The sequence below is a fragment of the Aminobacter sp. MET-1 genome (genome assembly GCF_026521175.1).
Classification (GTDB): domain Bacteria; phylum Pseudomonadota; class Alphaproteobacteria; order Rhizobiales; family Rhizobiaceae; genus Aminobacter.
On sequence record NZ_JAMSHL010000006.1, the window covers coordinates 166,609 to 223,851 of the forward strand.

Genomic DNA, 57,243 nt, shown 5'->3' on the forward strand with positions numbered 1-57,243 from the left:
AGTATTCACCGCCCAGCGCATCGACTATTCGCTGCACCGGCTGGCGCACTACACGGCGACCACGCCGCAGCATTTCCAGAACTTCGTGCTGTTCACCAACTACCAGTTCTACATCGACGAGTTCGTGGTGCTTGCCCGCGAGCTGATGGCCAAGGGCGGCGGCGGCTACACGGAGTTCGTCGAACCGGGCGGCGTGGTGACCAAGGCCGGAGAGAGTGCGCCATCAGAAGGCAACCCGCCGCCACGGCTGCCGCAGATGCCGGCCTATCACCTGAAGAAGGCGGGCCATGGCGGCATCACCATGGTGAATATCGGCGTCGGCCCCTCCAACGCCAAGACCATCACCGACCACGTCGCGGTGCTGAGGCCGCATGCCTGGCTGATGCTCGGCCACTGCGCCGGCCTACGCAACACCCAGGCGCTGGGCGACTATGTGCTGGCGCACGCCTATGTGCGCGAAGACCACGTGCTCGACGACGACCTGCCGGTGTGGGTGCCGATCCCACCACTGGCCGAGGTACAGGTGGCGCTGCAGGAGGCCGTCGCCGAGGTGACCGGGCTGTCCGGCTACGACCTCAAGCGCATCATGCGCACGGGCACGGTCGCCACCATCGACAACCGCAACTGGGAACTGCGCGACCAGCGCGGGCCGGTGCAGCGTCTGTCGCAGTCTCGGGCGATCGCGCTCGACATGGAATCGGCGACGATCGCCGCCAACGGCTTCCGCTTCCGCGTGCCCTACGGCACGCTGCTGTGCGTCTCCGACAAGCCGCTGCACGGCGAACTCAAGCTGCCCGGCATGGCCTCGGAGTTCTACAAGCGGCAGGTGGCCCAGCACCTGACCATCGGCATCCGGGCGCTGGAAAAGCTCGCCGAAATGCCCAATGAAAGGCTGCATTCGCGCAAGCTGCGCAGCTTTGCCGAGACGGCATTCCAATAGGGCCCGGAACGGGCACCCGATATCATCAATGAGCCGCAATTGTGCGGCCATGAAGCAGACATGACGACACCGGCCTTGCTCATGATCGCCAAGATCGCCTGTTTTTCGGCGATGCTGCTCATTTCCATTCCGCTGGTCGCCGGCTTTTTCGGCGCCTGGCATCCGGCGCTGGATTCGTTTGCGCATTTCCGCGTGCATCTGGCGGTCCTGATGATGGTCGCGGCGCTGCCGCTTCTGGCCACCTCGATGCGCTGGCCCGCGGTTACAGCACTCGTGTTCGGGGCTGCAGCCCTTGCCACGACCTCGCCTTCCATACCCGGCATAGGCTCGGTGCACGCGGCCTTCGAGCCACGCCAGGGCAACCGCCCTGTCTACAAGATGCTGCAGATGAACCTGCGCTTCGACAATGCAGAGCCGGCCAAGGTGCTGTCGCTGGTCGGGCGCATGCAGCCCGACGTGATCACCTTCGAGGAAGTGTCGAGGATGTGGACGCGCAAGCTCGAACCGCTGTTTGCGCGCTATCCCTACCGGATGATTTGCCCTTATCCGAACAATGTGTTTGGGGCAGCGATCCTGTCGCGCCGGCCCTTCGTCGAGGGCAGCGAGCCGCAATGCTACGGCGGCGGGGCACTGGCTGTCGCCAAAGTCGATTTCGGCGGTCGCGCCGCCGATGTCGTCGCCCTGCATCTCGGCTGGCCCTGGCCGTTCGAGCAATCGAGCCAGATCGATGCGCTGAGCCCGATTCTGGCCGGGCTAGACCAGAACGCCATTCTGGGCGGCGACTTCAACGCGACGCCCTGGAGCAATTCCGTCAGCCGCGTCGCCGAAGCCGGCGGCATGACGCTGATGCCCTCGGCCGGGCGCACATGGCTGACATTCATGCTGCCCGACTTCATGCGCTTTGCCGGCCTGACCATCGACCATGTGATGGCCAAGGGCGAGATTACGGTGCACTCGGTCAAGATGGGCGACGACGCCGGTTCGGATCACCGGCCGCTGCTGGTGGAATTCTCCTTCAAGGACAGCGTACCGGAGCCCGAAGACGTCGAACCGCAGACGGTGCGGCTCGAAACGCCGCCGGCGCCGCGCGGCTAGACCAAAATCTTCGCCACGAACAGAAACGGCCCGGAAGTCGATGACCTCCGGGCCGTTGAATTGTTCATTGGCTGCGGAGCAGCTTACATGTTCGGGTAGACAGGCCCCTCGCCGCCCTGCGGCGGCACCCAGTTGATGTTCTGGTTGGGATCCTTGATGTCGCAGGTCTTGCAGTGGACGCAGTTCTGCGCGTTGATGACGAACTTCGCATCCGCATGGCCGGGATCGCCGGCGATCGAATTGCCGTCGGCATCGACCCATTCATAGACGCCGGCCGGGCAATAGCGGCTCGAAGGCCCGGCAAAAACGCCGTATTCCGAACGCTTCTGAAGTTCCGCATCCTTGACCTGGAGGTGAACCGGCTGGTTCTCCTCATGGTTGGTGTTGGACAGGAACACCGACGACAGGCGATCAAAGGTCAAAACGCCATCGGGCTTGGGGTAGTCGATCTTCTTGTGCTTCGAAGCCGGCTCAAGCGACTGGGCGTCCGTCTTGCCGTGCTTCAGCGTGCCGAAGGGTGAGACGCCGAACAGGGTGTTGAGCCACATGTCGAGGCCGCCGAGGCCGACGCCGAGAATGGTGCCGAAACGCGACCACAGCGGCTTGACGTTGCGGACCTTCTTCAAATCCTTGCCGATATCGGTGGCGCGCCAGGCCGCTTCGTAGGCGGCAAGCTCGTCATTGGCGCGGCCGCCGGCGATGGCCTCCGCGACATGTTCGGCAGCAAGCATGCCCGAGAGCACGGCGTTGTGCGAACCCTTGATGCGCGGAACGTTGACCAGGCCGGCCGAGCAGCCCATCAGCACGCCGCCGGGGAACGACAGCTTCGGCACCGACTGGTAGCCGCCCTCGGTGATGGCGCGGGCGCCATAGGACAGGCGCTTGCCGCCCTCGAAGGTGCCGCGGATCGCCGGATGCGTCTTGAAACGCTGGAACTCCTCGAAGGGCGACAGATACGGGTTCTTGTAGTTGAGGTGGAGGACGAACCCGACCGCCACCATGTTGTCTTCGAGATGGTAGAGGAACGAGCCGCCGCCGGTCTTCATGTCGAGCGGCCAGCCGAAGGAGTGCTGAACGAGGCCCGGCTTGTGCTTTTCGGGCGCGACCTGCCACAGCTCCTTGATGCCGATGCCGAACTTCTGCGGCTCCTTACCGGCGCCGAGGTCGTATTTGGCGATCAGCTGCTTGGCGAGCGAACCGCGCGCGCCCTCGCCAATCAGCACATACTTGCCCATCAGCGCCATACCAGGAGCGAAGGACGGACCGTGCGAACCGTCGCGTTCGACGCCCATGTCGCCGGTGTAGACGCCTGTTACCGCGCCCTCATCATTGTAGAGCAGGCCTGCGGCGGCAAAGCCCGGATAGATCTCGACGCCGAGCGCTTCGGCCTTGGTGGCCAGCCAGCGGCAGACATTGCCGAGCGAGACGATATAGTTGCCGTGATTGCTCATCAGCGGCGGCATCAGGATGTTCGGCAGCTTGACCGAACCTGCCGGCCCGAGCACCAGGAAATGGTCGTCGGTGACGGGGGTCTTGAACGGATGGTCGGCGTCTTCGCGCCAGTCGGGCAGCAGGCGGTTGATACCGATCGGGTCGACCACCGCGCCTGACAGGATGTGGGCTCCGACCTCGCCGCCCTTTTCGAGCACGACCACGGAGAGCTCGGGATTGACCTGCTTGAGCCGGATCGCCGCTGCCAGACCCGCCGGCCCAGCGCCAACGATGACAACGTCGAATTCCATGCTCTCGCGCTCGATATCGCTCATCAATCCCTCCGCGTTGGCTAACCCTGTCCCAAGGGCAATCTTTTGGCTACGCGCTGCATAGCGCATCAGTCGGAAACGTCAAACCGGACCAATCCGCACATCGGCTGTTTGGCCTAGCTGCAGCCCGTCCAAGTCGAGAATTATCTTACGTTAACGTAAAGGTCAAAATATTTCGCTTTCCGCCCCGATGTGACAGGGTAGTGTCGGCGGCAGGTTGCCCATCGCTTTTCGTCCATTGATTCTTCATGCGCCAATTCGTGCCTTGCAAGACCGGACTGAAACGCTTCAGCCCCACAAGCCACATGCTGGCGGTGGTCTCCCTTCTTATTGCGACGTGTTTGGCCGGCGAAGGTCGTTCGCAGGAAACCGCGGACGGACAGAAGCTCTGGACCAGCGGCGCCTATTCGTTTTCAGACGAGCTCGGCGGCTTCCGCATCACCTCGGTCTCGGGCATCGGCACGCGCGAGGACCCGCTTGTCATCAGGGAGGAGCTGGAGTCGTCGTCGCCGGTGACGCTGACCATCCGCACCACACGACCGATCAGGCCCTTCGACACGTCCGGGCTGTACGCCAACGGCATCATGTTCATGCGCATCGAGGCGCTCAACAACAGCGGCCAGGCATGGATCGAATTCGAGTTCGAACTGCAGGAGATCGAGGGCAAGCCGAGCGACTTCGGCGATGGCCTGTCCTTCGACCAAAGGCGCGGCGACAGCGCCAACATCTCGTCGAGCAGCTTCTCCAAATATGTCAGGGATTTCGAGCCCTATGACCGGCTGCGCTATACCGAAGGCAAGATAGACCCCGGCGAGGCCGCCGATTTCAACTTCCTGATCACCGACTACACGCCGCGCTGGCGCTTTTATATAGTGCAGGACCCGCGCATTCCGTCGTCGTGAACTTGCAAATCGGCGTCCGAACGCCGAAAAAGAGCCATGGCCTCCATTTCGGGAAATGAACGTCCGGATCTGCGCGATCTGCTCGCCTTCTATGCGGCGGCGGGCGTGGACGAGGCGTTGGCCGACGATCCCATCGACAGGTTCGCCGAAAGCGCGGCGGCGCGACAGGCAGCGCCGGCGACGCGTGCTGCCCAGCCGGGCCTTTCCCGGCCAGGCGTATCCGCTGGGAGCGACAGAACAGCTGCTGCGCCGCCGCCACGGCCCGTTGCGGCTGCGGTGCCTGATGAAGCGCAGGCTGCCGCGGCACGCGAGGCCGCCTCGAAAGCCGCCTCTCTCGACGAGTTGCGCCAGATTCTCGAAAGCTTCGACGGCTGCAACCTCAAGGCTACGGCCAAGAGCATGGTGTTTGCCGACGGCAACCCCGAGGCCGACCTGATGCTGGTCGGCGAAGCGCCGGGACGGGACGAGGATCTGGAGGGGCTTCCCTTCGTCGGCCGCTCGGGCCAGCTGCTCGACCGCATCCTCACGGCCATCGGCCTCGACCGGAAGTCGGCCTATATCGCCAACGTCATTCCCTGGCGTCCGCCCGGCAACCGCACGCCGACACCACACGAAACGGAAATCTGCCGGCCGTTCATCGAACGCCAGATCGCGCTCGCCAATCCGAAGGTGCTGGTGTCGCTCGGCGGCCCGTCGGCCAAGCTGTTGACCGGCGCGCCCGATGGCATCCTGCGGCTGCGCGGTAACTGGAAGACGCACAGGACGGCCGACGGAACGGTCATTCCGGTCATGCCGACGCTGCATCCGGCGTATCTGTTGAGAAATCCCGCCCACAAGAAACTTGCGTGGCGGGATTTCCTGGAGATCAAGGCCAAGCTGAGGGAACTCGGCGGCCTGTAGGGCGCAACCGGTTCAGGCGACGGCGACCGTACCGGCACGGCGGATTCCAATGAACTGCAATTCGGCGAAAACTGCGACGGCGAGTGCCTGGACTACCACGAAGGCGATGCCAAGAGCGTTTGGCGCAACGGCACCCGACAAGAGCAGGACGAAGCTGCCGATTACCCAGAGCATGTTCAGTACGATAATGACGGGGAGCAGGCCGCGCGGCACGCTGTCACGCCGGGCTATGACGACCAGCATGGCGACGAAGGGGATGAGCAGCAGGCCGGCCCAGAACAGCAGCGGCTCGGGCAATTCGAGAAGGCCCGCAAGCAGCGGCGCGCCGAGCAGCATCAAAAGTGCTGTGGCTCCGCTGGCAAGGGCATCAAGGTAAAGCGTGTTGCGGAGGAACATGGTGACTGTCATGGCAGGCTCCTTTGGGTTTGTCTTGGCGGAGGCTTCGCTTGCTGCGTCCGCCTTCCTTGAGGCAACATCCCACTGCGCCAGCCTTGATGCGATTACGCTTGAGGTAATAGAAACGAGAAAGTTGTCGCGCTAGATTGCAGGCATGGACACAAACACGGTCGGCGGCCTGATCCGCGAATGGCGCACAAAACGGCGCATGAGCCAGCTCGATCTGGCCATGGAGGCCGAAATCTCGCAGCGGCACCTGAGCTTCATGGAGAGCGGGCGCTCCCTGCCCTCACGTGACATGGTGCTGCACATCGCCGAGCAGCTTGCGATCCCGCTGCGCCAGCGCAACCAGCTGTTGCTCGCCGCCGGATATGCGCCGAGCTTCAGCGAAAAGCCGCTGGATCACCCCTCGCTCACCCCCGCGATGGACGCAGTGCGCATGGTGCTGAAGGGCCATGAGCCCTATCCGGCCATTGCCATCGACCGACACTGGAACCTGATCGAGGGCAATGCCGCGCTCGGCCAGCTTTTGGGTGGGGTGGAAGATGCGTCGCTGCTGGAGGCCCCTGTCAATGTGCTGCGCCTCAGCCTGCATCCGAACGGCGTGGCGCCGTATATCGTCAACCTGCATGAATGGCGAGCGCACCTGATCGAGCGGCTGAAGCATCAGAATGACATAGCCGGCGACCCGGTGCTGAAGGCACTGGAGACGGAACTGCTCGGCTATCCCGACGGCCCCCGCCAGGGCCGGCCGATCCAGGGCAACGCCAATGCGATCGTGCACCCGCTCAGGATACGTGTCGGCGACGTCGTATTGTCCTTTATCAGCACGACGACCGTGTTCGGCACGCCGCTCGACGTGACGCTGTCGGAAATCGCCATTGAATCCTTCTTCCCCGCCGATGAGGAAACGGCCGCCCACCTCAGGGCCGGACAATAGTCAGCGGCTGCCGTAGGCGGTCCAGCTCGAATGGAGCCGGATCGGGAAAGATGGTTTCCAACGCCGTCCGCATCTCGATGGCGCGGATGGCGGCACGGGCGTGATCCTCGATCTCGTCGTTGAGGCAGAAGAACTGAGGCGGTCGCTCGACCAGACGCGCCAGCGCCATGCCGAACTGGACATCGTCGCGCAGCGGGATGACATGTTCCCGGTCCAGCCGGACAAGGCGGGCGCCCGAGCTGCGGTTGCGATCACGTTCGGGAACGGCATTTATGTAGAGTATGCGTGCGAGCGCGTCGGTGCGCTGGCGGAAGCGATGGCCTGCGGTGCGGCGCAGCCAGACGCGGAAGCGGCGATGCAGCCAGTCCAGATCCTCGATGTCCATCAAGAGCGGCACGTGGGCCGGATAAGCCCATTTCCGACGGCGGAAGGCGACCGAAAGCAGCAAATTATTGAAGGCCAGCGTGTGCTGGTAGCGGTCGACGCCGAACCTGAAAGCGGGCAAGCCGCACTGCAGGGCATGCAGCCGCTTGCCGCCGTCGGCCCCGACATATTCCCCGCGATCCACCGGCTGGCCAACGAAAAAGTCGTCGTTGAAGAGCAGGAAATGCCTGGCGACGCCGGCCTGGCCGATGCGGTGCAGGTTGGCCTCGATGGCGCTCGAGCTGAACACCGGCAGCCGCTCGGGCCTTTCGAAAAAGAGGTCGTGGGTGACGAGATTGACCTTGGGATGCTCCAGATCGAGCCAGCGCGGCGCCTGGCCGTTGGTGACCAGATGGATGGTACGCACCCACGGCATGTTCAGCTGGATGGAACGCAGCGCGTAGCGCAGCTCGCCATTGTCGCGAAAACGATAGCGCGCCGGCTGTAGCCATGGCTGCCACGGCCAGCGTCCCTCGAGTTCGGCACGGTGGCCGGGATCGCTGCCATCGACCCACGGCATGACCACATCGATCGGAAACGCTTCGTCCATGCCCGCTCCGGCCACGACGCGGCCGACCTTTCGGTTGTGGAGCGGGCAGGCTCCGGTTGCTTCGTTCGCGCCTATTGCGGCGTTGTGGCCTTCTTGGCGGCGCGGCGTTCGATTCCAAGACGCCGTTCGCGCCAGATGATGAAGATGCCGGCGCCGACGACGATGACGCCGCCGACCAGTGTATGGATGGTCGGCAGGTCGCCGAAAACGAGATAGCCGACAACGATGCCCAGCAGCAAGGAACTGTATTCGAACGGGGCGACCGTGGACGCTTCGGCGTGGCGATAGGCCTCGGTCATGAACAGCTGGGCGATGCCGCCGCAGAAGCCACCGGTGACCAGCAGCGCCGTCTGTTCCCAGCTGAGCGCCTGCCAGCCGAACGGAATGCTGAACAGGGCCATGACGCTGGCGGTCAGCGAGAACCACAGCACGATCGTCGCGGTGCGTTCGGAATGGACGAGGTTGCGGACCAGGAGCATTGCGATGGCCGACAGCGCCGCACCGATGATTGCAGCCAGCGCGCCCATCGCCGCCTTGTCGCTGACGCCTTCGGGCGAAGTGAACAGCGTCAGATTGGGCCACGAGACGATCAACACGCCGACAAGGCCGATAGCGACCGCCGTCCAGCGATAGGCACGGACGTTTTCGCCGAGAATGAGGGCGCTGAAGACGACGACCAGAAGCGGCTGGGCGTAATTCAGCGTGATCGCCTCCGGCAATGGCAGCTGCGTCAGCGCGAAGAAGCCGAAGCCCATGGCGGTGACGCCGGCCAAGCCGCGCATGATGTGTCCGAAGGGCCGCTTGGTGGCGACCGCAGTGCGCAGCTCGCCGCGAAAGGCGAGAAAGGCCAGGATCGGAAAAATGGCGAAGAATGACCGGTAGAAGACGATCTGGCCGGCAGGCACCTGGCCGGCCAGCTTGATGGCCGTCGACATGCCGACGAAGATCGCCACCGAAATGACCTTGAGCGCGATGCCCGTAAGTGGCGATGACGCCGCCTGAACCACCTGATGCTTCACTGCTGCCGGGCCGCCGCGATGGAAGCCCAGATGCGCGCCGGCGTTGCCGGCATCTCGATATGGCCGATGCCGTAGGCGCGGTAGAGCGCATCGGTCACCGCATTGAGCGCGGCGGGCGTGGAGCCGATGGTGCCCGCCTCGCCTGCCCCCTTCATGCCCATGGCGTTGGTGGTCGAGGGCACATTGCGCGTCTCGAAATGAAAGGACGGCACGGTGTCGGCGCGCGGCATGGCGTAATCCATGAAGCTTGCGGTGATGAGCTGGCCGTCCTCGCCATAGACCGCCTCTTCCGACAACGCCTGACCGATGCCCTGGACGACGCCGCCATGGACCTGGCCGGCGAGCAGGATGGGGTTCACGGTGGTGCCGAAATCGTCGACGATAGTGTAGGCGACGACCTCGGTGGACCCGGTCTCCGGGTCGATCTCCACCTCGCAGATATGGGTGCCGTTGGGATAAGTTGCCTCGTCCTGAACAAACTCTCCCATCGCCTTGAGATCATCGGGGTTTTTCGCCGCGGCATGGAGGTCGGCGAAGGAGATGACGCGGTCAGTGCCGACGATGCGCGCTTCGCCATTGTCGAGGTCGATGTCGGCGGCTGCTGCCTCCAGCTCGTCGGCGGCGATCTTCTTCAGCTTCTCGGCAAGGGCTGCACCTGCGCGTGAGGCCGAGACGCCGCCGAGCGGGATCGAACGCGAACCGCCGGTGCCGCCGCCTTTGGCGAGCTGGTCCGTATCGCCCTGATGCACGCTGATTCTGGCGACGTCGAGATTGAGCTTCTCCGAGACGAACTGAGCGTAGGCCGTGGCATGACCCTGGCCGTTGGACTGGGTCCCGATGAACACGGACACCGAACCATCGGCGTTGAGTTCGACACGTGCCGGCTCGGACCCGGCGAAGGCGCAGGCCTCGATGTAGGTGGCCATGCCGATGCCGCGGATCTTTCCGCGTTGCCAGGCTTCGGCCAGCCGGTCCGGGAAGTTCGCCCAGCCGGCGCGGTCCATCGACTGGTCCATATGGGCCTCGAACTCGCCGACATCGTAGAGCCGGCCGGTCTGCGTGCGGTACGGGAACTGCTCGGGGCGGATGAAGTTGCGGCGGCGGATCTCATCGACCGAAAGGCCGAGCTCGCGGGCGCAGGCGTCGACCAGCTTCTCGACCAGAAGTGCGGCTTCCGGGCGCCCCGCGCCGCGATAGGCATCAACAGGGCAGGTGTTGGTGTAGACGCCCAGGATCGTCACATCGAGCGCCTGGATATCGTAGACGCCAGTCGACATGCTGGCGCCGATAAAGGCGATCACGGGTCCGAACTGGGAAATGTAGGCACCGGCATTGGACAGGAGATGGACGCGCAGGCCGAGGAAGCGGCCATTGCTGTCCATCGCCATCTCGGCGGTCACGACATTGTCGCGGCCTTGTGCGTCGGTGAGGAAATGCTCGGTGCGGTCGCTTGCCCACTTCACCGGGCGGCCAAGGCGCTTGGCGGCCTCCATCACCAGCGCGTGCTCGCGATAGACGAAGGCCTTGGTACCGAAACCGCCGCCGACGTCGGGGGTCACGACGCGAAGCTTGTCGGCATCGATGCCGAACACCTGGCCGGTCAGGATGTTGCGCATCGAATGCACGCCCTGCGACCCCGTGGTCAGCACGAAGCGGTCTTCGTCCTTGCGCCATTCGCCGATGGCCGAGCGCGGCTCCATGTAGTTGCAGATCAGACGGTTGTTGACGAATTCGATACGGGTGACGCGGTCTGCCTTGGCAAAGGCGGCATCGGTCCTGGACTTGTCGCCGATATGATAGGTGAAGGCCTTGTTGGAGCCCAGCTCGGGCCAGACGAGCGGCGTGTCATCGTCAAGTGCGGTCGCCGTGACGGCTGCCGCGTCCTCGCCATCATAGTCGACTTCGATGAGTTCGGCGGCATCCTGCGCTAGTGCCCTGGTGTCGGCGACAACGAAGGCCACGGCATCGCCGACATAGTGGACGCGGTCGCGGCAGAGAATCGGGATGTCACGGGTTGGCGCCCGCGTGCCATCGGGCTGCTTCTGCATGACCATCGACTTGAGGTCGCCGAGATGGGCGATATCGGCCCCGGTCAGCACCAGATGGACACCCGGCGCGGCGCGCGCCGCCTCGAGCGAACCCAAGGTGAAGGTCGCCTTGGCGACGGGCGAGCGCAGCACATAACCATGCAGTTGAGAGGCCGGCGCGATGTCGTCGGTATAGCGGCCGCGGCCGGTGATGAAGGCACCATCCTCGACCCGCAATACGGACGCGCCCATTCCGAATTTCGGCGTGACGATTGTCATGATTGCCTCGTGGGATTGGTTGAGCAGCGCAGCAAATGTGCGGTCCCGGACAGTTTTGCCGAGGGGGCGTTTCGTGTAAAGAGCAGCCGCCGCATATTTATTCTGCCAACGCGCAACAGGCGTTGGACGTCGAGGAAGGCCAATCGCATGCGCACAGATACCGGACAGGTTTTTCGCCTGGAGGACTACCGACCCAGCGACTACCTGATCCCCAGGACCGAACTCGATTTCCGCCTCGGCAAGGACAGCACAAAGGCAGTAGCGCGGCTGACCATCGAGCGGCGTGACGGCGTTGACAAGCCGATCCCGCTCGAACTCGACGGCGACGGGCTGACGCTGCGCCGCATCGAGATCGACGGCGAGGCGGTGGACGCCGCCAGCTTCGACGCGACGCCCGACAAGCTGGTGATCCACAACCCGCCAGCGTCCGGCCGCTTTACGCTTCTGATCGAGACCGAACTTGCCCCGTCGATCAACGAGGCGCTGATGGGCCTCTATCGCTCGAGCAAGGTCTATTGCACCCAATGCGAAGCCGAGGGTTTCCGCCGCATCACCTACTTCCTCGACCGGCCGGACATCCTCTCCGTCTACACGGTGCGCATCGAGGCCGAGCGCGCCGAGGCGCCGCTGCTGCTCGCCAACGGCAATCCGGTCGAGCATGGCGACCTTGGCGGTGGCTGGCACTATGCCGTCTGGCATGACCCCTTCCCCAAGCCGTCCTATCTGTTTGCGCTGGTCGCCGGCGACCTCGGCTGCATCAAGGACCGTTTTGTCACCGCTTCCGGCAAGCAGGTGGAGCTCGGCATCTATGTCGAGCACGGCAAGGAGAACCAGGCGGGTTACGCCATGGACGCGCTCCGCCGCTCGATGAAGTGGGACGAAGAGGTGTTCGGCTGCGAGTACGACCTCGACGTCTTCAACATCGTCGCCGTGTCCGACTTCAACATGGGCGCGATGGAAAACAAGGGGCTCAACATCTTCAACGACAAGTATGTGCTTGCCGACGAGGAGACCGCGACGGACGCCGACTTCGCCAATATCGAGGCGATCATCGCGCATGAGTATTTCCACAATTGGACAGGCAACAGAATCACTTGCCGCGACTGGTTCCAACTCTGCCTCAAGGAAGGGTTGACCGTTTTCCGCGACCACGAATTCTCGGCTGACCAGCGTTCGCGGCCGGTCAAGCGCATTGCCGAGGTGCGCACGCTGCGCGCCCACCAGTTCCCCGAGGACCAGGGGCCGCTGGCCCATCCCGTCCGCCCCAGGCGCTATCGCGAGATCAACAACTTCTACACCGCGACCGTCTACGAAAAGGGCTCGGAAGTTGTGCGGATGATCCGCACCGTGCTGGGCGCGGAACTGTTCCGCCAGGGCATGGACCTCTATTTCGAGCGTCATGACGGCGACGCCGCCACCATCGAGGACTTCCTCAAGGTGTTCGAGGACGTGTCGGGCAAGGACCTGTCGCAGTTCGCGCTTTGGTACCATCAGGCCGGCACGCCCAATCTCAGCGTCAGCACCAACCACAATGCGGCGACGGGACAGTTCACCATCGAGATCGAGCAGTCGGTGCCGCCGACGCCTTCGGAAAGCCGCAAGCGGCTGATGCACATTCCTCTCGCCTTCGGCCTCGTCGGCGCCGACGGCAAGGACTTGGCCTATGGCGCCGTGGAAGGCGCCACCGTCGAGAACGGCGTCATCCATGTGCGCAAGCGCAGGCATGCGGTAACCTTCTCCGGCGTGACGGAACGGCCGGTGCTGTCGCTCAACCGCGGCTTCTCGGCGCCGGTCACGCTGACGGTCGAGCAGCGGGCCGAAGACCAGATGTTCCTGGCCTCGCATGACAGCGACGCGTTCTCGCGCTGGCAGGCGTTCAACACACTTTTGACCGATGCCAACATAGCTGCCTTCAAAGGCATCCTCGGCGGCAAGCAGCCGGCCTTCAGCCCAGACCTGGCCAAGCTCGCCGGCCGCATCGCCGGCGACAAGACGCTCGAGCACGCGTTCCGGGCGCTGGCGCTCGCCCTGCCCGGCGAAGCCGACATAGCCCGCGAGATCGGCAAGAACATCGATCCCGACGCGATCTTTGCCGGGCGCGAAGCGCTGGCCGGGACGATCGCCGCGACCAATAGCGGAGTCTTCTCCGAGCTTTACGCCGATCTGCTGAAGTCGGGTGCGTTCTCACCCGATGCGGCGAGCGCCGGACGGAGGGCGCTGCGCAACACGTTGCTCGACTATCTCGCCACCCAGCCAGGCGGCGCAAAGCTTGCCGCCGAGCATTTCGCCGCCGCCGCCAACATGACGGACCGCGCGGCGGGGCTTATGGTTCTGGCGCATCGCCATGCCGGCACGACGGAGGCCAAGGATGCGCTCGCGGAGTTCGACAAGCGTTATCGCAACGATCCGCTGGTGATGGACAAGTGGTTCGTGATCCAGGCAACTGCGCCGGGCGCGGGTGCGGTCGACGCCGTCAGGGCGCTGATCGAGCATCCCGCCTTCTCGATCGCCAACCCGAACCGGGTGCGCTCGCTGATCGGCGGTTTTGCCAGTGCCAACCAGACCGGCTTCCATCGCGCCGACGGCGCCGGCTACACGTTCTTCGCCGAGACGGTGCTGACGGTCGAGAAGCGCAACCCGCAGGTGGCGGCACGGCTCGCAACCGCACTCCGCTCGTGGCGGTCGCTTGAGCCCAAGCGCCAGGCCAAGGCCCGTGCGGCGTTGGTGTCGATGCAGGCCAAGGAAGGCCTGTCGGCCGACCTGCGCGACATCATCGACCGCACGCTCGCCTGATCGGCGGGCCTCAGGCCCGACAGACTGACCAAAAGCGGCGGCCTCGGCATCGGGGTCGCCGCTTTTGCTTGGTCGATCGGTTGCGGGCAAATTCGGCTGACTTTTAGGCAACTTTTAATCTTTTTCGTCCGGCCCACTGGACAAGGCGAATCAGCTTTGATTCTTTAGTGACGATTCGGATGTGCGGTTTTGCCGGATCGGCCATTTCAAAACGGGATTTCGGGGAGCCATTTATGGCAAAGGCGGACGCGTGGGGCGCGCCCGATGAGACGACTGTTGTCCGACGCAGGCAGGCGCGCGGCGCTGCCCTGTCGGGCAACGCACGTCTTTTCGCGGAACCCGCCTACCGCCGCCTGCTGGCAGCCGAACCGCTGCTGCGCCGCTCGATCCCGACGCTGATCGTCATCTTCCTGGTTATCGTCGCCGGCACCCGTTTCCTGTCGCTGATGGCCCAGCGCGACGATGTCGAGCGCAACGCCAAGGCGATCCTGTCGCTGGCCGCCGGCGAGCTTGTCAGCTCGCTGATGGTCGAGGCCAACAAGCAGGAGCCGCTCGCCGCCGCCGGCCTGGACCTGCTCGAACGCACCAGCCAGCAGGGCACGCTGAGCCGCAGCCATGTCGTTGCGCTTACCGATCAGAATTTCCGCGTCATCGCTGTGAGCCCGCAATCGACGGGCTGGCAGGGCCAGGCGCTCGACGCGATCGTCAGCGGCGGGCAGCCGCTGTTCATGTTCGGCGACCGCGCCGGCGTGATGAGCGTGCGCGTCGGCGGCCAGGACTGGTTTGCCGCAGTGAGCCTGGCAGACGGCAAACGGGCTGCTGCGGCGGCAATGATCCCGCAGGAGGCCGTGTTCGCCGAATGGCGCAAGACGGTGTCGCTGAACGTGTCGCTGTTCGTCATGACAGCTGGCGTGCTGATCGTCATCCTGTTTGCCTATTTCGGCCAGGCGGCGCGGGCACAGACCGCCGACAGCATCTATTTCGAGGCGCACCAGCGCATCGACCTGGCGCTCGTGCGCGGCAAGTGCGGCCTGTGGGACTGGGACATGGTGCGCGGCAAGATGTACTGGTCGCGCTCGATGTATGAATTGCTGGGCTACGAGGCCTGCGACGGCATGCTGTCGTTCGGCGAGGTCGCCCGTATCATCCACGCCGACGACGGCGACCTGTTCGAATTGGCCAACCAGGTGGTGGCGCGCGAGATCGACCATATCGACCGTGTGTTCCGCATGCGCCATGCCGATGGCCGCTGGGTGTGGATGCGCGCCCGCGCCCAGGTCATCGACCCGGAGGCGCCGGAAATCCAGATGACCGGCATCGCCGTCGACATCACCGAGCAGCGCCACCTCGCCATGCGCTCGGAGACGGCCGACCTTCGGCTGCGCACTGCCATCGAGAACATCACGGAATCCTTCGTCTTGTGGGACGCCAACGACCGGCTGGTGATGTGCAATTCGAAATACCAGCAGGACAACGGCCTGAACGACCGCGACGTGCTGCCCGGCACCGAGCGCGAAGATCTCGAAGAGCGCATGGTCGCCCTGATCTCCGAGCGCAGGCTGGCCACCGCCAACGGTCCGCGCGCCGGCGCCAGCTATGAGCGGCAACTGGCCGACGGCCGCTGGCTGCAGGTCAACGAGCTGAAGACGCGCGACGGCGGCACGGTGTCGGTGGGATCCGACATCACCCAGATCAAGCAGCACCAGGACAAGCTGATGGAGAGCGAACGGCGCCTGATGGCGACGATCCACGACCTCAGCCTGGCGCGGCGCGCCGAAGAGGAACGCGGGCGTGAGCTGGTCGACCTCAACCGCAAATACATGAAGGAAACCGAGCGCGCCGAGGCCGCCAACCGGGCCAAGTCGGAATTCCTGGCCAACATGTCCCATGAGCTCAGGACGCCGCTCAACGCCGTCATCGGTTTCTCGGAGCTGATGGAAGGCAAGCTGTTCGGGCCGCTGGGTTCGCCGCGCTACGAGGAGTATGCCCGCGACATCAATTCGAGCGGCAAGTACCTGCTGGGCGTGATCAACGACATCCTCGACATGTCGAAGATAGAGGCCGGCCAGTTCTCGATGGACCGCGAAGAGATCGACCTGTGCCCGCTGATCCGCGAGACTGTGCGGGTTATCTCGCTGCAGGCGGCGCAGAAGCAGATCACGCTCGAGACCCAGATCGCCGACGAGATGACACTGTTCGCCGACCGCCGCGCCATCAAGCAGATCGTCATCAACCTTTTGTCCAACGCCGTGAAGTTCACCGGTCAGGGCGGCCGAATCTCGGTGCGCGCCCGCAACGCCTCGGGGGCGCTGACGCTGTCGATCGAGGACAATGGCTGCGGCATTCCCAAGCACGCGCTGGGCAAGCTCGGCCGGCCGTTCGAGCAGGTGCAGAACCAGTTCTCCAAGAACCACGAAGGCTCCGGCCTCGGCCTCGCGATCTCACGCTCGCTGGCCGAATTGCATGGCGGCGCCCTCAAGATCCGCTCGACCGAAGGCGTCGGCACCATCGTTGCCGTACGGATCCCGGTGCGCAGGAACAGCCGCGTCATGAAAAAGGCCGCGTGACGCGGCCTTGAGAGGAGGCCCGGCGGCTGCCCGCCGGGGTGGCGTGTCGCCGCTTCAGAGCTTCATCGAGCCCTTGCCATGCGGACGCTCGTGGTGCTTGGCCTGGCGCTGGGGCATCTCGTCCTTGACCAGCTTGCCGTCGTCGTTAACGTCGAGAAGTGCAAACAGCTTCTTCTGCCTGTTCTCGATCTCAGCTTTGGTCAGTACGCCGTCGCCATTGGCGTCGTAACGCTTGATGATGCGTTCGGCCATGCGCTCGGCCCGCTTCTTGTTGTGGATCTGCTCGGCCAGTTCGCCGACAGTGATCTTGCCGTCGCCATCGGCGTCCGCCTTGGCGAAGCGGTTGTTCATCAGGGCCGCGAATTCCTCGAAGGTCACGTCGCCGCTTTTGTCGGTATCGGCCCTTTCGAAGCGTGACAGCTTGTCGTTGCGTCCAGGTCCGGCCTGCGTGGCAGCGTGCGCGGTGGCCGCAGCACCCGCAAGCGAGATGAACGCGATGGCCATCTTGAGCGTCTTCTTCATGGTCTTTCCTTCTGCATCGTTACCCCCGATGCCTTGCGAAGCCGGCGAGGCGTCCCCTCACCTCACCTACGCTTCGCACGAAGCAGACGGTCGAAATCAACTCGAGCCTTCTGCGACGTTTCCTTGAGATGTGCCTCGAGCACGCTGAAATCGGGCAAGTCCGTCGCCGCAAGCAACAGGTCGGAAAGCCCCGGCGGAACGTCGTTCCGCTCGAACGCGCCGGTGAGGCACAGCCTCGTCATTTGCATGATCGCCGAATAGAGTCCGTAGGCGTCGACTAGGTCCTGGCGCAGTTGCGCATCGGCAAAGGCGGGTGCCAGTCGATGCAGCACATCGACGGTTCCGGTCGTGCGATCCCTGCCCTCGATCCCGCCCGTCAACACGGCCACCTGGGCGATGAATTCGAGATCGATGAGCCCGCCGGGCACGAGCTTGATGTCCCAGAGGTCGTGTGGCGGCTTCTCTTCCTCGATCAGCTTGCGCATGTCGCGCGCCTCGGTCGCCACCTTCGCGGCATCTCGCGGCAAGGCTATGATGCCTGCCACTTCGGCATCGACCTCGGCGCACAGGGAGGCGTCGCCAGCGATGGGTCGGGCGCGGGTCAGCGCCATGTGCTCCCAGGTCCAGGCGTCCTCGCGCTGGTATTTGCGGAAGGACGAAATGTGCGTCGCAACCGGCCCCTTGTTGCCCGACGGGCGCAGCCTGAGGTCGAGTTCGTAGAGCACGCCTTCGGCCGTGGGCGCCGAGACGGCGGCGATCAGGCGCTGGGTCATGCGGGCATAATAGTGCGACGGCGCCAGCGGCTTGTCGCCATCCGACTCCTCGGCATGCTCGTCGTGGTCGTAGAGCAGGATCAGGTCGACATCGGAGCCGGCGGTGAGCTCTCGGCTGCCGAGCTTGCCCATGCCAAGGATGGTGACGCGCCCGCCTGAAATCCGGCCATGGCGCAGGGCGAACTCGGCCTGGACCGCGTCGAGTGCGGCTCCCACGGTCAGGTCGGCGAGATCGGAAAAGGCCTTGCCGGCGCGCGAGGCGTCGATGGCACCTGCGAGCAGGCGGACGCCGATCAGGAACTTCTGCTCGGCGGCGAAAATGCGCAGGCGATCCAGCACCTCCTCGTAGAGCCTGGTGCTTTCGAGGAAGGCCTGCAGGCGCGCCGCAAGATAGGCGCGATCGGGCAATTCGGACAGGAGTGCGGGATCGAGCAGGCCGTCGAAGACATGCGGCCTGCGCGTGATGATGCCGGCCAGCCGGGGTGCTGCTCCCATGATGGTGGCGAGCAGCTTGAGCAGTGCCGGGTTCGACTGCAGCAGCGAGAACAGCTGGATGCCGGCGGGCAGCCCCGCCAGAAACTCGTCGAAGCGCATCAGCGCCTCATCGGCCCGGCGCGTCTTGCCGAAGGATTCGAGCAGTGCAGGCGTGAGTTCGGTCAGGCGCTCGCGTGCTTCCGCCGACTGGGTGGCGCGGTAGCGGCCGAAGTGCCAGCTGCGGATGACGCGGCAGATGTCGGACGGGCGCTGGAAGCCGAGTTGATGCAAGGTGTGAAGCGTGTCGGGATCGTCGACATCGCCGGTGAAGACTAGATTTCCAACGCCAGACGACAGCTCGGGCGCCGTCTCGAACAGCGCCGCGTAGTGACCCTCGACTTCCTGGAGCGAGGACCTGAATACCCTGGAGAAGATCTCGGCGTCGGCAAAGCCGAGCATGTGGGCTATGCGCTCGATGCCCTCGTCGTCCTCCGGCAGCGTATGGGTCTGCTCGTCGGCAACCATCTGGATGGCGTGCTCGACCCGGCGCAGGAACCAGTACTGGCGCTCCAGCGCGTCGCGGGCCTCCATGGTGATCCAGCCACGCACGGCCAGTTGGTCGAGCATCGGCACCGTGGCGCGGCCGCGCAGTTCGGGGAAGCGGCCGCCGGCAATCAGTTGCTGGGTCTGGACGAAGAACTCGATCTCGCGGATGCCGCCACGGCCGAGCTTGACGTTGTGGCCCTTGACTGCCACCTCGCCGTGGCCCTTGTGGGCGTGGATCTGGCGCTTGATCGAATGGACGTCGGCGATGGCCGCATAGTCCATGTATTTGCGCCAGACATAGGGCTGCAGCTCCTTGAGGAAGGCTGCTCCCGCCGCGAGGTCGCCGGCCACCGGGCGCGCCTTGATCATCGCCGCGCGCTCCCAGTTCTGGCCGCGGCTCTCGTAATAATGCAATGCTGCGTGAACGGATATTGCCAGCGGCGTCGAACCGGGATCGGGCCGCAGCCGGAGATCGGTGCGGAAGACATAACCATGCTCGGTGCGGTCCTGCATGATGCGGACCAAGCGTCGGGTGAGCCGGGCGAACAAGTCGCCCGCTTCGAACGGTTCGACGATCGCCGGCGCCTCAGGATCGAAGAACACCACAAGGTCGATGTCGGATGAAAAATTGAGCTCGTGGGCGCCGAGCTTGCCCATGCCGAGCAGAATCCACCCGGACCCAGTGGACGGGTTGTCGGGATCGGGCAGCTTGAGCTTGCCCTGATTGTGGGCATCCCTGAGCAGGAAGTCGACTGCAGCACCGGTGCAGGCGTCGGCGAGATCGCTCAGCCTGACAACGCTTTGCGACGCATCTGCCTCGCCCGCGAGGTCGGCAAGCGCAATGAGGAAGTGCGCCTCCGACTTCAGGCGCCGCAGCCGCATCATCAGGACCGCCTCGGTGAGGCCGTCTTCGCGCAGCGTGCCGGCAATCGCCTCGCCGATGGCCTGAAGCCGTTCCTCGACGCTCTGGTCGAACAGGCGATCCAGTATCTCCGGCTGGCGGCGGGAGCTGTCGCGCATGAACTCGGAAAGGTCGAAGATCGCCGCAAGGAAGCTCTGCTGCGGCCCGCTGGCCTCGAGGAATGCGGCGAGCCGGTCGAGCCCCTCCTCCCTGGCCTGCCCGGCTAGCTCGGCCAGTTCGCTGCGGGCACGCTCGGGATCGAGCGGACTGAGCTCGACAACCGGGGCCAGCCGCCAATCGGAGGCTGCCTTGCTAGCCGCCACTTTTGCCATCTATTCGTCCTTCGTCCCCGGGAATCCCATCAGGACCGATAATCCGGGATTGCCAGGCAGAAGATCAAGCCGGCCGTTGTGAAACTTCATCACGGCCTTGGCGAGGCTGAGGCCGAGGCCTGAGCCTGGCTGCGAGCGGCTCTTCTCGAGCCGCACGAAACGCTCGGTGGCACGCTTGCGGTCGCCCTCGTCGGGAATGCCCTGGCCATTGTCGGAGACCAGCAGGCGGATTTCGCCGGCGTCGCGCTGCAGGCCGACCTTCACCTCAGGCTTCTCGCCCGAGCCGGCCGAATATTTGATGGCGTTGTCGACGATATTGGACAGCGCCTGGGCAATCAGTTCGCGGTTGCCGTTGATGACGCAGCTGCCGGCAACCGTCGCCTCCAGGCCGACGCCCATCTCTTCGGCGGCAGGCTCGTAGAGCTCGACGACGTCGCGAACCACCTCGGCGAGATCGACCTTGGCCAGCGCCTCGGCGGAATAGCCCGCCTCGAGACGTGAGATCATCAGGATGGCGTTGAAGGTGCGGATGAGCTGGTCGGATTCGGCGATCGTGCCTTCCAGCACCTCGCGATAGTCGGCCGCCGTCTTCTTGCCGGCCAATGCCGCCTCGGAACGGTTGCGCAGCCGCGTCAGCGGCGTCTTGAGATCGTGGGCAATGTTGTCGGAAACCTGCTTCAGCCCTTCGTTGAGATGGGCGATGCGGGCCAGCATGGCGTTGAGGTTTTCCGACAGACGGTCGAACTCGTCGCCGGCGCCGGTGACCGGAAGGCGACCGCTGAGGTCGCCGCCCATGATCCGACGGCTGGCTTCGGAGACGCCGTCGATGTGCTTGAGGGCGCGGCGGCCGACGAAATACCAGATCAGCAGGCCACCTAAAGCCATCATGCCGAGCGCCGCCATCAGGGCGCGCTGGACGACGCTTCTGAAGCGCTCCGGTTCGCCCAGGTCGCGGCCGACGAGCAGGATCATCTGGTTGGGCAGGCGCAGCACCACGGCGATGGCGTTGTGCCTGATGTCAGGAGACGGCTGTTCGGCAGCGGGCTCGGTCGCCAAGGGCGGACGCCTGCCGGTGTTTTCGCCATAACGTTCGTAGGAGAACGGCAGCTCGGTCCAGCCCTCGCGCTGCAGCACGCCTGGCTGGATGCTCTGGACGTTGCCCGACAATATCTGGCCATTGGGATCGGCGAGCAGGTAGAGGTTCGCGCCGGGCTGGCGCGACCGCTGCTCGACGACACGGACGAGCACGGGGATGCCGCCGCGCTGGTAGGCCGCGGCGAGGCCGAGCACTTCCTCGTTGATGGTGTCCTGGGTCTGGGCGGTCAGCATGCGGGCCGACAGCGAGGTCATGTAAAAGACCAGCAGCACCGCACAGATGGCAAACAGCAGCAGGTAGAGCGCCGAAAGGCGCGCCGCAGTTGTTTTCATGATGGCCGGCAGTCTGGGCGCCATCACCCCGCCTTGAGCATGTAGCCGGCACCGCGGATCGTGTGCAGGATCGGCTTTTCGAAGCCCTTCTCGATCTTGCCGCGCAGACGCGAGACGTGAACGTCGATCACATTGGTCTGCGGGTCGAAATGATAGTCCCAGACATTCTCGAGCAGCATGGTGCGTGTCACCACCTGGCCGGCGTGGCGCATCAGATATTCGAGCAGCCGATATTCGCGCGGCTGCAGCGTGATTTCCTGTGACGAGCGGCGGACGGTGTGGGACAGCCGGTCGAGCTCGAGATCGCCGACGCGGTAGAGCGTCTCGGATTCGCGCGCCGGTGCGCGGCGGTTGAGCACCTCGACGCGGGCAAGCAGCTCGGAGAAGGCATAAGGCTTGGTCAGATAGTCGTCGCCGCCGGCGCGCAGGCCGGTGACGCGGTCGTCGACTTCGCCGAGCGCTGAAAGGATGAGAACGGGAGTGGTGTTGCCGCGCGAGCGCAGGCCGGCGATCACCGAGAGGCCGTCGCGCCGGGGCAGCATGCGATCGACCACCATCACGTCATATTCGCCGGCATCGGCCAAAGCGAAGCCGGAATCGCCGTCGCCGGCGACATGGGCGGTATGACCCGCCTCGGCGAAGGCCTTCTGCAGGTAGTCCGCCGCTTCGCGATCATCTTCGATGACGAGAATCTTCATGCCGCCGTTATACGCGATTTTCCGGGATAGCAGAGGCGACATGTTGCGGTCCTCCAGACATTCGAGCGGCAGCGGGAGATAGGGGATCCCGCTGCCGCCTGGCCGAACGCGACGAGTGACAGACGCTTTCGGCACAGTCTCGGCCATCGCGCAGCCCGGGGGTGATGAAACCGCGCGATGGGAGAGACCGGTTACTCCATTCAGCCCTGGTTGATGGGCAATGCGACGAAGCGGTTCGAGTTCTCGCGGCTGACCTGGAAGAGGACGGCCTTGCGGCCCGCCTTTTCCGCGTCGGCAAGCGCCTTGCCGACATCAGCCGGGTTCTTGATCTCGACAGAGTTCACGGCGGTAATGATGTCGCCGGCCTGGATGCCGCGATCGGCAGCGCTGCTGGAAGGATCGACGTCGGTCACGACGAGACCGGCGCCGCTTTCATTGCGCGTGACAGTCAGGCCGAGATCGGCAAGCGAGGTGGCTTCGGAGGGCGCCGACTGCTCGTCGGCCGACGCCTTCTTGTCCGAACCTGGAAGCGTGCCGAGGTCGACGCTGATCGCCTCGCTCTTGCCGTTGCGCCATACCGTGACGTCGACCGCCTTGCCTGGTGTGACAGCGCCGATCAAACGGGCGAGCTCCCTCGGAGAGGCGACCTCCTGACCGTTGACCTGGGTGATGACGTCACCTGCCACGATGCCCGCCTTCTTGGCCGGGCCGGTGTCCTGGGCACTGGAAACCAGTGCACCCTTCTCGCCCTTGAGGCCGAGGGACTCCGCAATATCAGTGGTGACCGGCTGGATTTCCACGCCAAGCCAGCCACGCTGGACGCTGCCGTTCTTCATCAGGTCCCCGACGACCTGCTTGGCGGTCGAGGCCGGGATGGCGAAGGCGATGCCGACGCTGCCGCCCGACGGCGAGAAGATCGCAGTGTTGATGCCAACGACTTCGCCGTTGAGGTTGAAGGCCGGACCGCCCGAGTTGCCGCGGTTCACCGCAGCGTCGATCTGGAGGAAATCGTCATATGGGCCGGCGCCGATGTCGCGGCCACGGGCCGAGACGATGCCGGCGGTGACTGTGCCGCCGAGACCGAACGGATTGCCGACCGCCACGACCCAGTCGCCGACACGGACCTTGGCATCGTCGGCAAAGGAGACATAGGTGAACTTGGTGCCTGCGGCGTCGACCTTGAGCACGGCGAGATCTGTGCGCGGATCGGTACCGATCAGCTTGGCGTCGAATTCCTTGCCGTCATTGGTGACAACAGTATAGGCGGTGCCGTCCTCGACGACGTGGTTGTTGGTAACCAGGTAGCCGTCATCGGAAATGAAGAAGCCCGAGCCCTGGGCGACCGGACGCGGCTGCTGGTTGCCACGGTTGTTGCGCTTGAAGCGCTGACCGCCGTCCTGACCACCCTGGCCATCCGGGCCGCCGAACTGGCGGAAGAAGCGCTTCAGCGGATGGTTGTCGGGGAGGTTGTCGAAATTCTGCTGGTCTGAGAAGGGCGAGGAGCCGGTGTCGGCGGCCGGATCGATCCGGGCCTTGACCTGGACGCTCACAACGGCGGGCGAGACCTGGTCGACAACGTCGGCGAAGCTTGAAATCTGGGGTGCATTGACGCGCACGGCGTCGGCATAGGAGGGGATCGTCCCGCTGGTCATGGCGCCAAAGCCGATCGCACCTGCAAGGGCGACGGATGCGGCAGCGGCCATGAAGCGCTTGCGGGAACGCGAAAGGGGAGAATGTGCGCTGTTCATTGTCTCTGATCCTCTTGAGCGGGATGCTTTCCATCCGCATCCGATGACTCAAGAGATAGAGAGGCTCACATTACAGCTCCATTTCCGACGGATGAAACTTTCGTAATGTTTGAGAAAATCAGCTTTCCTTGCGCAGGATAACGTCGAGCGCATCCTGCTCTTCCTTGCTGAGTACAGTCGTTTCTTGCCGGCGACGCGAACGGGCAGACATGAAGACGAAAGCCCCGCCCGCCAGCAGGATGAGCACCGGCGCGCCCCAGAGCAGCGCGTTGCGCAGGTTGAAGGGCGGTTTCAAGAGCACAAACTCGCCATAGCGGGAGACGATGTAGTCCATCACCTGCTTGTCTGTATCGCCTGCCATGAGGCGCTCGCGCAGCAACACGCGAAGGTCGGCAGCGAGCTCCGCGTCGGATTCGTCAATGGACTGGTTCTGGCAGACCATGCAGCGCAGCTCTTCCGAGAGCAGCCGCGCCCGGGCCTCAAGCTTCGGATCGGCCAGCATCTCGTTCGGCTTCACCGCGAGCGCCGTGCCTGCAAGAAGGAGTGCGCCCAGGAAGGCAGCTGCTGCCGGCAGTTTCTTGATCATGAGGTCACCGGGCTCGCTTTGGCCTCAACCGTCTTGCGCCGTGCCGGCGCACCAACCCGCAGGCGACGGTCCATCAGCGACACGAAACCGCCGACCATCATCACCAGCGCGCCGCCCCAGATCAGCGTCACCAGCGGCTTCCACCAGACGCGCACGACAACGGAGCCGTCCGCCGTCTCGTCGCCCAGCGCGACATAGAGCTGGCTCAGCCACATCGTGCGGATGCCTGCTTCCGTTGTCGGCATCTGGCGCACCGGATAGAAGCGCTTGGCCGACATGATCTCGGCGGTCGGCTTGCCATTGTCGTCGAGCAGCGAGAAGCGGCCCTGGTCTTCGGTGAAGTTCGGGCCACGCACCGGATGCAGGCCGTCGAAACGCAGATGGTGTCCACCGATCTCCAGCACCTGCGCCGGCTTCATCACCAAGATCGCCTCTTTCTGGAACGACAGGACCGAGACGATGCCGAGCAGGGTCAGCCCAAGCCCGAGATGGGCAAGTGCGGTGCCGAAGACCGAACGCGGCAAGCCGAGGAAGCGGCGCAGGGCGATGCGCGGTGTCACATTGCCGAGACCCGACTTCAGCACGAGGTCGGTCAGCGACCCCAGAACCAGCCAGGCCGACAGGCCGGCCCCAAGGGCTGCGAAGACCGACGCGCCATCGACGAACAGGAAGGTGACGAGCACGGCCAGAAGGGCTGCGCCAAACGCAAACATCAGGCGCTGCGAGGCTGCGGCGATGTCGCCGCGCTTCCAGGCAAGCAGCGGGCCGAAGGGTACCAGCAGCAGCAGCGGCAACATCAGCGGGCCGAAGGTCAGATTGAAAAAGGGCTCGCCGACCGAAATCTTGTCGCCGAACAGGGCCTCGACCAGCAGCGGATAGAGTGTGCCGATCAAGACCGTCGCGGTTGCCGTGGTGAGGAACAGATTGTTCAGCACCAGCGCGCCTTCACGCGAGATCGGATGGAACAGGCCGCCCGCGGTGAGCGACGACGCCCGCAGCGCGAACAAGGCCAGCGAGCCGCCAATGAACAGCATCAGGATGCAGAGGATGAAGACGCCGCGGCTGGGATCGCTGGCAAAGGCGTGGACCGAGGTCAAGACGCCCGAGCGCACAAGGAAGGTGCCGAGCAACGACAGCGAAAAGGTCAGGATGGCAAGCAGCAGCGTCCAGATCTTCAGCGCCGAGCGCTTTTCCATGACGATGGCCGAGTGCAGCAGTGCCGTGCCGGCGAGCCAAGGCATGAACGACGCGTTTTCGACCGGGTCCCAGAACCAGAAGCCGCCCCAGCCGAGCTCGTAATAGGCCCAGTAGGAGCCCATGGCGATGCCGCCGGTCAGGAACACCCAAGCCATCAGGGTCCACGGCCGCACCCAGCGCGCCCATGCGGCATCGATGCGCCCCTCGATCAGCGCGGCGACGGCAAAGGAGAAGCAGACGGAGAAGCCGACATAGCCGAGATAGAGTAGCGGCGGGTGTACCGCGAGGCCGAAGTCCTGCAGGATCGGGTTGAGATCCTTGCCTTCGATGGGAGCTGGCACCAGCCGCGTGAACGGGTTGGACGTGATCAGGATGAAGAGCAGGAAAGCCGTGCCGATCCAGCCCTGGACGGCAATCACATTGGCGCGGAGCGTCGCCGGCAGATTGCCGCCGAAGGCCGCCACGAGCGCGCCGAAGAAAGCCAGGATCAGCACCCAGAGCAGCATAGAGCCTTCGTGGTTGCCCCAGGTACCGGTGATCTTATAGAGCAGCGGCTGCAGCGAGTGGGAGTTTTCCCAGACGTTGACCAGCGAGAAGTCCGACTGGACATAGGCGGCCGTCAGCACTGCGAACGACAGCGCGATCAGCGCGAAGCCGGTGACCGCCACCGGCCCGCCCACGGCCATCAGCCGGGCATCGCCCTTGTGGGCGCCATAAAGCGGCACCAGCGACTGCACCAGCGACAAGGCAAGCGCCAGGATAAGCGCAAAGTGACCCGTTTCGACCATCTCAGCCCCGCCCGCCAATCATTGAGTGGTTTCCTGTTGCCAGACGCCCTTTGCCTTCAGGCTGTCGGCAACCTCCTTGGGCATGTAGTTCTCGTCGTGCTTGGCCAGCACGCTGTCGGCGACAAACGTTCCGTCCGCAGCGAAGCTGCCCTCGGTAATGACGCCCTGCCCTTCTCGGAAAAGGTCCGGCAGGATGCCGGTGTAGCGCACCTTCACGGTCTTCTCGGAATCGGTGACGCCGAACGCCACCTCGGTCCCCTGCCCGCGCACGATCGATCCGTTCTCGACCAACCCGCCGAGACGTATGCGCTGGCCGGGCTCGAGGGTCGCCGTCTGCAGGTCGCCTGGCATGTAGAAATAGGAGGCCTTCTGGCCGAGCGCGTAGAAGGTCAGCGCCGTTGCCGCGCCCAGGAAAACCAGCGCGCCAGCAATGACAGAGAGGCGTTTCTGTTTGCGCGTCATGGCCTACTCCGTAACCTTTAGGCCAAGCGAGCCGGCCAGTTCGGTGAGCTTGCGGCCGTCGTCGCTGTCACGGCCAAGGGCCGTATAGGCGCGACCCAGCGCGTCCTGCGCCTGGTCGGTCTTGCCCAGCACCTGATATGAACGAACAAGCCGCAGCCAGCCTTCCGTGTCGCGCGGGTTCTGGCGCAGCTTCTCATCAAGCGTGGCGACCATGCCCTCGATCATCACCGTGCGGTCGCCCGCCGACATGGAAGCCGCGGCATCGATCTGGTCCTGGCTGGGCGCAGGTGCGCCGGCTGTCTGGTTCTGTTGCGGCACGCGGCCTTCCGCCTGCGCAATTGCCTGCTCGACAACCGAACGCCACGGCGAATCCGCAGGCACTCCGTCGGCCAACTGACGCCATACGATGGCCGCGTCGGCCGTCTTGCCTTCCTGGGCCAAAGCGATGCCAAGGAAGTAGCGCGCCTTGGGATTGGTCGGGTCGCTCTTCAGCGCATCCTCGAATGCCGAACGCGCGTCGGCGGTGACGATGCCGCCGGCGGCGGCAGCTATCGCTTCGCCAAGGCCGGATTCGCGCGCCGAGGACGAGCCGAGCAGCCGGATCGCATTGCGATAGGCAGTGACCGCGTCATTGGCGCGGCCCATGCGCATGTAGACAGGCGCCAGTACGTCCCAGCCACGGCCATCGGTGGGGTTGGCGACAAGATGAGCCTCGGCGCGCGCGATCAACTCGTCGACCGAGCTGTTGGCGGGATTCTGCGACAGGCGCGCGCTCTGCGGCTGCGAGGGAATGTCGGGCGAGCCGATCACCGTATAGACGCTCCAGCTCAACAGCGGCACTGCGAGCACGGCAACGACACCAACCAGCCGCGGCGCCAAGGACGGGCCGCTTCGCGGTGCGCTCGTGCCTTCGGCATCCAGCCTGATGATGCGGCGTGCGATCTCGGCGCGCGCCTGCTCGGCGTCGGGCGCGGCGATCAGGCCGCGCGCGGCGTCGCGCTCCACCTCCGCCAACTGGTCGCGATAGACCTCCAGGTCATGGCTCTTGTCGGCGTCGCCTTCGGCTTGGCGCGTCAAAGGCAGCAGAACCGCGAGGCTCGCACCCAGTGTCAGAAGAGCGGCAACAATCCAGAACAGCATGGCCATCTAAATAGCCAGCAGCCATCAAACTGCCAACATGGACGGGCTGCGGCTTATTGACGATTCAGCACTGAATTTCAGGCAATTGTAGGATTGTGCCTCAGGTCAGCGGCGACCAGCTGCCGTCGGCGTTGCGGCAGGCCGTTCCGCGCGAGGTCAGCGGAGTTCCGGTGGTGAACACCGTCTGCGAATATTGACGGCAGTCCTGCGAGCCGACGCGATAAGGCTGAGCCGCGATGACTTCGCCGGAGCGGCCATCGCCCTTCCAGCCAATCGCCTGGCCACCCTGGCCGTATTCCAGCGCGCGGTACTCCGCTTCCAGCGCCTTGCGGCGATCACTGTCGCTCAGGCCACTGCCGATCGAACCGCCGATCAGGCCGCCATTCATGGCGTTGATGTTACGCGCTGCGACCCTGCCGCTGGAATTTGCAGTGTCGGCGCCGGAGGACGACGGAATGATGCCGCCGCCGCTGCCCAGACCAGTGGTCGTGCAGCCGGAAACGGCAATCAGTCCCGCCACCAGTGCAACCCGCAGTCTCATATCCATCACCGGTCCCGAATTCGCTTCCACTTACAATGGCTTGGCGTCGCGTTAGTTTCCATCTTTGGCCGAAATGGGGCCGATTCGGCCAGCCATTTCTACTGCACTCCGCGCAGTTCGACGACAGCCTTCAAGCCGCCCATCGCCGAGCGCTCAAGCCGCAAGGTGCCGCCATACTCCTTGACCAGGTCGGCGACAATGGCGAGCCCCAGCCCGGTGCCCGGTTTTGTCTCGTCGAGACGCTTGCCGCGCTGCAGTGCCTCGCGCGCCTTGTCCTCGGGAATGCCCGGTCCGTCATCCTCGATCAGGATCGAAAATCGCGGCGGCTCCTCGCCAACAGGCACTGCCGTTTCGACAGACACCCTGACCGCACTGTGCGCCCATTTCATTGCATTTTCGAGGAGGTTGCCGACAACCTCCTCGAGATCTTCCCGCTCGCCGGCAAAGACGACGTCCGCCGGCGGCGTGGCCAGTGAAATGCCGGTGCCACGAGACAGCTTGTCCATGACGCGCACCATGCGTTCAAGCAGCGGCGTGACCGGCGTGCGATAGACGACGCTTTCGCGTTGCGCCGCAACACGCGCGCGCTGCAGATAATGATCGATCTGCTGCTGCATCGCCGCCGCGTGGTCGGCGATCAGTTGGCCCTTGGGACCACCCAGAGCACGACCCTCGTTGAGCATCACCGCCAGCGGCGTCTTCAGCGAATGGGCGAGATTGCCAACCTGTGTACGGGAACGCTCGACGATGCGCCGGTTGTTTTCGATCAACGCATTGGTCTCATTGGCAAGCGGCTGGATCTCGGCTGGAAAGCGCCCGGTCAGCCTTTGCGCCGTGCCTTCGCGCACCATGGCAAGCGCGTTGCGGACGCGTGCGAGCGGCTGCAGGCCGAGCAGGATGGCGATGGCGTTGATGGCGATCATGCCGAAACCGAACAGCGACAGGTAGGAAAACAGGCGCCATTCGAAGCCCGATATCTCGTCTTCCAGTTCGCTGCGATTGCCCATGACGCGAAAGCGCGCGATGCGGTTCTGCGAATCGAGCACAAACTCGCTCTCGAACACCTCGAGTTCCTCGCCGTTGATGCCGGCAATGCGGTAGTGGCGCTGGAACTCCGAATTGAACGGCGCCTCGTTGATGCTGGGCGAGGCGATCGGCTCGGTCATCGACGACGAACGCAGCTGGCCGACCAGCCCCTTCGACACCGGCTCCACCGACCAGTACCAGCCCGACTCCGGCTCCGAGAACCTGAGGTCACCCAGATCGGGACCGCCGGTCAGGGTGCCGCTGTCCGACACACCGACCGATCCGATCAGGTTGAACAGATGCGCCGACAAGAGACTGTCGAAGCCGCGCTCGCTGGTTTGGCGATAAAGCGAACCGATCACGGTGAAGATGAGCGCAAAGGCGAGGATCGCCCAGATCGTCGAAAAGGCGATGACGCGAAACGCCAGGGAGCGCGGGCCGAGGCTCAGCCCGTACCGCTTCCAGCGCGCCAGTCGTTTGCTGAGCTGTTCCGCCTTACGCCTCCGGCTCGCGCATGCGGTATCCCATACCGCGGACGGTTTCGATCATGTCGATGCCCATCTTCTTGCGAAGGCGACCGACGAACACCTCGATGGTATTGGAATCGCGGTCGAAATCCTGGTCGTAGAGGTGCTCGACCAGCTCTGTCCGCGAAACCACCTCGCCCATATGATGCATGAGATAGGCAAGCAGGCGGAACTCGTGCGAGGTCAGCTTCAGAGGCACGCCGTTGACATCAGCCTTCGAAGCCTTGGTGTCGAGCCGCACAGGACCGCAGGACAGTTCCGAGGAGGCGTGGCCGGCAGCACGTCGGATCAGGGCGCGCAAGCGGGCCAGCACCTCTTCGATGTGGAACGGCTTGGTGACGTAATCGTCAGCGCCAGCGTCAATGCCGGCCACCTTGTCGCTCCAGCGGTCGCGCGCCGTCAGCATCAGTACAGGCATCTTGCGGCCACCGCGGCGCCATTTTTCCACGACGCTGATGCCATCCATCTGCGGCAGACCAATGTCGAGGACCACGGCGTCATAGGGCTCGGTATCGCCGAGGAAATGTCCCTCCTCGCCGTCGAAAGCCTTGTCGACGACGTAGCCGGCATCGGTCAACGCCTCGGAAATCTGGCGGTTCAGGTCCTTGTCATCTTCGACGACGAGTATGCGCATGCTGTTTTACGACCAGTGGTAAGCTGCAGAAGATATAGGCGATTCCGGCCTTTCGGTGAAATCGCCGTCAGTTGGCGGGGACCACGACCTGCACGCGGCGCGGGCGCTGGCCGTCTTTCGCCGGCACGAGCACCACGATCACGCATACCGACTGCCCGCCCTGGTTGGATTCGGACGCCCTCGCCAAAGTACCACCATGCTCGTCGGCTACCTGCTGGCCGATCGCGTAGCAATCCGCAGCGGCTACAACATACTCGCCTTCGCGAGGCGGCATCTGTTCAGCCGCCGCCGCGCTGGCGAACAGGCCCGCCGCGCACAGCGCAGTCATGGCAGACCGGAATATGGAGCGAAGCGTTTTCATGCCGGGACTTCTAATACAGCAGTGCTGAACGTGGAATGAACAATGAGTTCATGCAATTGCTGCCATTGCAAGCCTTCTACTTGATGCCGGTCCGCTCCATGGCACTTAGCCTGCTGAGAATCGCCACAAGCCCCGAAAATGCTGTGATTGCCGGCAAGGCAGCGTCGCATCCGCTTCCGCGCCTTCGTAAAGCGCGCGCAACGCGCCAGCCTCCGTTCGCCTTCACGTCCAAGATGCCTCCCGATGACTGAAATGATGGACGTCCGCCGGAGTATCGGGTCTGCCCGCAACACTTTTTCGACGATATAGAAACACCAGATCACAGCCACGGCAAAAAGAATACATTCCTATAATTTCGCTTTTTCCGGATAGCTGTCGATGATGGCGCTGCCCCCTTGTCCCGTCGGGCAAAATCGGGGACAAGTCGTTCATGGGGCCGAGGGACGCGTGCCCTTAATTCGCCAGCAAGGCCAAATAAGTATATTCTCCAGGCACGCGTCGGACCTTTGCGCATGGAAAGCCCAATCGAACCCCGCAAGAAAAGAAGCCGTTTCGCCGCTGGGCTTCTGGCCATCGACGCCTGGCTCGATTCCACCCTCTATGAGTTGCGCTTCCGCGCCCAGCAATTCTGGGAAAGCGCGACGATCTTCTTCCGCCGCTTTCGCGTCAAAGGCTGGCGCCGCGGCGTCGTCGAGATGCTGAGCGAAGCCTTCACCATGGGCGCCGGCGGTTCGGTCGTGATGCTGGCGCTGGCCATGCCCGCCTTTCAGGAAACGGCAGGCGACTGGCGCAACCGCGACGACTTCGCCGTCACCTTCCTCGACCGCTACGGCAACGAGATCGGCCAGCGCGGTATCATCCAGCGCGATTCCGTGCCGGTCGACGAGATGCCGGACCATGTCATCAAGGCGGTGCTCGCCACCGAAGACCGTCGCTTCTTCGAGCATTACGGCATCGACGTCCTCGGCCTGATCCGCGCCATGTCCGAGAACATGCGCGCCAACTCAGTGGTCCAGGGCGGCTCCAGCATCACCCAGCAGCTCGCCAAGAACCTGTTCCTCACAAACGAGCGCACGGTCGAACGCAAGATCAAGGAAGCGTTTCTGTCGCTGTGGCTGGAATCCAACCTGTCCAAGAAAGAGATCCTGCAGCTCTATCTCGACCGCGCCTATATGGGCGGCGGCACGTTCGGCATCTCTGCTGCAGCCAATTTCTACTTTGGCAAGCAGGTCAAGGATCTCAACCTTGCAGAGGCGGCGATGCTCGCCGGCCTGTTCAAGGCCCCGACCAAATACGCCCCGCATATCAATCTGCCTGCAGCCCGCGCCCGCGCCAACGTGGTGCTGACCAATCTCGTCCAGGCCGGCTTCATGACCGAGGGTCAGGTGCTTTCGGCGCGACTCCACCCGGCCAACGTGGTCGACCGCGGCAAGCAGAAAAGCCCTGACTATTTCCTCGACTGGGCCTTCGACGAGGTCAAGAAGATCGCCGCCAAGTCGGGCGTTCATTCGCTGGTCGCGCGCACCACCATCGACATGAACATCCAGAACGCGGCCGAGGAGTCGGTCGAGTTCCACCTGCGCCAATATGGCAAGGAATATCACGTCAGCGAGGGCGCCATCGTCGTCATCGAGACCAACGGTGCGGTCCGCGCTCTCGTCGGCGGACGCGACTACGGTGCCAGCCAGTTCAACCGCGCCACCAAGGCGCAGCGCCAGACCGGCTCGTCGTTCAAGCCTTATGTCTACTCGACGGCGATGGAACACGGCTTCACGCCGGAATCGGTGATATCGGATGCGCCGATCAGCTGGGGCAACTGGTCACCGAAGAACTACACACGCGGCTATTCCGGGCGGATGACGCTCGCCACAGCTCTGATCAAGTCGATCAATACCGTGCCTGTGCGTCTCGCCAAGGAACACCTGACCATAGCGCCGATCAAGGCCATGGCCGAGGCGATGGGTGTCGAGTCCCCTGTCAGTTCACACAAGACGATGGTGCTCGGCACCTCCGGCCTCACCGTCATGGATCAGGCAACAGGCTACAGTGTGCTGGCCCAGAATGGCCTCGTCGGCACCCGTCACGGCATCACGCAGCTCGTCACCCATTCCGGCAAGTTGATCTATGACTGGTCCAAGGACGGCACGCCGCCGCATCGGGTTCTGTCGGAACAGGCGGTTTCGTCGATGAATTCGATCATGGTCCAGATCCCGGAGACCGGCACCGCGCGAAAGGCCGCCCTGCCCAACATCCGCTCGGCGGGCAAGACCGGCACCACCCAGTCCTATCGCGACGCCTGGTACATCGGTTTCACCGGCAACTACACGGCCGCCGTCTGGCTCGGCAATGACGACTTTTCGCCAACCAACAAGATGACCGGCGGTTCGCTGCCTGCAATGGTCTGGCAGCGCCTCATGGCCTACGCCCACCAGAACATCGATCTGAAGCCGATACCGGGCATCAAGAACCCGTTCGTCGATCCGGCCCAGATCGCCAAGGCCGAGGAGGCGGCAAAGGCTGGAACCGACCAGGCCGCAGCAGACGCGGCCGACCGTCCACCCGTGCTGTCGAGCACGACGACGCGGACGCTGCGCGAGATCGCCGACTTCTTCCACAACGCGCCGGCAATCGAACCGCCAGCCGAACCCGAGACGCTTTCGGCGCTGTGACCTTGCGGGCGGCCTCACAGCAGCAGTTCCCGTACCGGTTGCAGCCGTTCCCGGCTTGCCTTCCCGGCGCGAGGCAGGATATTCCTCCGCCAACTCCAGTCTGCGGCGGCTCATGCTGAAACAATCGATCCTGATAGGTCTGGCGCTAGCCATCGCCATCGGCGGAGGTGCCGCAAGCGTCGGCATGATCCTGAAGTCGCAGGAAGGCATCGGTGCCGTGTCGATCGGGCCCTGGACGGCCTTCCCGGACAGCGGCACGCCCGACGCCGATCCCTACTCCAAGGCTCGCGTGGCGCGTGACGGCATCCTCGCGCTCGGCCGCGCTGAGGGCCTCGCCTTTGTTGCCGAACGCGATTCCAGCGGCACCCATCTCAAGCGCGAATGCAGCTACCGCGTCGAAGGCGGCCTGCCGGTCGCGCGCTTCTGGACGCTCTACGCCTCGGACAAGGACCAGATGGCGCTGAAGTCGGGCATGCGCCGCGACGGCGAGCTGCATTCGCTCGAAGTGCTGCGCCAGCCCGACAATTCGGTCGAGATATCAGTCGGCGCCAAAGCCGTGCCGGGCAACTGGCTCGCGGTTTCAGGCGTCGGCGACATGAACCTGGTGCTCACGCTCTACGACACCCCGATCGCCAGCAGCACCGGCCTGTCCGATATCGAGATGCCGCGCATCGTCAGGGTCCAGTGCAATGCTTAGGCTCCTTCATGCGCTCGTCATCGGCCTTGTCGGTGCGGGCATTGCCCACATCGTCATCCTGCTCTTGGTGCCCAGTTTCTCTGAACGGGACGCCTGGTCTCGGCTTGCCATGGTCGCTGGTCCCAACAAGATCGTGCGCCTCGACCAGGAAGTCGGCGGCGCGCCGGTCGTGAAGTCTCTCGATCCGTCGTTCTTCGAGGCCGCCTGCCGCTTCGACCTCGCCGAGGGCGTCGTTCGCATCGACAATGCTGGCAAGGTTCCGTTCTGGTCGGCCTCGGTCTACGATCGCAGCGGGCAGAACATCTACAGCTTCAACGATCGCACCTCGCCGGACGGCGGCCTCGATTTCGTCGTGCTGACCCCGGCCCAGATGATCGAACTGCGCAAGGAACTGCCGCCGGAATTCGAGAAATCGATCTTTGTCGAAACGCCAATCGACGAGGGTATCGTCGTCGTCCGCGTCTTCGTGCCCGACGACAGCTGGAAGCCCGAGGTGTCGCGCTTCCTCGACGGCATCAACTGCGAGATCCAGTAACCCTGCCCGTCCGGATCAGTGTCGCGGCAGAGGATCGTTGCGGCGCGGAGCACTGGCCCGGCCGACGCGTTCGACACCAGTAACGGCGTCCTTGACGCGCTCGTAGCGAACGCCCGGAAAAATGATGATGGATGCCGAAGTTTCCGCTGATCTCGGGGATTTGCGGACGGCCGCACGGCGCGGCATGAATGACACAACGCTGCCCATGGTTGGCGATTTCCCTCTCGGTTTTACCGGAGCAAGCACGCAACGCCTCCGTCTCGATAAGGCCAGCAGAGAGTTAACGTACTGCTAACAAATCGCCGCTAAGTTTATGTTCATCTTCGGGGACATCAGAAACGCAGCGCCGTGGCCGGGGTCGCTTCCGAAGCAGTATCGAGTTGTGTCAGGCGTACCGTGTCAGCATCGGACTTCAGGCAAATCGCCATAGGGCGCGAGACCGGCAAGCCCGAGCGGCTGTTCCGGGCGGCGGTATCCGCTTTCTGCGCGTTGCCGCGTCCATCGCGCCGCGAAATCTCCCAGCTCGAAGACCTGACCCTGCCGTTGTTCGAGAACGTGTCGGTCGAGGCTCGTCGCTTCGTTGCAGCCGCCCTGTCCGAAAGCGAGTATGCACCGCCCGGCCTCGTGCGCCGGCTTTGCGACGACAGCGTCGATATCGCAGCCCCGCTGCTGATCCGCTCGCCACTTCTGTCGGACGTGACACTCATCGCCCTGATCGGCCGTCACGGGCTGCCGCATGCGCGCGCTATCTTCAGGCGTCCCAATCTCAACCCGACCATCGCCGACCTGATCCGGGTGCTTGAAAAGCCACGTCTCGTCTATCCGGAAACGTCCCCGGTGGAATCAGCTTCCCAGCCGGAACGGGGACAGGCCGCCGCGGCAGCTTCGCTCAGCCACGATCCCCTGCCCGGCGAACTGGCGGAGACCGTGCGCCGCAGATTGCGCTCGATGATGGCGCCAAACGACGGCCACGAGCTCTCGCAGCCCGAAACGATCGTCCGTCCTTCGTCCTATGAGAAATTGAAGACGACCGCCCTCACCGGTAACAATGCCTTCTTCCAGACGGCACTGGCCGATGCCCTTGAGATCGATTTCCAGACAGCCCGCGCCATCACCGAGAAGGCAGGCTATTCCTCGCTTATCGATGCACTGAAAGCGCTCGACCTGCCTGAAGAACATGCCTTCCTGCTCGCATCGGCAACCTTCCCCGGCCAATTCGCCCATGCCGAGGCAATTCGGTTGTTCCTAGACCGCTACCGCCTGCTGCACCGTGACGTTGCCCTCGACCGTGTCAGGGACTGGAAGGCAGCGGCCGTCGGCGCGCGCATCCGCAGCAACGCCGAGCGCCTGCAACGCAGGGCGGCCGGCGATCCGCCGAAAGGCGACCGGCTCAGGGCGTCGTAAGCGCCAGAAGGTCCTTGATCTCGGTCTTTCCGGCCTCGATCTCGACGACCCAGATATCGGGGTCGAAGCGCCGCTCGCGCTCCAGCCGCTTTTCGATAGCCTCACTATCGTCATTGCTGTCGAGAAGGCTGAACTGGCGTTCGTCGGGCCGTGCGGTGTCGTAGCTCGACTGCGGCGCGGGCCCGTATAGGCTTGTCTGGCCGAAGCGGTCGCGCGTCAACACGAACACGGCGCCCGCTTCGGTCGCCCCCTTGCTGATTATGGCGCCAAAGCCGCCATCGCCGAACACCCTTCGCAGAAGAGCCGATACCCAGAAATCGGTGGTTACGCGCATGTGCCGGCCCGTCGCAGTTTCGATGGGCCTCTATACCGCCCATCCGGCGACGCGGACAGGCTTGATGCGCAAGCTAATTGGTCAGGCCGATCTCGCGCATCTTGGCGTAGACAGCCTGGTCGGGTTCCCCCGTCTCGGGCAGGCCGAACAGCGCCTGGAACTCGCGGATAGCCGATTTGGTCCTGGCTCCGATCACGCCATCGACGTCGATGCCGTCATTGCCGAACGCCTTGAGTCCCACCTGGATCTTCTTGATGCGCGCATCGAGATCGACTTCCCTAGCGGGTACGGGCCGTGCTGGCGCGGAGGCCGGCGTCACCAGACTGCGCGGTGCAGGCGCCTGCGCCTGCTCCACCCTGGGCTTCGGCGTCGGCGTAATCCCGGCAGTGGTATCTCGAGCCCCGAGTTGCTGAAGCAGCGACTGGTCGATCTCGCCCGTCGCAGCTAGGCCGACCTTCTTCTGATAGGCCTGGATGGCGCTGCGTGTTGCAGGCCCGTTGAGGCCGTCAACCGTGCCGCCGTAGAAATTGAGGTCCTTCAGAATGCTCTGAACCTGCTCGACCGCAGGATTGCCCTCGGGCAATTGCGCCGTCTGCGCCGGTTCCGGACGCTCGATCTTGATCGTCGTTTCCGAGGCGTCAGGCGCCATGTCAGGAAACTGGACGGCTTCGCGGGTGGAGAAGAATGCGCCCTTGTGTGCGTAAGGCTGATACCAAAGGGCGTTGGCCGAAACATAGAACAGCGCAACCAGGAAAGCGGTCGAGCCGCCGACCAGCACCGGATTGCGCGCGATCATGCCGCCGAGAGCCAGCGCGCCGTCCTGGAGGGCGCTGCGTTCCTCGACGACCTTCCGCTTAGCTTGCTTTGCGGAGCGAGCCATCGTGCTTCTCCTTGGTCCTGCCGGCCGGAAGGCGCATCAGTTCGCCCTTCGCCTCCTGCGAGGGGCGGAAAGCCGGGCCTTCGATCGGCAAGCTGATGGTAACCGTGGTGCCCTCGCCCGGCGCGCTCTCGATCGACATCGTGCCGTCGTGCAAGGCCACCAGTCCCTTGACCAATGAGAGGCCAAGGCCAGTGCCTTCGAAGCGGCGGGTGTAGTCGTTCTGGATCTGCATGAACGGCGTGCCCAGTCGCGACAGGTCCTCCTCGGCGATGCCGATGCCGGTGTCGGACACCCAGAAATGCAGGCGCGAGCCCAACCGCTTGGCGCCGATGCCAACCCGGCCGCCATCGGGCGTGAACTTCACCGCATTCGACACGAGGTTGATCAGCATCTGCTGGATCGCGCGCCGGTCGGCCTTGATCTCGCCGATGCCAGCGGCAACTTCGACCGCCAGATCAAGCGCCTTGGCCTCGGCCTGCAGCGTCATCATCGAAGCGCACATGTCGACCGCCTCGCGGAACTTGAACGGCTCGGGATTGATGGCGTAGCAGCCGGATTCGATCTTGGAGACGTCAAGGATCGAGTTCACGACGTCGAGCAGATGCTGGCCCGATTCACGGACGATGCCGACATATTCCTTCTGGCGCGGCTCCTGGAGCGGGCCGAACATCTCGTGCAGGAGCATGTCCGAGAAGCCGATGATGGCATTCAGCGGTGTCCGCAGTTCGTGGCTCACGGCGGCCAGGAAATTGCCCTTGGCAAGTTCGGCGCTCTTAACAGCATCGGCGGCGGCGGCAAGCTCGCTGCGCAGTTCTGCCACGGTGTCGTTCTCGCGCACGACCACGACGATCGACTGCGCCTCGCCCTTCATCATTTCCAGGGCGAACGGGCGGAAGTTGTCGACGGTGTCGTTGTCGTTGAACTTGGGCAGGCGCAGGCGCAGTTCGACGCCGCGCATCTCGGCGCCGTCGCGCATGTCGGCCAGCGCGCAGAGATAGGCAACCCGGTCGGCGACATGAATACGGTCGAACAGCGCTGTACCCAGCAGCAGCTCGGGCTGCAGGCGCAGCATGGCGCGCGCCTGCTCGGAAACGTCGACGACGTCGCCATTGTGGCCGATCCGCAGGACCACCGCCTTGAGTATCTGTTCCAGAGCATCTGCGGGCGCCTTGACGTGTTCGTCCGCGCCGTTGCCGACAAACTCCATGGCCCTAACCAGATAGACCGCAGCCCAGGCAGCAGGCAGCAGCCACTGCCAGACCGATGCTGTCGCACCCTCTGCAAACGACATGCTGCCGAGCAAGCCCTGAAGCATAAGTGCCGCGACCGCGGCACAGACGCCCAACAGGGCCGCCTTGCGCGTCCGCCAAACCCAGAGTGCCTCAAGCGGCAAGGCTGCAACCAGAAGCGTTGCAGGTGACGTCAATCCGCCGGCGGCAGCGACGATTGCGGCAACCGCAACCGCGCCGCCGAGCAGCGCAGTCACGCCGATCTGGGCGGCTTTGCCTGTCGCTGCGATGCTCAGTGCGGCAAGCCAGCTCAGGCTGAAGGCAGCGAAGATCACGGCGAAGATGGCGGCAGCACCAAGATTTGCGGAGACCAGCACAACGCCGGCGCCGGCCACGATAAAGGGAGCGCCCAGCAACAGGCCGACGAGCCGCCGCTGGCGCAGCCGCTCGGAACCTTCGATCGACGGATGGACCAGCCGGTCGCAGCCGCCGGCCATCGCGCCGGAAAACTCACCGTATCTGGACATGAAAAAACTCAACGCTACGCACTCTTCCGTGGTCCGCTTTGCGGCTCTTGTCTGGTTGGTCCCCAAACTCGCATTGAGCCTTTAATGAAGCGATAAAGCTGGCTGACCAGAACCGTGGCTCACGGCGAATATCGGGACGATTGGGCCGACATTCGAGAACAGTTCTTGCCATGGTAAATGGAGGGTTATTTGCCGAGCGCCGGCAAATGATCGACCAAAACCCTGCCTGCGCGCGCCATTGCGTCCGTTTTTCAATTTAAATCAATTGCTTACAATCTAGGCCCAAAATCGCCGCCGCCAAGCAACACGGAGCCGTCGTTCAACCGTTAAACTTTGGTGAAAAGGCAACTGGAAATGCAACCGTTTGAATCAAGCGCTCCTTTCCTCGTTCGTGCCATTGTCTTCGTCGACAACAACGAGGCCGCCACAACAAGAGCGGCCCGGCTGCTAACAAGAGGCACTCCATGGGCTTTCTCATAAGGACCGCATTCTGGTTCTCGCTCGTCCTGCTCTTTCTTCCGCTCGGCACCGGCCCGGACGGAGAGAGCCGGGTGAGCCCGTTGCAAGCCCTGTTTGCCGCGCGTGAAGCCGTCGGCGACATCGCCGCAATCTGCGAGCGCAAACCCGAGGTCTGCGAGACCGGCAAGGCAGCGATGCAGACCATCGGCGAACGAGCCCGCGAAAGCGCCCGCATCGCCTACGAAGTTCTCGACCAGAATTTTGGCAAGCCTGATACCGCGACCCAGACCGGCAGCGTGCCCGCGGGCGACGATGCGCCTGCCCTGCCCGCCGAAGCGGCTCCCCTCCCGGCCAAGGCTCCGGTTCTTCCGGCCAAGACGCCGGCGCATTGATCTCAACAATCGGAATTTCCAGAATTGGCCGCTAGGCCCCACCGCAGGCGGCTTGCCTCCGCTGCCTGCGGTGTTTCTTTTTTCGTGACGGATGGCGCCCCTGCGACTATATGCAGAGCACCATGACGACCTCGATCGACACGATCCGCGACGACTTTTCCTTCCTTGAAGAATGGGAGGATCGTTATCGCTATGTCATCGAGCTAGGCGAGGCTCTTCCGACCTTCCCCGAGAGCGAGCAGACCGACGCCAACAAGGTCCAGGGTTGCGTCAGCCAGGTCTGGCTCGTCACCCACAAGGGCGACGGCAACGATCCGGCGATCCGCTTCGAGGGCTATTCCGACGCCCATATCGTGCGTGGCCTTGTGGCCATCATGCTGGCCCTGTTCTCCGGCCATCGCGCCAGCGAGATCCTCGCCACCGATGCGGAGGCGACGCTGAGGGAGCTCGGCCTCAACGAACACCTGTCGCCCCAGCGTGCCAATGGCCTGCGTTCGATGGTCAAGCGTATCAAGCGCGACGCCGAGGCAGCGCTGCACCAGCTCGCCTGAGCCTCAGCCCATCCTCGGGCTGCAAGCGCCCCCAATGCAGAACCTTGCGACTGGCGCCGGCATTGGCCTGCGGATTGTGCGCGCCAGCCCGCCCAGCGCCGACGTACCGTCCAGCCGCGCTCCATCTCCACAATTTCCAGCCTCTTGAGAAAACAAGCAAACGTCGATCAGAACGCCTGAAAGCTCGGGGCCAACCGCGCGGCATTCAGGCAAAACAGGCTCGTCGAACTAACCGACGCACGCCGGCGGGCGGCATTGCAGCTCCGCTGCGGCATCGAGCCCACCGACGCGCTGTCAGGCGAGCAGGCATCGACGCGGGCCTTGCTAAAGCGCCTCGAACGGGCGATCGAGCGCGAGGGATCAACCGCCGCTGGAGCTACGACCTCAACAGTCATATCGCACTCAAGCAGGTGCGCGACCGCCTGCAAGGCGAGGCCCCTGGCGGACCGGCGCGCCCGTCGCTCAAACCACGACGGCGACGCCCCAAAAGCAATACGGCGCCCAAGGGCGCCGCTCGCTAACGCATCGGCCCGAAAATCGAAAAACGATCTCCGGAACGCACAATGCTCAAATTCAACAGGCTAGAGCGCCGTTTGCGCGTCCGTCAGGACGTTCGGCGCTCCAAAACAGTGACGCGGGCTTTTACTTGCCCTTGCGCTTGCGCCCCAAACCCATCTTCTTGGCCAGCTGCGAACGGGCGGCCGCATAGTTCGGCGCCACCATCGGATAGCTGGCGTCAAGGCCCCACTTCTCGCGGTACTGATCCGGCGTCATGTTGTAGTGGGTCATCAGGTGACGCTTGAGCGACTTGAACTTTTTGCCGTCTTCAAGGCAGATGATGTAGTCGTCATGCACAGACCGCTTGGGATTGACGGCCGGCTTCTGCTTGTCGGCGGGCGGCGCCTCGGCGACATTTCCGACGCGGCCGAGAGCCGCGTGGACATCGGCGATAAGTCCCGGAAGTTCTCCCACCGGAACCGGATTGTTGCTGACATAGGCTGCCACCACATCGGCGGTCAGTTCGATCAGCGTTTCGTTGTTTGTTGCAGGCGTTTCGGAAGTATCCATATGCTTCAGGCCCCAATGTGACTGATTGTTTTTTTGCCCGATGTTTCGACCGGGATGCGGCGCGTTTTTGTATCGCAAACTGCCTTTACGACTCGCGCTCAGACACTTTAATGAGCCCGTATCCAATACAAGTCAATTCACTATTCTTTGCGAATCCAAGAACAATGAGCTCATCACTTCTCTAACAAATGAACCTTTTTGACGACTCTGGGCATTCGGTTGAGATCAATTCACACAACGGCGACAGATCAGCCACAGCCTCATTGCCAGCGTTAAGAGCCGGAAGGACGGTTCTTCTTATCCGCTGCCGCAATTTGGGACATATCGTCGATCACCGAGCCCTGCCACATTCGATAACCGGCTGAATAAGCCGCTTTTGCCAGAAGATGAGCAGCGATCGGCGCAGTCAGAAGAAAGAATACGACACCTGCCACAGCCCTGAGCGCCGTGGCCAATTCTCCAGTATGAACCGCCAGCGCAATCAGCATCAGGCACGATCCAAGCGTACCGGCCTTCGATGCTGCATGCATGCGCGTATAAACATCGGGAAGGCGCAGCAACCCAATGGACGCGGTCAGAGCAAACAACGCACCGACCACGATCAAGGTTCCGGCAATATAGTCGGCAATGCCGCCAATCATGCCTGCTCCTCCTCGGCGTCCTGTTTCTTGGCGTCGACACCGCCGCTGAGCACAAAACGCGCAAAAGCAACTGTTGCCAGGAAGCCGACGAGACCAAGTGCTATGGCAACATCGACATAAAGCGTGAAGCCGGAACGCACGCCAAGCACGGCAATGAAGCCGATGGCGACGGCCACCAGCATGTCGAGCCCAAGTATCCGATCTGGCAAGGTCGGCCCCTTGACCACACGCCAAACGACAAGAAGAAACGAAATGCTGAGAATACCGAGTGCGAACAGGGCACAAATACTCAGGAACGAGGCTCCCGACATCATCTGAACGCCTCCATGATCCGGCGCTCGAAGCCATTGCGGATCTCGCGGCGCGCCTGCTCGGGGTCCGAGCAATCCATGCCATGCACAAACAACGTCTGCCGGTCCTCGGACACGTCGACCGAAAGGGTTCCCGGTGTCAGGGTGATGAGATTGGCAAGCAGGGTGATCTCGAAATCACGCGTCACGGTCAGCGGATAGGCAAATATCCCCGGCTTGATGTCCATGCTAGGCGACAGCACGAGCCTTGCCACCCTGACCGAAGACAGAAGCAGTTCCTTGACGAAGAGCAAGAAGAGCAGAAGCGTCGGCCAAGGCCGGATCACGACCCGCGTCGCCGGCAGCTGATCACGCACCAGGAACAGCACCGTCCAGCCGATGGCAAAGCCGAAGACCAGGTTCGGCAGCGTGTAGCTCCCTGAGATCGCGACCCAGATAAGCGCCAGGATCAGTTCGTTGCGATAGGGGATCATTGACCGCCTCCCGCCGGGAAAACCGCCTGGACATAGGCCGACGTGTCGAGCAGCCCGCCTGCCGCAACATTGGCAGCGCGAATGAAGGGCTCAGGCGCAAATCCTATCGCCAGCATGACTGCGACAAGCGAAACCAGGGCTACGCAGCCTGCGACCGACATCTTGCCGGCGACAGCTCCAGTCGGATCAACGACCTCATTGCGCCAGAAGGCAAGGATGAACACGCGCCCGAGGGCGATCGTCGTCAGGAAGCCGCTCACCAGGATGGCGCCGGCCAGTTGCCACACGCCGGCATCGAGTGCTGCCCGCACCAGCATCACCTTGGGCCACAACCCCGAGCCTGGCGGCAGGCCGGCGACGGCCAGCGAAATGAAGAAGGCGAGCAGCGTCAGGAAAGGGCTGGCGCCGTAGAGCCCAGCCAATGAGCGAAGGGAAAAGCTTCCGCCCAGCTGCTTCATCAACCCGCCGAGCAGGTACAGTGCGGAAAGGGCGAGCATCGAATGCAATGCATAGAATATCGCGCCTGAAAGCCCGGCTTCGCTGCCGAGCGCGATGCCGGCCAGCATGATCCCGACGCCCGAAATAACCAGGAAGCCCGAGATGCGGCGGATGTCCGATTGCGCCAAGGCCCCCAGTGCACCGACAAGCATGGTCGCTACCGCGACCCAGCCGATCAGACCCGCCAACTCCGCGCGCTGGATTGCGAAGATCATCACCAGCGTGCGCAGCAACGCATATATGCCCACCTTGGTCAGCAATCCGCCGAAGAGCGCGCCAGTGATGACGGGTGGCGTATGATAGGACGCAGGCAGCCAGAAATTGACCGGAAAGGCAGCCGCCTTCATGCCAAAGGCGAGCAGGAACAGCGTCGCCAGCGTCATCAGCGGCGCGGTCTCGCCCACCTGCCCCACCTTTACCGCAAGATCGGCCATGTTGAGCGTGCCGAAAGTGCCGTAGAGATAACCCGTCGCGATCAGGAACAGCGTCGTGCCGACCAGGTTGAGGATGGCGTATTTGGTCGCCCCGTCGATCTGCGGCTTTTCTGACCCGAGGATCAACAGGCCGAAGGACGAGATCAGGAACACCTCGAACCAGACGTAGAGGTTGAACATGTCGCCGGTCAGGAACGCACCGCTGACGCCCGCCATCATCAGGAGCAGGAACGGGTAGAAGCCATAGCGCCGGCCCGTCGCGTCGACGTCCTGCACCGAATAGGCGCAGCAGGCCAGCGCCACCAGTGAGCCAGTCAGCGAGAAGACGGCACCCAGCGCGTCGACGGTGAACGAGATGCCGAAGGGCGGCAGCCAGCTGCCCATGGTCATCGACATCGGGCCGTCCGACAATACGCGCCCCAGGAGCATGGCGTTGGCAACCACCATCGCCGCAAGCGCTGCGAGCGCCACCAGCGCATGCCAGCGAATGTTGTGGCGGATCATCAAAAGCAGCGCGCCGACGACGATCGGCAGCAGCACCGGCAACACGACCAGCCAGTCGCTTGCGGTCACGGGTGCCGCGATCATGGCAGCAGTCTTGTCGACCAGATCTCCTTGCACCGCCATGGTCAGTATCCCATCGGCGGCAGGCCGTCGTCGGCCGGTTCTGCGACCCGCATGCCGTCGGTGTCGTCGGTGCCGATCTCCTGGTAGGCGCGATAGGCCAGCACCAGCAGGAAGGCGAAGAACGAGAACGAGATGACGATCGCCGTCAGGATCAGCGCCTGCGGCAACGGATTAGCCACCGCGCCGGCGGGCACGTCCAGCGCCTCGGCAATCACAGGCGGCACCTCGCGCGTCAGCCTGCCATTGGTGAAGATCAAAAGGTTCACCGCGTTGCCGAACAGGGCGACGCCGAGCAGGATGCGGATGATGTGCCTAGACTGCATCAAGTAGATCGCTGCGGCAAAGAAGATGCCGACAAGGATGGCAAAGACGGCTTCCATCAGTCGTGCTCCCTGTCCTCGAGCGCCAGCGCGATCGAGGTGATCGAGCCGACGACGACCAGGTAGACGCCGATGTCGAAGACCATGACCGTCGACAGGTCGACGCTGATGCCCAAAAGGCTCGGCGAAGCCCATAGCCCGGTCAGGAAGGGCAGGCCATAAGCCAGCGACGGCAAGCCGGCGAGTGCTGCGATGAACAGGCCAAAGCCCGAGATCGCCATCGGATGGAAATAGAGCGAACGGCGCACCGCCGGCACGCCAAAGGCAATACCGTGAATGGCAAAGGCGGAAGCGGCGATCAGTCCGCCGGTAAAGCCGCCGCCCGGCTCGTTGTGGCCCCGCAGTAGCACAAACACCGAAAACATCAGCATCAGCCCGGTGAGATAAGGCGCAAGCGTGCGGAAGATCAGCGTCTGCATGTCACGCCTCCCCCGACGGGGCCTGGGCCGGCTCCGGCTTTTTCGAGCGGACGCGGATCAAGGCAAGAATGGCCAGACCGGTGATCATGACGACGGCGATTTCACCCAGCGTATCGAGCCCGCGGAAGTCAACGATGATGACGTTCACCACGTTGCGGCCATGGGCGATGGTCTTCGAGTATGTATTGAAGAACTGCGACAGCCGGTCGTCGAACGGCAATTGCGTGACCTTGAGCAGCAGCAAGGCGAAGCCCGTACCGCAGGCCACAGCAATGGCGCCATCCAGCAGCTTCTGGGCAAGCGGCCGCCGGTCGGCAGGCGCCAGCCGCAGCCGCGTCATGACAAGCGCCAGAATGACCACGGCCAATGTCTCGACCATGAACTGGGTGAAGGACAGGTCGGGCGCACCGAACAGCATGTACAGCAGGGCGATAGCAAAGCCCTGGATGCCGAGAGAGACGATCGCCGTCAGCCGGCTGCGCGCATGCACGACGGCGGCAATGCCGATGACGGCGATTGCCAGAATCGTCCATTCGTAAAAGCGGAATGATGGCCAGGCCGGCATGGCCGGCAGCTCGTCGAACATCAACATCGGCAACAGAAGGGCCGCCGCGATGGCAACGAAGGTGACCGTCAGATAGATGTCGAGGCGGCCGCTATGGACGATACGCGTGACGCCGAACGAGACGCGCAGCAGCCCACGCAGCGCGTGGTCGAACCCACGGTCCGGCCCCCAGCCGATGGCTGCGAGCACGCCGGCCATCATCGTCCGCAACCGGTCAAGACGGAGATAGGCGGCAATGCCAAGCGCCACGGTCAGCGCCGACAACAGCAGCGGCACACCCAGATGCGGCACCGTCGTGATCTCGACCTGGATCGGCTTGCCGGCGATGGCGCTGGCCATCGGCGAGGACAGCAGTTCATGCGCCACCGGAGTAGCGAGCGCCGCCACAAGGCCGGCGATACCGAGGACGATCGGCCCGAGCCACAGCGAAACCGGACCTTCATGCGCAGGCTTGGGCGTCGCCGCAGCCGCACCGACGAAAGGTCGCAGCGCAACCGCAAAGCCGATGGCAAACATCAGCGCGTTGCCGGCTACGGCCACAACGATCAGCAGCGCTTGCCAGCCTTCGGCGAGGCTGTGCGCATAGTAGATTTCTTCTTTGGCGAGGAAGCCGAAGAACAGCGGCAGGCCTCCCATCGAAAGCGCGGCAAGCATGGCGGCAGCGAAGGTGACCGGCATTGCCCGACGCAGCCCGCCCAACCTGGTGATGTCGCGGGTACCGGCCTCGTGGTCGATCAGGCCGGCGACCATGAACAGCGCGCCCTTGAACATGGAATGCGCCATCAGATAGAGCGCCGCGGCCTCCACCGCCTTGTCCGACCCCATGCCGGTCAGCATGACAAGAAGGCCGAGCGAGGCGACCGTCGTATAGGCCAGCATCAGCTTGAGGTCGGTCTGCCTGATCGCAAGCAGCGTGCCGACGGCAAGCGTAACGCCGCCGAACAGCGGCAGCACCGCTTCCCACGCCACCGTATCTCCCATAACCGGGTTCAGTCGCATCAGCAGATAGACGCCGGCCTTGACCATGGTCGCCGAGTGCAGATAGGCCGACACCGGCGTCGGCGCCTCCATGGCGTTGGGCAGCCAGAAATGGAACGGAAACTGCGCCGACTTGGTGAATGCGCCGCCAAGCACCAGTACCAGCGCCGCGACATAAAGCGGGCTCTGGCGCAGCGCATCACCTGAGGCGAGCAAGGCGGAAAGCAAGTCCAGGCCCGTCGCCTGGGTGATGACAAGCAACCCCGCAAGCAACGATAGTCCGCCAAGTCCCGTGACAAGAAGCGCCTGGAGTGCTGCACGTCGCGACGCCTCGCGCTTGTGGTCGAAGCCGATGAGCAGGAACGACGTGATCGACGTCAGTTCCCAATAGACGAAAAGCATCAGGAACGAGTCCGAGACCACCAGTCCCAGCATCGCGCCCATGAACAGCAGCATGAAGGAGAAGAACCGCCCCTGTTGCGGATGTCCCTTCAGGTAACCGCCGGCATAGATGACGATCAGCGTGCCAATCCCGGAGATCAGCAAGGCGAAGGTCAGTGACAGCCCGTCGAGAAACCAGGAAAAGCGGAGACCAAGGCTCGGCGCCCAGTCGAACCCACCAGAGATCGAATGTCCTCTGCTGACCGCGTCGAGCATCCCGGCGAAATGCAGGAATACGAGCAGAGGAATGGCGGCAAGCAGCCAGCCGGCATTGTGTTTCATCACGCGGACGAGCACAGGGGCAAGCAACGCCCCGGCAAACGGCAGCATGAGCATCAGGAAGGTCAGCGGACGGGCCCTCTTTGTATCTCACGTTGTTGTCGAAGGGCATAAACGGCCGGCAGCCGAGGGGCAAGCGTTATCGGGCCTTGTCAACGGCTGGCGCCCCGCAGCCCCTACGGAAGCTGCGACAAGATTGCTTCAACAACGCGTCAGTAGGGCGTGATGTAACGGCCATAGACCCAGCCTGTCACGTAACGGCCGTCCTGTGCGGGGTCGTGCCAGACCTGGCACCAGCTGTAGCGAACGCGCTGCTCCTGCTTCCATGCCGGCAGGTGGCCGATGTCACGCAGATCGACCCCGCCTGTGCACCTGCCAGTCATCTTGAGAACGTTGCCGTTCGGATAGGCGGCTTGCTTCTGAGAGCCATTGGACGGGAACTTGCGAATGTTGAGCGTATCGCCCCAGCGCACCTTGCCAACTTCCCAGGCAGAGAACGCTGCCGCGCGGGACTCTGCTGCAAAAACGGCGACAGTCGAGGCAATGGCCAGTGCGGCGGCAGTTTTCATGAGCATCTTCATCTTCTCCTTGGGCATGGCCGGTCCCATATTGGTTGCCGCTGCACTGCAACTCTGCTCTTGAACCCGCCCTGATCGATGTGTTCATTCGGCATTCAAGATTCAGCCCAAGATCCAGATACGCGAGACGCAATGACCCGACCCAAGATCTTCGCCGACATTCCCGCGCCGACCACCGCGCAGCGTCCGGTTTCCGACACGCGCCACGGCATCACCCGCGTCGACGAATATGCCTGGCTGCGTGCCGACAACTGGCAGGAGGTGTTCCGCGATCCGAGCCAGCTCGACCAAGCGATCCGCAGCCACCTTGAGGCCGAAAACCGCTACCAGAACAAGCTGATGGCCGACACGGCGGATCTCAGGAAGACGCTGTTTGAAGAGATGAAGGGCCGCATCAAGGAAGACGATTCCTCCGTACCGATGAAGGATGGGCCTTATGCCTACGGCTCCTCGTTCAGGAAGGGAGGCGAGCAGCCGCGCTATTTCCGCATTCCGAGTGAGGGCGGTGCCGAAGAGATCATCCTCGACGGCGACAAGGAAGCCGAGGGCCACGCCTACTTCCGTCTCGGCGGCATCGACCACTCATCCGACCACAAGCGCCTGATCTGGGGATTCGACGACAAGGGCTCGGAATTCTACACGCTGCGCGTACGTGACGTCGCCAGCGGTGCGGAACTTGACGACGTGGTCGGCGACACCGGCGGTTCGGGCTCTTGGGATGCAGCTAATGCCGGCTTCTTCTACTCCCGCCTCGACCCCAACCATCGCCCGTCCAAGGTGCTCTACCATGCACTCGGCAGCGATGCTTCGACCGACCGGCTGGTCTACGAGGAGACCGATCCCGGCTTCTTCATGAATGTCGGCGGCACCCGCAACAACGACTGGATCATGATCTCGATCAGCGATCATGAAACCTCAGAGTACCGCCTGTTCCCAGCCAGCGATCCGCTCGCCGAGCCGAAGCTTGTCGCGGCACGCGAAATCGGCCTGCAATATGACCTCGAGGAAGGCGGCGACATCTTCTTCGTGCTGACCAATGCCGACGGCGCCAAGGACTTCAAGATCATGACGGCGCCCATCAGCGACCCTCAGCGCGCCAACTGGAAGGAACTCGTCGCCCACGAACCCGGCCGTCTGATCCTGTCGGTCATGGGCTTCAAGGACTTCATGGTCCGCCTCGAGCGCAAGGAGGGCCTGCCGCGCATCGTCGTCCATGAGCGCGCCACAGGCGCCGAGCACCTCATCTCCTTCGACGAGGAAGCGTTCTCGCTCGGCCTGTCGGGTTCCTATGAATACGACACCGACATCATCCGCTTCAGCTATTCGTCGATGACCACGCCGGCGCAGGTGTTCGACTACAACATGCGCACGCGCGAGCGCGTCCTGCTCAAGACCCAGGAAGTCCCCTCGGGCCACAACGCCGACGACTATGTCACGCGCCGCCTGATGGCCCCCGCCCACGATGGCGAACTGGTGCCGATCTCGCTGATCCACCGGCGCGACACGCCGCTGGACGGCTCTGCTCCCTGCCTGCTCTACGGCTACGGCTCCTATGGCATCACCATCCCTGCCTCATTTAACACCAACTGTCTGTCGCTGGTCGACCGTGGCTTCGTCTATGCCATCGCCCATATCCGCGGCGGCAAGGACAAGGGTTACGCCTGGTATGAGGACGGCAAGCGGGCGGCGAAGCAAAACACCTTCACCGATTTCATCGCCTGCGCCCACCATCTCGTCGCCGAGCGCTACACCTCGCACGACCGCATCGTCGCCCAGGGCGGTTCGGCCGGCGGCATGCTGATGGGCGCGGTGGCCAATATGGCGCCCGATGCCTTCGCCGGCATCATCGCGGAGGTGCCCTTTGTCGACGTGCTGACCACCATGCTCGACGACACCTTGCCGTTGACGCCGCCGGAATGGCCCGAATGGGGCAATCCGATCGCATCTGTGGCGGATTACCAGACCATCGCGGCCTACTCGCCATACGACAATGTCGCCGCACTCGACTATCCGCCGATCCTGGCGGTGGCCGGCCTGACCGACCCGCGCGTCACCTACTGGGAGCCGGCCAAGTGGGCCGCCCGGTTGCGCGAACGCAAGGCAGGCGAGAGCCCGGTGCTCTTCAAGATCAACATGGATTCAGGCCATGCCGGCGCTTCGGGCCGTTTCTCCAGACTGGAGGAGGTCGCCTTCAACTACGCATTCGCGCTGAAGGTGGCGGGCATCGCCTGACCATAGGCTCCGACACCAAAATGAAACGGCCCGGAACCATAAGGTCCGGGCCGTTTTCATTGATGAATCTGCCTTGGATATCAGTCGGTAGGCTTCGGCTGCGGCGCAGCAAAACCGTTGGGATGCCCCGGTATCGTCTTGAGATAGGCGGCGATCGCCTCCCGGTCGTCGGCGCTCAGCCTGGCCATGTTCTTCTGCACTTCGACCATGGTGCCGCCGACGGAATCGAATTCGGGGGTGAAGCCGGTTTCGAGATAGCCGGCGATATCGCCCTCCGACCATCCGCTGATGCCCTTGCCCTCGGGCGTGATGTTGGGCACCACGCCGCCACCTTCGGCGGCCTTGGCGCCGGCGAGCCACTGGCCCTTCTCCGTGCCGCCGGCAAGACTACGCGGCGTATGGCACTCGCCGCAATGTCCGGCACCTTCGACCAGATCTCTCCCCCGAAGCACCTTTTCCGGAGTGCCGTCGGCCATCGCCACCACCGGTTCGTTGCTGAGGTAGAGTTGCTTCCACAGCCCGAGCCCCCGACGGACGCTGAACGGGAATACCAATTGGTGGTCGGCCGCCCTGCCCTGCACCGCAGGAAGCGTCTTCATGAAGGCATAGAGATCGGCCACGTCAGCCGGCTTCATGCGCGCGTAGGATGTGTAGGGAAAGGCCGGATAGAGATGGTCTCCGTTTCGCGCCACGCCTTTCAGCATGGCGTTGGCGAAGTCCTCGATCGACCAAGCGCCGATCCCATCATTGGGATCGGACGAGATGTTCGGCGCGACGAAAGTGCCGAAATCGGTCTTGAGTTCGACACCACCGGCGAGCTGCAGACGGGCGTCGCCGTCAGCCTTCGGCTTGGCATGACAGGAGGCGCATCCGCCGGCATCAAAGATGCGTTGCCCCCGCATCGCATCACCCGTACCGAGTGCCGCAACGGTCTCCGGCGCGAGCCTTTCAGGCACTGTCAGCCACCAGAATGCAACGGCTCCGACGCCGCCAAGCGCCAGAGCCGCGATTGCAAGCTTCTTGATGATAGCCATCCGAAGGCGATCAGCCCTTCTTCACGCGGTAGGTTTCGTGGCAGGCGCCGCAGGTCTGGCCAATCGTGCCTACCTGGGCCTTCAGCGCATCGATGTCCTGGGCGGGCGCTGCGACTGCGGCTGCGGTCACTGCCTTGAACTTGTCGACGGCTGCCTGGAAGCCTGCTGCGTCTTCCCAGATCTTCGGCGAGGCTGTTGTGTCGCCCTTGTCGCTGCCGACGGGGAACGACGCCGCAACATCGATCTTCTGGACGTTGTCGTTGAGCGCGGTCAGCGCCGCCAGGACGGCTGCCGCATCGAAGGGAGCTTCGCCCTTCACCATCTTCACGAGCACGCCGACATCCTTGGCATTCTCCTTCATGACCGCCTTGCGATCAGCGATGATATCGGCAAACGCCGCCGTGGTAACGAGCGCGAGCGCCGCGACGGCAAGTACGATCTTTTTCATAAGGTCCTCTCCGGGTTGCAACAATGCTGCCTTGAGCCAACGGGGAAACTGGCCCAGTTCGTCCCGGAATTCTCTTCACGCTTCCGTGACTGTTAGTCTTTTTCAGACATTCCCGGAAAGCCCGTTCTAAACGCAAAAACCCCGGCCGTGGCCGGGGTTTCGGAAAAATGTCAGGTCTTCACCGGACCGCATCACTGGATGCGGCCTGGAAAAACGATCTGGGCTCAAGCCTTTTCGTAGAGCTCGAGCACGTAGTCCCAGTTGATCAGGCTGTCGACGAACGCCTCGAGGTACTTCGGACGGGCATTGCGGTAGTCGATGTAGTAGGAGTGCTCCCACACGTCGACGCCCAGGATCGGGGTCGCGCCGTGAACCAGCGGGTTCTCGCCGTTCGGGGTCTTCGAGATTTCGAGCTTACCGCCCTTGACCGAAAGCCAGGCCCAGCCCGAGCCGAACTGGGTGGTGCCGGCAGCGATGAAATCAGCCTTGAACTTGTCGTAGCCGCCGAGATCCGAGTCGATCGCCTTCTGCAGGGCACCCGGCAGCTTGTTGCCACCGCCAGCCTTCTTCATCCACTTCCAGAAGTGGACGTGGTTATAGTGCTGGGCAGCGTTATTGAACAGGCCGGCATGCTTGCCGAACGACTGCTTCACCACCTCTTCGAGCGACAGGTTTTCCATGCCGGCTTCCGCTGCCAGCTTGTTGCCGTTGTCGACATAAGCCTTGTGGTGCTTGTCGTGATGGAATTCCAGCGTCTCCTTCGACATGAAGGGCTGCAGCGCCTCGTAGTCGTAGGGCAATGCGGGCAATTCAAAAGCCATGGTTCATACTCCCTTGCTGGCAATTCACGGCATGTCTATGCCGGGTAGAGATAGGTTGCCACAGGATGCGGCAACAGATGCGAAACGGGTTTTTTCTTTGTCTGCACTCAGGCCTTGCCGGTCGAGTGGGCCCACTCCCAATATAGCTCGCGCGACTTTTTTGCTACCGGTCCGGGCTGGAGAATTCGATCTTCGATACGGGTGATCGGGACCACCTTGGAGTGGTTGCCGGTCGAGAAGATTTCGTCCGCCTCAAGAAACTCGCGCACCGACAGCGTCTTCTCGACGACCGTCATGCCCTTTTCGGCAAGCAGCGACATGGCGCGGCTGCGCGTGATGCCCGACAGAAAGGTCCCGTTCGGCGCAGGCGTAAACACCACGCCATTCTTGACCAGGAAAATGTTGGAGGAGCCGGTCTCGGCGACATTGCCCAGCATGTCGAGCACCAGCGCATTGTCGAAGCCGCGCATCTTGGCTTCCAGGATGGCGCGCCCGTTATTCGGATAGAGGCAGCCTGCCTTGGCATTGGTGGGCATGGTTTCGAGCGTCGGCCGGCGGAACGGCGAAAGGCCGATCGAGAAGCCCGTCGGCTCCATCATCGGCGACTCGTAAAGGCACAGGCAAAAACGCGTCGAAGCCGGATCGGCCGGCACGCCCATGTAGCCGCCATGCTCGGCCCAATACATCGGGCGGATATAGACCGCCGTCTTGCCGTCGAATTTCTTGAGGCCATCCCAGGTCAGGCCTGCAATCGTCTCAGGCGACATGGTCGGCTTGAGGCCGAGTGCTATCGCCGAGGCGTTGACGCGGCGCGAATGCGCATCGAGATCGGGCGCCACGCCCTCGAACCAGCGCGCGCCGTCGAATACGGTCGAGCCAAGCCACATGGCGTGACTGCGCGGCCCGACGATCGCCACGTTGCCCTCGTACCAGTCACCGTCGACATAGGTCCAGGTGGTCGATTGTGCAGCCGCCGCTAGCGTCATCTTGGTTGTCCCGTCATTTCCTTGATGGCTGCAATGGAAGAGACTTTGGCCCGCCCCGTCAACGGGCAGGCCGCCGATTTGTTGGAGCCAGTCGACAGTTCGGCTTGCACTGCGCGGCAAGTCGTTGGAAAACCACGAACATGCGCCACTCTGCCTACATATTCGACGCCTACGGCACCCTGTTCGACGTCCACGCCGCCGTCCGCAGGCACGCCCAGGACATCGGGCCCGACGGCCAGCTGCTGTCCGACATATGGCGGGCCAAGCAGCTCGAATATTCCTGGGTGCGGACGCTGATGGGCGCCTATAGCGATTTCTGGCAGCTTACCGAACAGGCCCTCGATTTCGCCTTCCGCAAGGTGCCCTCAGCAGACCCGGCGCTGCGCAGCAAGCTGCTCGATGCCTATTGGCAGCTCGACTGCTATCCGGAGGTGCCTGCTGTCCTGCGCAATTTGAAGGACAATGGCGCCCGGCTCGCGATCCTTTCAAACGGCTCGCCGGCGATGCTGGAAGCTGCAGTGCGCTCGGCCGGCCTCGATCTCATCCTCGACGAGATCTTCTCGGTCGATGCCGTGCGCCGCTTCAAGACGGACCAGTCGGTCTACGACCTGGTCTGCAGCAGCTGGCGCCTCTATCCCGATGCCGTGTCATTCCAGTCGTCCAACCGCTGGGACATTGCAGGCGCTTCCAAGTTCGGTTTCCGCACTGTCTGGATAAATCGCAGCGACCAGCCCGACGAGTATCGGGATCTTCCACCGTCGCTGATCCTGCCCTCACTGGAAGGTTTAGTTACAATTGGTTAGCCATCCATAGGACAGCATTGTTGCCATAACGCAACAGTGATTGGCCTGTCACACCGTCGCCATGCTTTGTCCACCCTAAGGTCTGATTTGGACCCGCTTATCACCGTGAGCGTTAAGGGGACGCAGACAGTTTCCTTTTAATTCACCATTCCTTTCGAACGGAAGCCCAGATCGCAGTCATGCCCATTATCACCGAGCCATCCCGTAGCCTGACCCGCCGCGGATTCCTGAATCTTGCAGCGGCTGGAGCGGCAACCGCCGCACTTTCCGCCTGCACCACCGTCAATAGCGGTGGCCAGATCGTCGACGCGCCGCAACCGGCACCGCCGCCCGTCAACATCGATCCCGGTTTCGGTGGCGACTATGTCAGCATGTACGGCCCGGTCACCGATGAGGGCTATGAAGTGCCGGGCATCCCGGTCAAGAAGGTGAAGCCGCAGTTCCTTCGCCAGATCGTTGCAGACCCCACCGGCGAGCGCCCCGGCACGCTGGTCGTCGATACCTCGACGCACTACCTCTATCTCGTGCGTGAGAACGGCCAGGCCATGCGCTACGGCGTCGGCCTCGGACGCGCCGGCTTTGCCTGGCAGGGCCGCGCCGTCATCCAGTGGAAGCGCACCTGGCCGAAGTGGACCCCGCCAGACGAGATGATCGGCCGCCAGCCCGAACTCGAGAAGTACAGCGCCCGCAATGGCGGCATGGCCCCGGGCCTGAACAACCCGCTCGGCGCCCGTGCGCTCTACATCTTCCAGAACAACGAAGACACGCTCTACCGCGTCCATGGCTCGCCGGAATGGTGGACCATCGGCAAGTCGGTGTCGTCGGGCTGCGTGCGCCTGATGAACCAGGACATCATGGATCTTTACGACCGCGTCCCCAGTAAGACGCCGATCCTGGTCACCAACGGCCTCAGCATGGCCTGACCGCGCAACAAGCGGAACAGTGAAAACGGCGCGTCATCGACGCGCCGTTTTTGTTTCTGCAAGCCGGGAAGCTTGCTCAGAAGCCCTTCTTCAGGCTGCCGAGGATGCCGCGCACCAGCGCGCGGCCGACCGAGGAGCCTACCGAGCGCACCACCGACTTGATGGCAGCTTCGGTCACAGTCTGGCGATTTGACGTACGCGGACGCGGCGCATTTCCACCCGAGGTCTGGGATCCGCCATCATTGCCGAAGCCGGGGATCGTCCAGCCGCTGCCACCGCCGGTGTTGGCCTGCTGAGCCTCCTGCTGCGCCTGCTGAGCGGCAGCCGCCTTCTTCTGCAGCATCTCGAACGCCGACTCGCGATCAACCGCCTGGTCGTACTGGCCGGCGACAGGGCTTTCGTTGATCAGCTTGCGGCGCTCTTCCGGCGTGACCGGGCCCAGGCGCGATGCCGGCGGACGGATCAAGGTCCGCTGCACCATAGAAGGTATACCCTTGGCCTCGAGCGTCGAGACCAGAGCCTCGCCGGTGCCCAACTGGGTGATCGCGGTGGCGCAGTTGAAGTCGGGGTTTGGCCGGAACGTCTCGGCAGCCGTCTTCACCGCCTTCTGCTCGCGCGGCGTATAGGCGCGCAGCGCATGCTGGACACGATTGCCGAGCTGGGCCAGCACGGTTTCGGGAACGTCGAGCGGGTTCTGGGTGACGAAATAGACGCCCACGCCCTTCGAACGGATCAGGCGTACCACCTGCTCGACACGATCGACGACGATCTTCGGCGCCTCGTCGAACAAGAGATGCGCTTCGTCGAAGAAGAACACCAGCTTCGGCTTGTCGGGATCGCCAACCTCAGGCAACACCTCGAACAGTTCCGACAGCAGCCACAAAAGGAACGTCGCGTAAAGGCGCGGGTTCATCATCAGCTTATCGGCGGCCAGCACGTTGATCGCGCCACGGCCGTCGCGCGTGGTGCGCATGATATCGGAAATCTTGAGCGCCGGCTCGCCGAAGAAGTGATTGCCACCCTGCTGTTCCAGAACCAGCAGCGAGCGCTGGATCGCGCCGACCGACGGCTTGGTGACATTGCCGTAGCGCGCGCCGATCTCCTCGGCCCGCTCGGCGATGTTGGCGAGCAGCGCCTGCAGGTCCTTCATGTCGAGCAGCAGCAGGCCTTCCTCGTCGGCAATGCGGAAGGCGATGTTGAGCACGCCCTCCTGCGCCTCGGAGAGGTTCATCAGGCGCGACAGCAGCAACGGCCCCATCTCGGAGATGGTGGCGCGGATCGGATGGCCCTGCTCGCCGAACAGGTCCCAGAAGATGACGGGGAATTCCTGGAATTCGTAAGGATCGAGC

At 63.6% G+C, this 57,243-nt stretch carries 52 protein-coding genes (2 of these 52 cut by a window edge); 17 read left to right on the top strand and 35 right to left on the bottom strand.

Translation table 11 applies throughout. The annotated features are described in order from the left end of the window. On the top strand, positions 1-940 hold the 3' portion of the coding sequence (locus NDO48_RS11270; RefSeq protein ID WP_018426996.1) for an AMP nucleosidase. 560 nt of this gene lie to the left of the window's left edge; only the last 940 of its 1,500 coding nucleotides appear in the window; the start codon falls outside the window, past its left edge; its stop codon occupies positions 938-940. 60 nt (positions 941-1,000) lie between these two features. After that, positions 1,001-2,035: an endonuclease/exonuclease/phosphatase family protein gene (locus tag NDO48_RS11275; RefSeq protein ID WP_018426995.1), complete on the top strand. Its 1,035-nt coding sequence runs from the start codon at positions 1,001-1,003 to the stop codon at positions 2,033-2,035. Positions 2,036-2,118: 83 nt separating this feature from the next. Here NDO48_RS11275 and NDO48_RS11280 read toward each other — a convergent pair whose 3' ends face one another. Next, entirely contained in the window at positions 2,119-3,801 is a 1,683-nt protein-coding gene (locus NDO48_RS11280) for an electron transfer flavoprotein-ubiquinone oxidoreductase (RefSeq protein ID WP_018426994.1), read from the bottom strand. A gap of 245 nt (positions 3,802-4,046) precedes the next feature. On the opposite strand from NDO48_RS11280, the gene NDO48_RS11285 reads away from it, so the two are divergent. Together NDO48_RS11285 and NDO48_RS11290 are read left to right on the top strand one after the other, a co-directional pair. Further along, positions 4,047-4,700 (top strand): hypothetical protein, encoded by a 654-nt coding sequence (locus NDO48_RS11285; protein WP_018426993.1) that lies wholly within the window; start codon positions 4,047-4,049, stop codon positions 4,698-4,700. Between the two features lie 36 nt (positions 4,701-4,736). Next, entirely contained in the window at positions 4,737-5,600 is an 864-nt protein-coding gene (locus tag NDO48_RS11290; RefSeq protein ID WP_018426992.1) for a uracil-DNA glycosylase, read from the top strand. 12 nt (positions 5,601-5,612) lie between these two features. Here NDO48_RS11290 and NDO48_RS11295 read toward each other — a convergent pair whose 3' ends face one another. After that, positions 5,613-6,008: a hypothetical protein gene (locus NDO48_RS11295; RefSeq protein WP_040456070.1), complete on the bottom strand. Its 396-nt coding sequence runs from the start codon at positions 6,006-6,008 to the stop codon at positions 5,613-5,615. A gap of 142 nt (positions 6,009-6,150) precedes the next feature. Between NDO48_RS11295 and NDO48_RS11300 the strand changes: the two genes are divergently transcribed. Beyond that, on the top strand, positions 6,151-6,936 hold the full coding sequence (locus NDO48_RS11300; RefSeq protein ID WP_018426989.1) for a helix-turn-helix domain-containing protein: 786 nt from the start codon (positions 6,151-6,153) through the stop codon (positions 6,934-6,936). On the opposite strand, the gene NDO48_RS11305 is transcribed toward NDO48_RS11300, so the two are convergent. The 3 genes from NDO48_RS11305 to NDO48_RS11315 form a co-directional block, all read right to left on the bottom strand. Further along, positions 6,920-7,909, bottom strand: coding sequence for a Stealth CR1 domain-containing protein (locus NDO48_RS11305; protein WP_267321487.1), 990 nt, complete (start codon positions 7,907-7,909; stop codon positions 6,920-6,922). The genes NDO48_RS11300 and NDO48_RS11305 overlap by 17 nt on opposite strands. A gap of 71 nt (positions 7,910-7,980) precedes the next feature. Continuing rightward, positions 7,981-8,928, bottom strand: a complete 948-nt coding sequence (locus tag NDO48_RS11310; protein WP_018426987.1) for a DMT family transporter — start codon at positions 8,926-8,928, stop codon at positions 7,981-7,983. Further along, a complete protein-coding gene (locus NDO48_RS11315; protein WP_267321488.1) occupies positions 8,925-11,234 on the bottom strand; it encodes a xanthine dehydrogenase family protein molybdopterin-binding subunit in 2,310 nt (769 codons plus the stop codon). Before NDO48_RS11315 ends, NDO48_RS11310 begins: the two co-directional genes overlap by 4 nt. A 147-nt stretch (positions 11,235-11,381) precedes the next feature. Between NDO48_RS11315 and pepN the strand changes: the two genes are divergently transcribed. Together pepN and NDO48_RS11325 are read left to right on the top strand one after the other, a co-directional pair. Then, positions 11,382-14,027, top strand: a complete 2,646-nt coding sequence (gene pepN / locus NDO48_RS11320) for an aminopeptidase N (RefSeq protein ID WP_018426985.1) — start codon at positions 11,382-11,384, stop codon at positions 14,025-14,027. Between the two features lie 233 nt (positions 14,028-14,260). Continuing rightward, entirely contained in the window at positions 14,261-16,594 is a 2,334-nt protein-coding gene (locus NDO48_RS11325; RefSeq protein ID WP_018426984.1) for a PAS domain-containing sensor histidine kinase, read from the top strand. Between the two features lie 54 nt (positions 16,595-16,648). Here the strand turns inward: NDO48_RS11325 and NDO48_RS11330 are convergent, their stop codons facing one another. From NDO48_RS11330 to NDO48_RS11390, 13 genes are all read right to left on the bottom strand, one after another. Beyond that, a complete protein-coding gene (locus NDO48_RS11330) occupies positions 16,649-17,116 on the bottom strand; it encodes an EF-hand domain-containing protein (RefSeq protein ID WP_018426983.1) in 468 nt (155 codons plus the stop codon). 62 nt (positions 17,117-17,178) lie between these two features. Further along, the gene (locus tag NDO48_RS11335) at positions 17,179-20,142 is read right to left on the bottom strand and encodes a bifunctional [glutamine synthetase] adenylyltransferase/[glutamine synthetase]-adenylyl-L-tyrosine phosphorylase (protein WP_018426982.1); all 2,964 of its coding nucleotides are present in this window, start codon (positions 20,140-20,142) and stop codon (positions 17,179-17,181) included. Beyond that, positions 20,143-21,594, bottom strand: a complete 1,452-nt coding sequence (locus NDO48_RS11340) for an ATP-binding protein (protein ID WP_018426981.1) — start codon at positions 21,592-21,594, stop codon at positions 20,143-20,145. It lies immediately after the preceding gene. Then, the gene (locus NDO48_RS11345) at positions 21,594-22,268 is read right to left on the bottom strand and encodes a response regulator transcription factor (protein ID WP_018426980.1); all 675 of its coding nucleotides are present in this window, start codon (positions 22,266-22,268) and stop codon (positions 21,594-21,596) included. Before NDO48_RS11345 ends, NDO48_RS11340 begins: the two co-directional genes overlap by 1 nt. Before the next feature lie 200 nt (positions 22,269-22,468). After that, the gene (locus tag NDO48_RS11350; RefSeq protein ID WP_026226990.1) at positions 22,469-24,016 is read right to left on the bottom strand and encodes a Do family serine endopeptidase; all 1,548 of its coding nucleotides are present in this window, start codon (positions 24,014-24,016) and stop codon (positions 22,469-22,471) included. 118 nt (positions 24,017-24,134) lie between these two features. Continuing rightward, on the bottom strand, positions 24,135-24,602 hold the full coding sequence (locus tag NDO48_RS11355; protein WP_018426978.1) for a cytochrome c-type biogenesis protein: 468 nt from the start codon (positions 24,600-24,602) through the stop codon (positions 24,135-24,137). Next, on the bottom strand, positions 24,599-26,587 hold the full coding sequence (locus NDO48_RS11360) for a heme lyase CcmF/NrfE family subunit (RefSeq protein WP_018426977.1): 1,989 nt from the start codon (positions 26,585-26,587) through the stop codon (positions 24,599-24,601). The genes NDO48_RS11355 and NDO48_RS11360 overlap by 4 nt, the downstream gene beginning before the upstream one ends. An 18-nt stretch (positions 26,588-26,605) precedes the next feature. After that, entirely contained in the window at positions 26,606-27,049 is a 444-nt protein-coding gene (gene ccmE / locus NDO48_RS11365) for a cytochrome c maturation protein CcmE (RefSeq protein WP_018426976.1), read from the bottom strand. 3 nt (positions 27,050-27,052) lie between these two features. After that, positions 27,053-28,189, bottom strand: coding sequence for a c-type cytochrome biogenesis protein CcmI (gene ccmI, locus NDO48_RS11370; protein WP_267321510.1), 1,137 nt, complete (start codon positions 28,187-28,189; stop codon positions 27,053-27,055). A gap of 100 nt (positions 28,190-28,289) precedes the next feature. Continuing rightward, the gene (locus tag NDO48_RS11375; RefSeq protein WP_018426974.1) at positions 28,290-28,730 is read right to left on the bottom strand and encodes a hypothetical protein; all 441 of its coding nucleotides are present in this window, start codon (positions 28,728-28,730) and stop codon (positions 28,290-28,292) included. Positions 28,731-28,828: 98 nt separating this feature from the next. Beyond that, on the bottom strand, positions 28,829-30,205 hold the full coding sequence (locus NDO48_RS11380; RefSeq protein ID WP_026226988.1) for an ATP-binding protein: 1,377 nt from the start codon (positions 30,203-30,205) through the stop codon (positions 28,829-28,831). Positions 30,206-30,251: 46 nt separating this feature from the next. Further along, positions 30,252-30,917, bottom strand: coding sequence for a response regulator transcription factor (locus NDO48_RS11385; RefSeq protein ID WP_018426972.1), 666 nt, complete (start codon positions 30,915-30,917; stop codon positions 30,252-30,254). Positions 30,918-30,984: 67 nt separating this feature from the next. Then, entirely contained in the window at positions 30,985-31,278 is a 294-nt protein-coding gene (locus NDO48_RS11390; RefSeq protein ID WP_018426971.1) for a hypothetical protein, read from the bottom strand. Between the two features lie 35 nt (positions 31,279-31,313). Here NDO48_RS11390 and NDO48_RS11395 point away from each other — a divergent pair, with 35 nt between their 5' ends. From NDO48_RS11395 to NDO48_RS11415, 5 genes are all read left to right on the top strand, one after another. Continuing rightward, positions 31,314-31,529, top strand: a complete 216-nt coding sequence (locus NDO48_RS11395) for a hypothetical protein (RefSeq protein WP_018426970.1) — start codon at positions 31,314-31,316, stop codon at positions 31,527-31,529. Positions 31,530-31,790: 261 nt separating this feature from the next. Then, positions 31,791-33,947 carry a transglycosylase domain-containing protein gene (locus NDO48_RS11400; RefSeq protein ID WP_018426969.1) on the top strand — a complete coding sequence of 719 codons (2,157 nt, stop codon included), beginning with the start codon at positions 31,791-31,793 and terminating at the stop codon, positions 33,945-33,947. Positions 33,948-34,059: 112 nt separating this feature from the next. Continuing rightward, the gene (locus NDO48_RS11405; protein WP_018426968.1) at positions 34,060-34,644 is read left to right on the top strand and encodes a DUF1214 domain-containing protein; all 585 of its coding nucleotides are present in this window, start codon (positions 34,060-34,062) and stop codon (positions 34,642-34,644) included. Next, positions 34,637-35,179, top strand: coding sequence for a DUF1254 domain-containing protein (locus NDO48_RS11410; RefSeq protein WP_018426967.1), 543 nt, complete (start codon positions 34,637-34,639; stop codon positions 35,177-35,179). Before NDO48_RS11405 ends, NDO48_RS11410 begins: the two co-directional genes overlap by 8 nt. 396 nt (positions 35,180-35,575) lie before the next feature. Continuing rightward, complete coding sequence (locus NDO48_RS11415) at positions 35,576-36,583, top strand: hypothetical protein (RefSeq protein ID WP_018426965.1); 1,008 nt, start codon at positions 35,576-35,578, stop codon at positions 36,581-36,583. Here NDO48_RS11415 and NDO48_RS11420 read toward each other — a convergent pair. From NDO48_RS11420 to NDO48_RS11430, 3 genes are all read right to left on the bottom strand, one after another. Then, entirely contained in the window at positions 36,570-36,917 is a 348-nt protein-coding gene (locus NDO48_RS11420) for a DUF1491 family protein (protein WP_026226987.1), read from the bottom strand. The genes NDO48_RS11415 and NDO48_RS11420 overlap by 14 nt on opposite strands. 73 nt (positions 36,918-36,990) lie before the next feature. Beyond that, entirely contained in the window at positions 36,991-37,797 is an 807-nt protein-coding gene (locus tag NDO48_RS11425; protein ID WP_018426963.1) for a peptidoglycan-binding protein, read from the bottom strand. Beyond that, positions 37,772-39,553 (bottom strand): sensor histidine kinase, encoded by a 1,782-nt coding sequence (locus tag NDO48_RS11430; RefSeq protein ID WP_267321489.1) that lies wholly within the window; start codon positions 39,551-39,553, stop codon positions 37,772-37,774. Before NDO48_RS11430 ends, NDO48_RS11425 begins: the two co-directional genes overlap by 26 nt. A 464-nt stretch (positions 39,554-40,017) precedes the next feature. On the opposite strand from NDO48_RS11430, the gene NDO48_RS11435 reads away from it, so the two are divergent. Continuing rightward, entirely contained in the window at positions 40,018-40,404 is a 387-nt protein-coding gene (locus NDO48_RS11435) for a DUF5330 domain-containing protein (protein WP_018426961.1), read from the top strand. A gap of 122 nt (positions 40,405-40,526) precedes the next feature. Further along, positions 40,527-40,955, top strand: a complete 429-nt coding sequence (locus NDO48_RS11440) for a SufE family protein (RefSeq protein ID WP_026226985.1) — start codon at positions 40,527-40,529, stop codon at positions 40,953-40,955. Positions 40,956-41,597: 642 nt separating this feature from the next. Here NDO48_RS11440 and NDO48_RS11445 read toward each other — a convergent pair. The 9 genes from NDO48_RS11445 to NDO48_RS11485 form a co-directional block, all read right to left on the bottom strand. Further along, the gene (locus NDO48_RS11445) at positions 41,598-42,023 is read right to left on the bottom strand and encodes a MucR family transcriptional regulator (protein WP_018426959.1); all 426 of its coding nucleotides are present in this window, start codon (positions 42,021-42,023) and stop codon (positions 41,598-41,600) included. A 272-nt stretch (positions 42,024-42,295) separates the two neighbouring features. Further along, positions 42,296-42,664 (bottom strand): monovalent cation/H(+) antiporter subunit G, encoded by a 369-nt coding sequence (gene mnhG / locus NDO48_RS11450; protein WP_018426958.1) that lies wholly within the window; start codon positions 42,662-42,664, stop codon positions 42,296-42,298. Next, complete coding sequence (locus NDO48_RS11455; RefSeq protein ID WP_018426957.1) at positions 42,661-42,978, bottom strand: cation:proton antiporter; 318 nt, start codon at positions 42,976-42,978, stop codon at positions 42,661-42,663. The genes mnhG and NDO48_RS11455 overlap by 4 nt, the downstream gene beginning before the upstream one ends. Next, positions 42,975-43,448 (bottom strand): Na+/H+ antiporter subunit E, encoded by a 474-nt coding sequence (locus tag NDO48_RS11460; protein WP_018426956.1) that lies wholly within the window; start codon positions 43,446-43,448, stop codon positions 42,975-42,977. Before NDO48_RS11460 ends, NDO48_RS11455 begins: the two co-directional genes overlap by 4 nt. Next, positions 43,445-45,007, bottom strand: coding sequence for a Na+/H+ antiporter subunit D (locus NDO48_RS11465; RefSeq protein ID WP_018426955.1), 1,563 nt, complete (start codon positions 45,005-45,007; stop codon positions 43,445-43,447). The genes NDO48_RS11460 and NDO48_RS11465 overlap by 4 nt, the downstream gene beginning before the upstream one ends. Positions 45,008-45,009: 2 nt before the next feature. After that, the gene (locus NDO48_RS11470) at positions 45,010-45,387 is read right to left on the bottom strand and encodes a Na+/H+ antiporter subunit C (protein WP_018426954.1); all 378 of its coding nucleotides are present in this window, start codon (positions 45,385-45,387) and stop codon (positions 45,010-45,012) included. Further along, positions 45,387-45,806 (bottom strand): Na+/H+ antiporter subunit B, encoded by a 420-nt coding sequence (locus NDO48_RS11475; RefSeq protein WP_018426953.1) that lies wholly within the window; start codon positions 45,804-45,806, stop codon positions 45,387-45,389. Before NDO48_RS11475 ends, NDO48_RS11470 begins: the two co-directional genes overlap by 1 nt. Before the next feature lies 1 nt (position 45,807). After that, positions 45,808-48,126 carry a putative monovalent cation/H+ antiporter subunit A gene (locus NDO48_RS11480; protein ID WP_018426952.1) on the bottom strand — a complete coding sequence of 773 codons (2,319 nt, stop codon included), beginning with the start codon at positions 48,124-48,126 and terminating at the stop codon, positions 45,808-45,810. A gap of 155 nt (positions 48,127-48,281) precedes the next feature. After that, complete coding sequence (locus tag NDO48_RS11485; RefSeq protein WP_026226984.1) at positions 48,282-48,650, bottom strand: SH3 domain-containing protein; 369 nt, start codon at positions 48,648-48,650, stop codon at positions 48,282-48,284. A 129-nt stretch (positions 48,651-48,779) separates the two neighbouring features. On the opposite strand from NDO48_RS11485, the gene NDO48_RS11490 reads away from it, so the two are divergent. Then, positions 48,780-50,879: a S9 family peptidase gene (locus tag NDO48_RS11490; protein WP_018426950.1), complete on the top strand. Its 2,100-nt coding sequence runs from the start codon at positions 48,780-48,782 to the stop codon at positions 50,877-50,879. A gap of 80 nt (positions 50,880-50,959) precedes the next feature. Here the strand turns inward: NDO48_RS11490 and NDO48_RS11495 are convergent, their stop codons facing one another. The 4 genes from NDO48_RS11495 to NDO48_RS11510 all read right to left on the bottom strand — a co-directional run bounded on the left by NDO48_RS11495 (position 50,960) and on the right by NDO48_RS11510 (position 54,168). Beyond that, the gene (locus NDO48_RS11495; protein WP_018426949.1) at positions 50,960-51,913 is read right to left on the bottom strand and encodes a cytochrome c; all 954 of its coding nucleotides are present in this window, start codon (positions 51,911-51,913) and stop codon (positions 50,960-50,962) included. Between the two features lie 10 nt (positions 51,914-51,923). Next, positions 51,924-52,361 (bottom strand): c-type cytochrome, encoded by a 438-nt coding sequence (locus tag NDO48_RS11500; RefSeq protein ID WP_018426948.1) that lies wholly within the window; start codon positions 52,359-52,361, stop codon positions 51,924-51,926. 224 nt (positions 52,362-52,585) lie between these two features. Then, on the bottom strand, positions 52,586-53,182 hold the full coding sequence (locus NDO48_RS11505; RefSeq protein WP_018426947.1) for a superoxide dismutase: 597 nt from the start codon (positions 53,180-53,182) through the stop codon (positions 52,586-52,588). 107 nt (positions 53,183-53,289) lie between these two features. Beyond that, positions 53,290-54,168: a branched-chain amino acid aminotransferase gene (locus NDO48_RS11510; RefSeq protein ID WP_018426946.1), complete on the bottom strand. Its 879-nt coding sequence runs from the start codon at positions 54,166-54,168 to the stop codon at positions 53,290-53,292. 140 nt (positions 54,169-54,308) lie between these two features. Between NDO48_RS11510 and NDO48_RS11515 the strand changes: the two genes are divergently transcribed. Together NDO48_RS11515 and NDO48_RS11520 are read left to right on the top strand one after the other, a co-directional pair. Continuing rightward, positions 54,309-54,971, top strand: a complete 663-nt coding sequence (locus NDO48_RS11515) for a haloacid dehalogenase type II (protein WP_018426945.1) — start codon at positions 54,309-54,311, stop codon at positions 54,969-54,971. 179 nt (positions 54,972-55,150) lie between these two features. Continuing rightward, a complete protein-coding gene (locus NDO48_RS11520) occupies positions 55,151-55,894 on the top strand; it encodes a L,D-transpeptidase (protein ID WP_018426944.1) in 744 nt (247 codons plus the stop codon). A 76-nt stretch (positions 55,895-55,970) separates the two neighbouring features. On the opposite strand, the gene NDO48_RS11525 is transcribed toward NDO48_RS11520, so the two are convergent. Continuing rightward, on the bottom strand, positions 55,971-57,243 hold the 3' portion of the coding sequence (locus NDO48_RS11525) for a helicase HerA-like C-terminal domain-containing protein (protein ID WP_018426943.1). It continues 275 nt past the right edge of the window; the window shows 1,273 of its 1,548 coding nt (coding positions 276-1,548); its start codon lies off the right edge, out of view — the gene reads right to left on this strand; its stop codon occupies positions 55,971-55,973.

Bases quoted from the DNA above. Each gene is read 5' to 3' on its own strand.
- NDO48_RS11470 (WP_018426954.1), bottom strand. From the start codon at position 45,387: ATGGAAGCCGTCTTTGCCATCCTTGTCGGCATCTTCTTTGCCGCAGCG.
- NDO48_RS11285 (WP_018426993.1), top strand. From the start codon at position 4,047: ATGCGCCAATTCGTGCCTTGCAAGACCGGACTGAAACGCTTCAGCCCC.
- NDO48_RS11305 (WP_267321487.1), bottom strand. From the start codon at position 7,909: ATGGACGAAGCGTTTCCGATCGATGTGGTCATGCCGTGGGTCGATGGC.
- NDO48_RS11430 (WP_267321489.1), bottom strand. From the start codon at position 39,553: ATGTCCAGATACGGTGAGTTTTCCGGCGCGATGGCCGGCGGCTGCGAC.
- pepN (WP_018426985.1), top strand. From the start codon at position 11,382: ATGCGCACAGATACCGGACAGGTTTTTCGCCTGGAGGACTACCGACCC.
- NDO48_RS11315 (WP_267321488.1), bottom strand. From the start codon at position 11,234: ATGACAATCGTCACGCCGAAATTCGGAATGGGCGCGTCCGTATTGCGG.
- NDO48_RS11405 (WP_018426968.1), top strand. From the start codon at position 34,060: ATGCTGAAACAATCGATCCTGATAGGTCTGGCGCTAGCCATCGCCATC.
- NDO48_RS11480 (WP_018426952.1), bottom strand. From the start codon at position 48,126: ATGCTCATGCTGCCGTTTGCCGGGGCGTTGCTTGCCCCTGTGCTCGTC.
- NDO48_RS11360 (WP_018426977.1), bottom strand. From the start codon at position 26,587: ATGGTCGAAACGGGTCACTTTGCGCTTATCCTGGCGCTTGCCTTGTCG.
- NDO48_RS11490 (WP_018426950.1), top strand. From the start codon at position 48,780: ATGACCCGACCCAAGATCTTCGCCGACATTCCCGCGCCGACCACCGCG.
- NDO48_RS11510 (WP_018426946.1), bottom strand. From the start codon at position 54,168: ATGACGCTAGCGGCGGCTGCACAATCGACCACCTGGACCTATGTCGAC.
- NDO48_RS11475 (WP_018426953.1), bottom strand. From the start codon at position 45,806: ATGCAGACGCTGATCTTCCGCACGCTTGCGCCTTATCTCACCGGGCTG.
- NDO48_RS11275 (WP_018426995.1), top strand. From the start codon at position 1,001: ATGACGACACCGGCCTTGCTCATGATCGCCAAGATCGCCTGTTTTTCG.
- NDO48_RS11335 (WP_018426982.1), bottom strand. From the start codon at position 20,142: ATGGCAAAAGTGGCGGCTAGCAAGGCAGCCTCCGATTGGCGGCTGGCC.
- NDO48_RS11445 (WP_018426959.1), bottom strand. From the start codon at position 42,023: ATGGATACTTCCGAAACGCCTGCAACAAACAACGAAACGCTGATCGAA.
- NDO48_RS11485 (WP_026226984.1), bottom strand. From the start codon at position 48,650: ATGAAGATGCTCATGAAAACTGCCGCCGCACTGGCCATTGCCTCGACT.
- mnhG (WP_018426958.1), bottom strand. From the start codon at position 42,664: ATGATTGGCGGCATTGCCGACTATATTGCCGGAACCTTGATCGTGGTC.
- NDO48_RS11290 (WP_018426992.1), top strand. From the start codon at position 4,737: ATGGCCTCCATTTCGGGAAATGAACGTCCGGATCTGCGCGATCTGCTC.
- NDO48_RS11280 (WP_018426994.1), bottom strand. From the start codon at position 3,801: ATGAGCGATATCGAGCGCGAGAGCATGGAATTCGACGTTGTCATCGTT.
- NDO48_RS11505 (WP_018426947.1), bottom strand. From the start codon at position 53,182: ATGGCTTTTGAATTGCCCGCATTGCCCTACGACTACGAGGCGCTGCAG.
- NDO48_RS11350 (WP_026226990.1), bottom strand. From the start codon at position 24,016: ATGAACAGCGCACATTCTCCCCTTTCGCGTTCCCGCAAGCGCTTCATG.
- NDO48_RS11460 (WP_018426956.1), bottom strand. From the start codon at position 43,448: ATGATCCCCTATCGCAACGAACTGATCCTGGCGCTTATCTGGGTCGCG.
- NDO48_RS11345 (WP_018426980.1), bottom strand. From the start codon at position 22,268: ATGAAGATTCTCGTCATCGAAGATGATCGCGAAGCGGCGGACTACCTG.
- NDO48_RS11295 (WP_040456070.1), bottom strand. From the start codon at position 6,008: ATGACAGTCACCATGTTCCTCCGCAACACGCTTTACCTTGATGCCCTT.
- NDO48_RS11385 (WP_018426972.1), bottom strand. From the start codon at position 30,917: ATGCGCATACTCGTCGTCGAAGATGACAAGGACCTGAACCGCCAGATT.
- NDO48_RS11395 (WP_018426970.1), top strand. From the start codon at position 31,314: ATGAACAATGAGTTCATGCAATTGCTGCCATTGCAAGCCTTCTACTTG.
- NDO48_RS11455 (WP_018426957.1), bottom strand. From the start codon at position 42,978: ATGATGTCGGGAGCCTCGTTCCTGAGTATTTGTGCCCTGTTCGCACTC.
- NDO48_RS11520 (WP_018426944.1), top strand. From the start codon at position 55,151: ATGCCCATTATCACCGAGCCATCCCGTAGCCTGACCCGCCGCGGATTC.
- NDO48_RS11390 (WP_018426971.1), bottom strand. From the start codon at position 31,278: ATGAAAACGCTTCGCTCCATATTCCGGTCTGCCATGACTGCGCTGTGC.
- ccmI (WP_267321510.1), bottom strand. From the start codon at position 28,189: ATGCTGTTCTGGATTGTTGCCGCTCTTCTGACACTGGGTGCGAGCCTC.
- ccmE (WP_018426976.1), bottom strand. From the start codon at position 27,049: ATGACGCGCAAACAGAAACGCCTCTCTGTCATTGCTGGCGCGCTGGTT.
- NDO48_RS11355 (WP_018426978.1), bottom strand. From the start codon at position 24,602: ATGATCAAGAAACTGCCGGCAGCAGCTGCCTTCCTGGGCGCACTCCTT.
- NDO48_RS11325 (WP_018426984.1), top strand. From the start codon at position 14,261: ATGGCAAAGGCGGACGCGTGGGGCGCGCCCGATGAGACGACTGTTGTC.
- NDO48_RS11435 (WP_018426961.1), top strand. From the start codon at position 40,018: ATGGGCTTTCTCATAAGGACCGCATTCTGGTTCTCGCTCGTCCTGCTC.
- NDO48_RS11400 (WP_018426969.1), top strand. From the start codon at position 31,791: ATGGAAAGCCCAATCGAACCCCGCAAGAAAAGAAGCCGTTTCGCCGCT.
- NDO48_RS11330 (WP_018426983.1), bottom strand. From the start codon at position 17,116: ATGAAGAAGACGCTCAAGATGGCCATCGCGTTCATCTCGCTTGCGGGT.
- NDO48_RS11425 (WP_018426963.1), bottom strand. From the start codon at position 37,797: ATGGCTCGCTCCGCAAAGCAAGCTAAGCGGAAGGTCGTCGAGGAACGC.
- NDO48_RS11465 (WP_018426955.1), bottom strand. From the start codon at position 45,007: ATGGCGGTGCAAGGAGATCTGGTCGACAAGACTGCTGCCATGATCGCG.
- NDO48_RS11375 (WP_018426974.1), bottom strand. From the start codon at position 28,730: ATGAGACTGCGGGTTGCACTGGTGGCGGGACTGATTGCCGTTTCCGGC.
- NDO48_RS11410 (WP_018426967.1), top strand. From the start codon at position 34,637: ATGCTTAGGCTCCTTCATGCGCTCGTCATCGGCCTTGTCGGTGCGGGC.
- NDO48_RS11420 (WP_026226987.1), bottom strand. From the start codon at position 36,917: ATGCGCGTAACCACCGATTTCTGGGTATCGGCTCTTCTGCGAAGGGTG.
- NDO48_RS11300 (WP_018426989.1), top strand. From the start codon at position 6,151: ATGGACACAAACACGGTCGGCGGCCTGATCCGCGAATGGCGCACAAAA.
- NDO48_RS11495 (WP_018426949.1), bottom strand. From the start codon at position 51,913: ATGGCTATCATCAAGAAGCTTGCAATCGCGGCTCTGGCGCTTGGCGGC.
- NDO48_RS11440 (WP_026226985.1), top strand. From the start codon at position 40,527: ATGACGACCTCGATCGACACGATCCGCGACGACTTTTCCTTCCTTGAA.
- NDO48_RS11500 (WP_018426948.1), bottom strand. From the start codon at position 52,361: ATGAAAAAGATCGTACTTGCCGTCGCGGCGCTCGCGCTCGTTACCACG.
- NDO48_RS11515 (WP_018426945.1), top strand. From the start codon at position 54,309: ATGCGCCACTCTGCCTACATATTCGACGCCTACGGCACCCTGTTCGAC.
- NDO48_RS11340 (WP_018426981.1), bottom strand. From the start codon at position 21,594: ATGGCGCCCAGACTGCCGGCCATCATGAAAACAACTGCGGCGCGCCTT.